At 62.7% G+C, this 53,319-nt stretch carries 66 protein-coding genes, 1 tRNA gene and 1 pseudogene (1 of these 68 only partly in view); 49 read left to right on the forward strand and 19 right to left on the reverse strand.

Annotated features, from left to right (window positions below; all coding sequences use genetic code 11):
- Window positions 1-272: 272 nt before the first annotated feature.
- Window positions 273-1,859 carry an adenylate/guanylate cyclase domain-containing protein gene (locus tag BLT09_RS27180; RefSeq protein WP_091598955.1) on the reverse strand — a complete coding sequence of 529 codons (1,587 nt, stop codon included), beginning with the start codon at window positions 1,857-1,859 and terminating at the stop codon, window positions 273-275.
- Between the two features lie 1,233 nt (window positions 1,860-3,092).
- On the opposite strand from BLT09_RS27180, the gene BLT09_RS27185 reads away from it, so the two are divergent.
- The 4 genes and pseudogenes from BLT09_RS27185 (at window position 3,093) to BLT09_RS27200 (ending at window position 8,591) form a co-directional block, all read left to right on the forward strand.
- Window positions 3,093-3,851: a Tll0287-like domain-containing protein gene (locus tag BLT09_RS27185; protein WP_091598958.1), complete on the forward strand. Its 759-nt coding sequence runs from the start codon at window positions 3,093-3,095 to the stop codon at window positions 3,849-3,851.
- A pseudogene (locus tag BLT09_RS27190) lies at window positions 3,848-6,579 on the forward strand (hybrid sensor histidine kinase/response regulator). The gene BLT09_RS27185 and the pseudogene BLT09_RS27190 overlap by 4 nt, the downstream one beginning before the upstream one ends.
- A 49-nt stretch (window positions 6,580-6,628) precedes the next feature.
- A complete protein-coding gene (locus BLT09_RS27195) occupies window positions 6,629-7,000 on the forward strand; it encodes a response regulator (protein WP_031255744.1) in 372 nt (123 codons plus the stop codon).
- Between the two features lie 25 nt (window positions 7,001-7,025).
- A complete protein-coding gene (locus BLT09_RS27200) occupies window positions 7,026-8,591 on the forward strand; it encodes an adenylate/guanylate cyclase domain-containing protein (RefSeq protein WP_091598961.1) in 1,566 nt (521 codons plus the stop codon).
- A 530-nt stretch (window positions 8,592-9,121) separates the two neighbouring features.
- Here the strand turns inward: BLT09_RS27200 and BLT09_RS34485 are convergent.
- On the reverse strand, window positions 9,122-9,310 hold the full coding sequence (locus tag BLT09_RS34485) for a hypothetical protein (RefSeq protein ID WP_091598967.1): 189 nt from the start codon (window positions 9,308-9,310) through the stop codon (window positions 9,122-9,124).
- A gap of 135 nt (window positions 9,311-9,445) precedes the next feature.
- Between BLT09_RS34485 and BLT09_RS27215 the strand changes: the two genes are divergently transcribed.
- Both BLT09_RS27215 and BLT09_RS27220 read left to right on the forward strand, forming a co-directional pair.
- Window positions 9,446-9,706, forward strand: a complete 261-nt coding sequence (locus BLT09_RS27215) for a hypothetical protein (protein WP_091598970.1) — start codon at window positions 9,446-9,448, stop codon at window positions 9,704-9,706.
- 4 nt (window positions 9,707-9,710) lie between these two features.
- Complete coding sequence (locus BLT09_RS27220; protein ID WP_023803860.1) at window positions 9,711-9,971, forward strand: hypothetical protein; 261 nt, start codon at window positions 9,711-9,713, stop codon at window positions 9,969-9,971.
- Here BLT09_RS27220 and BLT09_RS27225 read toward each other — a convergent pair.
- On the reverse strand, window positions 9,968-10,681 hold the full coding sequence (locus tag BLT09_RS27225; RefSeq protein WP_091598973.1) for an SOS response-associated peptidase: 714 nt from the start codon (window positions 10,679-10,681) through the stop codon (window positions 9,968-9,970). The genes BLT09_RS27220 and BLT09_RS27225 overlap by 4 nt on opposite strands.
- A 278-nt stretch (window positions 10,682-10,959) precedes the next feature.
- On the opposite strand from BLT09_RS27225, the gene BLT09_RS27230 reads away from it, so the two are divergent.
- From BLT09_RS27230 to BLT09_RS27250, 5 genes are all read left to right on the forward strand, one after another.
- Window positions 10,960-11,397, forward strand: a complete 438-nt coding sequence (locus BLT09_RS27230; RefSeq protein WP_091598976.1) for a hypothetical protein — start codon at window positions 10,960-10,962, stop codon at window positions 11,395-11,397.
- Window positions 11,398-11,566: 169 nt separating this feature from the next.
- A complete protein-coding gene (gene minC, locus BLT09_RS27235; RefSeq protein WP_091598979.1) occupies window positions 11,567-12,337 on the forward strand; it encodes a septum site-determining protein MinC in 771 nt (256 codons plus the stop codon).
- Between the two features lie 102 nt (window positions 12,338-12,439).
- Window positions 12,440-13,255: a septum site-determining protein MinD gene (minD, locus tag BLT09_RS27240; RefSeq protein WP_023803856.1), complete on the forward strand. Its 816-nt coding sequence runs from the start codon at window positions 12,440-12,442 to the stop codon at window positions 13,253-13,255.
- Window positions 13,252-13,524, forward strand: a complete 273-nt coding sequence (minE, locus tag BLT09_RS27245) for a cell division topological specificity factor MinE (protein ID WP_023803855.1) — start codon at window positions 13,252-13,254, stop codon at window positions 13,522-13,524. Before minD ends, minE begins: the two co-directional genes overlap by 4 nt.
- A gap of 293 nt (window positions 13,525-13,817) precedes the next feature.
- The gene (locus BLT09_RS27250; RefSeq protein ID WP_236473395.1) at window positions 13,818-14,054 is read left to right on the forward strand and encodes an exopolysaccharide production repressor protein; all 237 of its coding nucleotides are present in this window, start codon (window positions 13,818-13,820) and stop codon (window positions 14,052-14,054) included.
- A gap of 182 nt (window positions 14,055-14,236) precedes the next feature.
- Here the strand turns inward: BLT09_RS27250 and yghU are convergent, their stop codons facing one another.
- A complete protein-coding gene (gene yghU, locus BLT09_RS27255) occupies window positions 14,237-15,103 on the reverse strand; it encodes a glutathione-dependent disulfide-bond oxidoreductase (RefSeq protein WP_091598986.1) in 867 nt (288 codons plus the stop codon).
- Between the two features lie 42 nt (window positions 15,104-15,145).
- On the reverse strand, window positions 15,146-15,442 hold the full coding sequence (locus tag BLT09_RS34490) for a hypothetical protein (protein WP_167366548.1): 297 nt from the start codon (window positions 15,440-15,442) through the stop codon (window positions 15,146-15,148).
- On the opposite strand from BLT09_RS34490, the gene BLT09_RS27265 reads away from it, so the two are divergent.
- The 3 genes from BLT09_RS27265 (at window position 15,330) to BLT09_RS27275 (ending at window position 19,362) form a co-directional block, all read left to right on the forward strand.
- Window positions 15,330-16,232 (forward strand): S1C family serine protease, encoded by a 903-nt coding sequence (locus tag BLT09_RS27265; protein WP_091598989.1) that lies wholly within the window; start codon window positions 15,330-15,332, stop codon window positions 16,230-16,232. The two genes, BLT09_RS34490 and BLT09_RS27265, sit on opposite strands and share 113 nt — an antisense overlap.
- A gap of 249 nt (window positions 16,233-16,481) precedes the next feature.
- Window positions 16,482-17,081, forward strand: a complete 600-nt coding sequence (locus BLT09_RS27270; RefSeq protein WP_091598991.1) for a YdeI/OmpD-associated family protein — start codon at window positions 16,482-16,484, stop codon at window positions 17,079-17,081.
- 163 nt (window positions 17,082-17,244) lie between these two features.
- The gene (locus tag BLT09_RS27275) at window positions 17,245-19,362 is read left to right on the forward strand and encodes an EAL domain-containing protein (protein WP_091599185.1); all 2,118 of its coding nucleotides are present in this window, start codon (window positions 17,245-17,247) and stop codon (window positions 19,360-19,362) included.
- A gap of 64 nt (window positions 19,363-19,426) precedes the next feature.
- Here the strand turns inward: BLT09_RS27275 and BLT09_RS27280 are convergent, their stop codons facing one another.
- The 3 genes from BLT09_RS27280 to BLT09_RS27290 form a co-directional block, all read right to left on the reverse strand.
- Window positions 19,427-19,756 (reverse strand): GYD domain-containing protein, encoded by a 330-nt coding sequence (locus BLT09_RS27280; RefSeq protein ID WP_027155386.1) that lies wholly within the window; start codon window positions 19,754-19,756, stop codon window positions 19,427-19,429.
- A gap of 164 nt (window positions 19,757-19,920) precedes the next feature.
- A complete protein-coding gene (locus BLT09_RS27285; protein ID WP_027155385.1) occupies window positions 19,921-20,103 on the reverse strand; it encodes a DUF3606 domain-containing protein in 183 nt (60 codons plus the stop codon).
- Window positions 20,104-20,259: 156 nt separating this feature from the next.
- Window positions 20,260-20,333 (reverse strand) — tRNA-Gln (locus BLT09_RS27290).
- A 190-nt stretch (window positions 20,334-20,523) separates the two neighbouring features.
- Here BLT09_RS27290 and BLT09_RS27295 point away from each other — a divergent pair.
- Entirely contained in the window at window positions 20,524-20,910 is a 387-nt protein-coding gene (locus tag BLT09_RS27295) for an ester cyclase (RefSeq protein WP_091598997.1), read from the forward strand.
- Between the two features lie 339 nt (window positions 20,911-21,249).
- On the opposite strand, the gene BLT09_RS27300 is transcribed toward BLT09_RS27295, so the two are convergent.
- Entirely contained in the window at window positions 21,250-21,723 is a 474-nt protein-coding gene (locus BLT09_RS27300) for an Lrp/AsnC family transcriptional regulator (protein ID WP_031257046.1), read from the reverse strand.
- 154 nt (window positions 21,724-21,877) lie between these two features.
- Here BLT09_RS27300 and BLT09_RS27305 point away from each other — a divergent pair, with 154 nt between their 5' ends.
- Both BLT09_RS27305 and BLT09_RS27310 read left to right on the forward strand, forming a co-directional pair.
- The gene (locus tag BLT09_RS27305; protein ID WP_091599000.1) at window positions 21,878-22,630 is read left to right on the forward strand and encodes a tryptophan 2,3-dioxygenase family protein; all 753 of its coding nucleotides are present in this window, start codon (window positions 21,878-21,880) and stop codon (window positions 22,628-22,630) included.
- 227 nt (window positions 22,631-22,857) lie between these two features.
- Window positions 22,858-23,292, forward strand: a complete 435-nt coding sequence (locus BLT09_RS27310; RefSeq protein WP_091599003.1) for a DoxX family protein — start codon at window positions 22,858-22,860, stop codon at window positions 23,290-23,292.
- Between the two features lie 53 nt (window positions 23,293-23,345).
- Here the strand turns inward: BLT09_RS27310 and BLT09_RS27315 are convergent, their stop codons facing one another.
- Window positions 23,346-23,651 carry a hypothetical protein gene (locus tag BLT09_RS27315; RefSeq protein ID WP_023803842.1) on the reverse strand — a complete coding sequence of 102 codons (306 nt, stop codon included), beginning with the start codon at window positions 23,649-23,651 and terminating at the stop codon, window positions 23,346-23,348.
- Between the two features lie 361 nt (window positions 23,652-24,012).
- Between BLT09_RS27315 and BLT09_RS35230 the strand changes: the two genes are divergently transcribed.
- The 5 genes from BLT09_RS35230 to BLT09_RS35235 all read left to right on the forward strand — a co-directional run bounded on the left by BLT09_RS35230 (window position 24,013) and on the right by BLT09_RS35235 (window position 26,848).
- Window positions 24,013-24,423 carry a hypothetical protein gene (locus tag BLT09_RS35230; protein WP_236473352.1) on the forward strand — a complete coding sequence of 137 codons (411 nt, stop codon included), beginning with the start codon at window positions 24,013-24,015 and terminating at the stop codon, window positions 24,421-24,423.
- A gap of 79 nt (window positions 24,424-24,502) precedes the next feature.
- Entirely contained in the window at window positions 24,503-25,051 is a 549-nt protein-coding gene (locus BLT09_RS27325) for a terminase large subunit domain-containing protein (protein WP_236473354.1), read from the forward strand.
- A gap of 319 nt (window positions 25,052-25,370) precedes the next feature.
- The gene (locus BLT09_RS27330) at window positions 25,371-26,126 is read left to right on the forward strand and encodes a phage terminase large subunit family protein (protein ID WP_091599009.1); all 756 of its coding nucleotides are present in this window, start codon (window positions 25,371-25,373) and stop codon (window positions 26,124-26,126) included.
- Between the two features lie 13 nt (window positions 26,127-26,139).
- On the forward strand, window positions 26,140-26,649 hold the full coding sequence (locus BLT09_RS27335) for a hypothetical protein (RefSeq protein WP_236473356.1): 510 nt from the start codon (window positions 26,140-26,142) through the stop codon (window positions 26,647-26,649).
- A 4-nt stretch (window positions 26,650-26,653) separates the two neighbouring features.
- Entirely contained in the window at window positions 26,654-26,848 is a 195-nt protein-coding gene (locus BLT09_RS35235; RefSeq protein ID WP_236473357.1) for a hypothetical protein, read from the forward strand.
- Window positions 26,849-27,064: 216 nt separating this feature from the next.
- Here BLT09_RS35235 and BLT09_RS27340 read toward each other — a convergent pair whose 3' ends face one another.
- Window positions 27,065-27,682, reverse strand: coding sequence for a methyltransferase domain-containing protein (locus BLT09_RS27340; RefSeq protein WP_091599011.1), 618 nt, complete (start codon window positions 27,680-27,682; stop codon window positions 27,065-27,067).
- 127 nt (window positions 27,683-27,809) lie between these two features.
- On the opposite strand from BLT09_RS27340, the gene BLT09_RS27345 reads away from it, so the two are divergent.
- Window positions 27,810-29,534, forward strand: a complete 1,725-nt coding sequence (locus tag BLT09_RS27345; protein WP_091599014.1) for a portal protein — start codon at window positions 27,810-27,812, stop codon at window positions 29,532-29,534.
- Complete coding sequence (locus tag BLT09_RS27350; RefSeq protein WP_091599017.1) at window positions 29,531-29,854, forward strand: Bbp19 family protein; 324 nt, start codon at window positions 29,531-29,533, stop codon at window positions 29,852-29,854. The genes BLT09_RS27345 and BLT09_RS27350 overlap by 4 nt, the downstream gene beginning before the upstream one ends.
- Window positions 29,855-29,875: 21 nt before the next feature.
- Here BLT09_RS27350 and BLT09_RS27355 read toward each other — a convergent pair whose 3' ends face one another.
- Window positions 29,876-30,178 (reverse strand): hypothetical protein, encoded by a 303-nt coding sequence (locus tag BLT09_RS27355; RefSeq protein ID WP_091599020.1) that lies wholly within the window; start codon window positions 30,176-30,178, stop codon window positions 29,876-29,878.
- Window positions 30,179-30,418: 240 nt separating this feature from the next.
- Window positions 30,419-30,733: a YMGG-like glycine zipper-containing protein gene (locus tag BLT09_RS27360; RefSeq protein WP_027154393.1), complete on the reverse strand. Its 315-nt coding sequence runs from the start codon at window positions 30,731-30,733 to the stop codon at window positions 30,419-30,421.
- Window positions 30,734-31,059: 326 nt separating this feature from the next.
- Here BLT09_RS27360 and BLT09_RS27365 point away from each other — a divergent pair, with 326 nt between their 5' ends.
- The 12 genes from BLT09_RS27365 to BLT09_RS27420 all read left to right on the forward strand — a co-directional run bounded on the left by BLT09_RS27365 (window position 31,060) and on the right by BLT09_RS27420 (window position 44,157).
- Window positions 31,060-31,968 carry a hypothetical protein gene (locus BLT09_RS27365; protein ID WP_091599023.1) on the forward strand — a complete coding sequence of 303 codons (909 nt, stop codon included), beginning with the start codon at window positions 31,060-31,062 and terminating at the stop codon, window positions 31,966-31,968.
- A 32-nt stretch (window positions 31,969-32,000) separates the two neighbouring features.
- Entirely contained in the window at window positions 32,001-32,990 is a 990-nt protein-coding gene (locus BLT09_RS27370; RefSeq protein WP_091599026.1) for a Coat protein, read from the forward strand.
- A 260-nt stretch (window positions 32,991-33,250) separates the two neighbouring features.
- Window positions 33,251-33,595 carry a hypothetical protein gene (locus tag BLT09_RS27375; RefSeq protein ID WP_236473360.1) on the forward strand — a complete coding sequence of 115 codons (345 nt, stop codon included), beginning with the start codon at window positions 33,251-33,253 and terminating at the stop codon, window positions 33,593-33,595.
- Between the two features lie 393 nt (window positions 33,596-33,988).
- Window positions 33,989-34,591, forward strand: a complete 603-nt coding sequence (locus BLT09_RS27380) for a phage connector family protein (RefSeq protein ID WP_091599032.1) — start codon at window positions 33,989-33,991, stop codon at window positions 34,589-34,591.
- Window positions 34,591-37,047 carry a phage tail protein gene (locus BLT09_RS27385; protein WP_091599035.1) on the forward strand — a complete coding sequence of 819 codons (2,457 nt, stop codon included), beginning with the start codon at window positions 34,591-34,593 and terminating at the stop codon, window positions 37,045-37,047. The genes BLT09_RS27380 and BLT09_RS27385 overlap by 1 nt, the downstream gene beginning before the upstream one ends.
- An 81-nt stretch (window positions 37,048-37,128) precedes the next feature.
- Window positions 37,129-37,788: a hypothetical protein gene (locus BLT09_RS27390; RefSeq protein ID WP_091599038.1), complete on the forward strand. Its 660-nt coding sequence runs from the start codon at window positions 37,129-37,131 to the stop codon at window positions 37,786-37,788.
- A gap of 2 nt (window positions 37,789-37,790) precedes the next feature.
- On the forward strand, window positions 37,791-38,282 hold the full coding sequence (locus BLT09_RS27395) for a hypothetical protein (RefSeq protein WP_091599041.1): 492 nt from the start codon (window positions 37,791-37,793) through the stop codon (window positions 38,280-38,282).
- Entirely contained in the window at window positions 38,282-39,139 is an 858-nt protein-coding gene (locus BLT09_RS27400) for a hypothetical protein (protein WP_208602549.1), read from the forward strand. The genes BLT09_RS27395 and BLT09_RS27400 overlap by 1 nt, the downstream gene beginning before the upstream one ends.
- A 287-nt stretch (window positions 39,140-39,426) precedes the next feature.
- Complete coding sequence (locus BLT09_RS27405) at window positions 39,427-39,789, forward strand: VanZ family protein (protein ID WP_023797892.1); 363 nt, start codon at window positions 39,427-39,429, stop codon at window positions 39,787-39,789.
- 578 nt (window positions 39,790-40,367) lie between these two features.
- Window positions 40,368-43,316, forward strand: coding sequence for an SGNH/GDSL hydrolase family protein (locus BLT09_RS27410; protein WP_139172696.1), 2,949 nt, complete (start codon window positions 40,368-40,370; stop codon window positions 43,314-43,316).
- Window positions 43,317-43,320: 4 nt separating this feature from the next.
- On the forward strand, window positions 43,321-43,536 hold the full coding sequence (locus BLT09_RS27415; protein ID WP_091599048.1) for a hypothetical protein: 216 nt from the start codon (window positions 43,321-43,323) through the stop codon (window positions 43,534-43,536).
- Window positions 43,537-43,569: 33 nt separating this feature from the next.
- On the forward strand, window positions 43,570-44,157 hold the full coding sequence (locus BLT09_RS27420; RefSeq protein ID WP_167366550.1) for an acyltransferase: 588 nt from the start codon (window positions 43,570-43,572) through the stop codon (window positions 44,155-44,157).
- Window positions 44,158-44,244: 87 nt separating this feature from the next.
- Here BLT09_RS27420 and BLT09_RS34495 read toward each other — a convergent pair whose 3' ends face one another.
- From BLT09_RS34495 to BLT09_RS27440, 4 genes are all read right to left on the reverse strand, one after another.
- The gene (locus BLT09_RS34495; RefSeq protein ID WP_023798595.1) at window positions 44,245-44,415 is read right to left on the reverse strand and encodes a hypothetical protein; all 171 of its coding nucleotides are present in this window, start codon (window positions 44,413-44,415) and stop codon (window positions 44,245-44,247) included.
- Between the two features lie 152 nt (window positions 44,416-44,567).
- On the reverse strand, window positions 44,568-44,753 hold the full coding sequence (locus BLT09_RS27425) for a hypothetical protein (protein WP_091599054.1): 186 nt from the start codon (window positions 44,751-44,753) through the stop codon (window positions 44,568-44,570).
- A 307-nt stretch (window positions 44,754-45,060) separates the two neighbouring features.
- On the reverse strand, window positions 45,061-45,243 hold the full coding sequence (locus BLT09_RS27435; protein WP_023798597.1) for a hypothetical protein: 183 nt from the start codon (window positions 45,241-45,243) through the stop codon (window positions 45,061-45,063).
- 119 nt (window positions 45,244-45,362) lie between these two features.
- The gene (locus tag BLT09_RS27440) at window positions 45,363-45,542 is read right to left on the reverse strand and encodes a hypothetical protein (RefSeq protein WP_091599061.1); all 180 of its coding nucleotides are present in this window, start codon (window positions 45,540-45,542) and stop codon (window positions 45,363-45,365) included.
- A 136-nt stretch (window positions 45,543-45,678) separates the two neighbouring features.
- Here BLT09_RS27440 and BLT09_RS27445 point away from each other — a divergent pair, with 136 nt between their 5' ends.
- The 6 genes from BLT09_RS27445 to BLT09_RS27470 all read left to right on the forward strand — a co-directional run bounded on the left by BLT09_RS27445 (window position 45,679) and on the right by BLT09_RS27470 (window position 47,942).
- Window positions 45,679-46,479 (forward strand): N-acetylmuramidase family protein, encoded by an 801-nt coding sequence (locus BLT09_RS27445; protein ID WP_091599064.1) that lies wholly within the window; start codon window positions 45,679-45,681, stop codon window positions 46,477-46,479.
- Entirely contained in the window at window positions 46,476-46,694 is a 219-nt protein-coding gene (locus tag BLT09_RS27450) for a hypothetical protein (protein ID WP_091599067.1), read from the forward strand. The genes BLT09_RS27445 and BLT09_RS27450 overlap by 4 nt, the downstream gene beginning before the upstream one ends.
- Window position 46,695: 1 nt before the next feature.
- The gene (locus BLT09_RS27455) at window positions 46,696-46,956 is read left to right on the forward strand and encodes a hypothetical protein (protein WP_091599070.1); all 261 of its coding nucleotides are present in this window, start codon (window positions 46,696-46,698) and stop codon (window positions 46,954-46,956) included.
- A complete protein-coding gene (locus BLT09_RS27460) occupies window positions 46,941-47,192 on the forward strand; it encodes a hypothetical protein (RefSeq protein WP_236473364.1) in 252 nt (83 codons plus the stop codon). The genes BLT09_RS27455 and BLT09_RS27460 overlap by 16 nt, the downstream gene beginning before the upstream one ends.
- A complete protein-coding gene (locus tag BLT09_RS27465; RefSeq protein ID WP_167366551.1) occupies window positions 47,171-47,527 on the forward strand; it encodes a hypothetical protein in 357 nt (118 codons plus the stop codon). The genes BLT09_RS27460 and BLT09_RS27465 overlap by 22 nt, the downstream gene beginning before the upstream one ends.
- Before the next feature lie 121 nt (window positions 47,528-47,648).
- On the forward strand, window positions 47,649-47,942 hold the full coding sequence (locus BLT09_RS27470) for a hypothetical protein (RefSeq protein ID WP_091599072.1): 294 nt from the start codon (window positions 47,649-47,651) through the stop codon (window positions 47,940-47,942).
- A 209-nt stretch (window positions 47,943-48,151) separates the two neighbouring features.
- On the opposite strand, the gene BLT09_RS34500 is transcribed toward BLT09_RS27470, so the two are convergent.
- Entirely contained in the window at window positions 48,152-48,298 is a 147-nt protein-coding gene (locus BLT09_RS34500) for a hypothetical protein (protein ID WP_091599075.1), read from the reverse strand.
- A 144-nt stretch (window positions 48,299-48,442) separates the two neighbouring features.
- Between BLT09_RS34500 and BLT09_RS27480 the strand changes: the two genes are divergently transcribed.
- The 4 genes from BLT09_RS27480 (at window position 48,443) to BLT09_RS27495 (ending at window position 50,027) form a co-directional block, all read left to right on the forward strand.
- Entirely contained in the window at window positions 48,443-48,763 is a 321-nt protein-coding gene (locus tag BLT09_RS27480) for a hypothetical protein (RefSeq protein WP_091599193.1), read from the forward strand.
- A 317-nt stretch (window positions 48,764-49,080) separates the two neighbouring features.
- Window positions 49,081-49,380, forward strand: coding sequence for a DUF1236 domain-containing protein (locus BLT09_RS27485; RefSeq protein ID WP_091599078.1), 300 nt, complete (start codon window positions 49,081-49,083; stop codon window positions 49,378-49,380).
- Window positions 49,381-49,483: 103 nt separating this feature from the next.
- On the forward strand, window positions 49,484-49,753 hold the full coding sequence (locus BLT09_RS27490) for a hypothetical protein (protein WP_236473367.1): 270 nt from the start codon (window positions 49,484-49,486) through the stop codon (window positions 49,751-49,753).
- Between the two features lie 37 nt (window positions 49,754-49,790).
- Window positions 49,791-50,027 carry a DUF2934 domain-containing protein gene (locus BLT09_RS27495; RefSeq protein ID WP_091599081.1) on the forward strand — a complete coding sequence of 79 codons (237 nt, stop codon included), beginning with the start codon at window positions 49,791-49,793 and terminating at the stop codon, window positions 50,025-50,027.
- Window positions 50,028-50,184: 157 nt separating this feature from the next.
- Here BLT09_RS27495 and BLT09_RS27500 read toward each other — a convergent pair whose 3' ends face one another.
- Complete coding sequence (locus BLT09_RS27500; protein ID WP_091599084.1) at window positions 50,185-50,523, reverse strand: hypothetical protein; 339 nt, start codon at window positions 50,521-50,523, stop codon at window positions 50,185-50,187.
- Window positions 50,524-50,838: 315 nt separating this feature from the next.
- Between BLT09_RS27500 and BLT09_RS27505 the strand changes: the two genes are divergently transcribed.
- The 3 genes from BLT09_RS27505 to BLT09_RS27515 form a co-directional block, all read left to right on the forward strand.
- A complete protein-coding gene (locus BLT09_RS27505) occupies window positions 50,839-51,564 on the forward strand; it encodes a GntR family transcriptional regulator (RefSeq protein WP_091599087.1) in 726 nt (241 codons plus the stop codon).
- 8 nt (window positions 51,565-51,572) lie between these two features.
- Window positions 51,573-52,601, forward strand: coding sequence for an ADP-ribosylglycohydrolase family protein (locus BLT09_RS27510; RefSeq protein WP_167366553.1), 1,029 nt, complete (start codon window positions 51,573-51,575; stop codon window positions 52,599-52,601).
- Window positions 52,602-52,681: 80 nt separating this feature from the next.
- Window positions 52,682-53,319: the 5' portion of a PfkB family carbohydrate kinase gene (locus BLT09_RS27515; RefSeq protein WP_091599092.1), read on the forward strand. 343 nt of this gene lie beyond the right edge of the window; the window shows 638 of its 981 coding nt (coding positions 1-638); the start codon lies at window positions 52,682-52,684; the stop codon falls past the right edge of the window.

Consider the following 53,319-nt stretch of genomic DNA (forward strand, 5'->3'; position numbering starts at 1 on the left):
AAACGTCATTACCCTCGTCCGCAACGCGCCGATGGGAAGTCGGCCGCTTTCAACGCCATGCCGCTGCTTCCGGTCACGCAGCAGGCAACGAGAGCGTCTCCTGCATCTTGGCTTTATCGTTGGCGTGTCCGCTTTCAGGATCTGTTGAAGCCAGCCCAAACGGCCGACATGTGGCGCGAAGCGGTCATCCTCCACTACGGGAGTCTGCTTCGGGTCGAGGGTGCGTTTCCGAAACGGCTCAGGTCGGGCAAACCGGACGTTCAAGGACCCTGCTAAAAAGTAGCGGGCTTGCTTCGGGCGGTTAAGGCCAGGAGCGCCTCCGAGAGACGTTTCTTTGCCCGTTCGACCCCGTTCTCGTCGATCGCTTCGACATCGACGAACAGGTCGAGGCCAGTCGCGTGCTCGCTGATGACCTGAGGGCGCTGTGCCAGTTCACCAAGGAGGCCCTCGACTTCATAGGGGACAACCTCCCGACTGATCCCCTTCATGGCGATCGGCGCCAACGGACGCGCTCGGACAAGGTCGCGCACGAGCGCATAGGTCTCATAGCTAAGGCAGATGCCGCCAGGTTCGGCAATCGATTGCAGGCGGGCCGCTAGGTTCGCTTCGGCCCCGATGATCGTGTAGTCCATGCGATCATCGGAGCCAAAGTTGCCGACATTGCAATAGCCCGTGTTGATGCCCATGCGAGCTCGGAACGGCTGCTCAATTCCTCGATCACGCCACAACCTGTTCAGCTGCTCTAGCCGGCGCTGCATGTCGACAGCCATGCGTAAGCAGGCCCTCGCGTCCTCCTCGACACCCTTTGTCTCGGGGTCTCCGAAGAACACAAGAAGTGCGTCGCCGATGAACTTGTCGACCGTAGCCTCGTGCTTGAGCGCGATCATTGACATCTCGGTGAAGTACTCGTTGAGGAGTGCCGTGAGGTCCTCAGGCTGGAGCCGTTCCGCGATCGCGGTGAAATCTTTGATATCTGAGAAAAAGATTGTGAGCTTCTTGCGCTCGGTCGCGATAGTCACGTCCTTTTGGCCGCTGAAGATGCTTTTATAAATTTGAGGCGAGAGATATTTGGCGATCTTCAATGAAATTGCGGCGAGAAAGTCGTTTGCCTCGGCGAGTTCCGTGTTCATGCCGTGAACCAAGGCGGACTGCCGACGCTGCAGGAAAATGAACGTCAGACCCGCCGCAGCTGCGAAGCCGAAATACAGAAGCAGATACTTGAAAGAGAGGACGTTCGCCCCGATCGGCTGGGCGACCGATATCTCCTGGATACCTCGGACATCCCCCACCTTCCAGTCTGTCTTGGGGCTGTCCGGGTGCGAGTTATGGCAGTTGACGCAGACCTGTCCCATTACTACGGGAGCCGCCGCGCGAACGTGTCGGTCAAGCAGCGAACCCGAGGCTTCGATGATGGGCTCACTTGGATTGGCGCGAAAGGCAGAGATTGCGTTGCGCTCGAATGTGTCTAGCTGGTGGGGCTCGCGGCCTTTGAAAGGTAGGTCCGAGACGAAGCGATATTTGACGGACCCGTCGTGAGCGCTGATGCGCTTGCCGAGTTCGATTGAGAGGGTTGCTGGGATAGGGATCGCACCTGGCACGTCCCGGTAATTGTGCGTCGCGGTCACGGCGCCTTCTGCTTTCAGGACCCGTCCCACGACGTCGCTGCCGTAGAATCCGCGCATGTCGTCGATGATCCGGCTGATTTCGCTGGCTTGCGTGCGCAGCATGCGTTCCGACAGATCTCGGAGGTCGAGCCAGGCTGCGACGGGCAGACCTATAAGGCCGACGACCACTGCCGCAACCAGGAGCGGTCCCATGGTGCGTTGCTCACGCGCAATCTGTTCACCCAATCCCGCCATTGTCCAGGTTACCGCCCGCCCGTAATCCAATACCTGAACTATACCTTCATTCGCGGCTCGCTACCAGCGCCAGTGGCTCGGTGAGAACACGATGGGGCCGGAAGCGGACTTGCGGCTTCGAGGCCTGGAATGTGAGAAGCGGACATTCAGGCGCCCCCCATGCATCGACGTGAACTGATCCGTTAACGACCTTCCTGACATCGCGCTTCAACGTCCGCACAGGGGGAGAATGCTGTCATTGTTGCGCAGTCGTGGAGCGACGAGCCACTGAATCACGATCTGCGAGCAGGTAACGATCGGCCAGCGCCGTGATCACTCGGGATCAGTTCGACTCGCCGCCGCGGGGACAATGAGACCTTGGCATGCGACATGGCAGATACTGTGGGCTGGACAAATCATGGGCCGGCCGCATTCCGCCCCGACCCGGAACTCGGATTGGGAGGCTTTGACAAAGCGCACGTGATTTCGTCGCGTGAGATACCAATGTCGTTAAGAATGTCATCCGGTGACCGGCTCAACCCGTCCGTTATCATCCACATAGCTTTTCGCTCGGCGCGAAGGCGGAACCATCCGCGAATGTAGCCAATGGTGCCATTATGAAAACTTGTCCACATCGAAGTCATCTTAATCATCTGCTCGAACACACGGCACGGAACGGCACTGGCGGTATTCACCGCGAGAAGGACCGGTTACGTCGCATCTGACTCGTCTCAATTCCGAACTTATCGGTCTCGTCCGGCTGGGCGCACCGCGGCGGCAGCGACTGCAACCGCGCCGGCGAGGGTTGAAATGCTGATTGTTTTTCGTAACATAGTTCTGTTTCCTTTCAGCGATGATGGTTCATCAGCGATCAAGATGACATGCATAGGTTGTGCCGGCCGACAACATAAGGCCAGAACCATCATCTTCTTCTACAAACAATTGCTATGCTAAGTTTACGGTGCGTGAGGTTGCGCTCGAACACAACGAGTATATATTTCAAAGCTAATTTTCTAGCTTTAGCAAGCTATATTTTAACGGCAAGCTTGACAAATCCACCGCTAACCTCCCGGTGCTCTACCCAGGTGGTCAAGAGACGTTCGGCAAAAACGGGTTTGCGGGCCAGGGCCGCTTCGGAGCGGGCGGCGGATGCTTCGTTCCTTCTCTCACCGCTTGCGCATGGGCGTTTGTCGCTACGCTATCGGCCCGCGTCGTGCTATACTTTTTGTTTGGCTTCCTTCGACGGGAACGGAGATGTTCGACCTGTCAACCTTGACGCGGAGAAGCATTGGCGTTGCTCTTGTCGGTTGCGCGTTCCTCGCGCCGGCTGCCATGGGAGCGGTTACTGAAGATGTCGCGATGGGAATCCGCCTTGCGGAATTGCTTCGCGCGGGGCGAAGCGTTGTCTCCAACTATCAGACACTAATCAACGATCCCGCACTTGGCGACAAGCACCTCGACAGCGAGCGTTTTGCGAGCGAGGCCATCGCCGTTTACTCAAAAAACACCGGCCAGGACCCGTTTTCCGGCGAATTGACCAAACGCGACCGGCGTCTGCTTGAGGCCCAGATTGGGGCTATGCGGGAGGTGGTGGACGAGCAGCAAGATGACATCAACCGCTCTGGGATCGGGTTCAAGGGCTTCGTGCCGGCCGTTTTCGCGCGTCTGTTGAATGAGAAATTCGCCGCCAAGGTTGGCAACGAAGCTCTGGTGCGCGTGACTGCGCCCGAACAACTCGTGCGCAACCGCAAATCTCTTCCGGACGCTTGGGAAGCCAGCGTCATCGTAAGCGTCTTTTCAGATCCGAAGAGAGCAAAAGGCGAAGCCTACACGGACGTGACCGAGGTGGAGGGACGCCCGGCATTTCGAATGCTCCTGCCCGAATACTATACGGAGTCGTGTCTTTCCTGCCACGGCGAGCCGAAGGGCGAGATCGACATAACTGGATATCCCAAGGAGGGCGGAAAAGCCGGCGATCTGGGGGGCGCAATCAGCATCGTCTTGTTCAAATGAGCGTCCTGGAACAGACACCCCACGAGGTGGAAGCCATACCGGTGCCGTCGAAATCCCTGGGACGTCGCCTTGCCAGTCTGCCGATCGCGGCCCGCGTAGCTGCACTGACAGCGGCCGGCCTTATCAGTCTCATCGTATCTTCCATCCTTCTCACGCAGGCGCTTTATCGCAGTGCCGACCGCACCGCAGACACTAAGGCATTGTTCGATCTCGCGGCGACTGCGGCTGCGGCGCACGTGACCTTTGGCGAATTGCGATACTGGCTCACCGATTTGTCGGTCAGCTTGCTAATGAACTCCCAGCGGAATGCCGAGCAGGCGCGTGAGCGACTGCTGGACCAACTGGACGGCCTTTCGAAATTATCCCCCGATGCAGTGAGGGAAATCCGTGTCGAGATCGATGACTACGTCAAAAGGGCACTAGAGGCGGCGGACAGCTATACCCAGGATAACCGCATCATTGGAAACGCTCTCCTGGCCGAGGCGCGAACCCACAGCACAAATGTCGATGCCGCCCTTAACAAACTTGTCGAGCAAGTGAGCGCCGAGGCAGAAGCCGCTCGCAACGAGGCTGTAAGGCTAGCCCAGAAAACCGCGACTACCGCTGCCATTCTGGTGGTCATCGTGCTGTTGATTGGGTCGCTTCTTACAATCCTTGTCCTTCGCTCGATCATTGGCCCGTTACGGCGGCTGAACCGGGTCATCGGCGAACTGACGCAAGGACGCTACGATATTGAAATACCGATTGAGGGAGGCGACGAACTCGGCGCAATGTCGCGGACGCTTCGACTTTTTCGCGCGGGCGCGATTGAAAAGAAACGACTGGAAGACGAGGCGGAGCAGCAACGACGGACGATCGCAGCGGCGCTTGAGGCCATTTCTGACGGATTTGTCCTATTCGATCCGCAGGACAGGGTCATCCTGGCCAACAGCAAATTTTGCGAATTCTTCCCTGACCATGCGCGAGCTTCTCTTCCAGGGCAAAGCTTCCAAGAAATCTTGGAGCAACGCCTGGCAGGCGGGCAAGTCGACCTTGCGGGCGCGTCGCCAGAGGAGTGGATTGCCCAGCGGTTACACATCCACAAGGACCCGGCGGGCTTCGTCGGCGAGGATCGCTTTGGCGACAGATGGGTTCGCGTAAGCAGGCGAAAAACGCCTGACGGCGGCGCGGTCGCCGTTTACACCGACATCACGGAATTGAAACTGAGACAAGACGAACTCGAGCGCGCCAAGAGCCGTGCTGAATCGACGAATGAAGCCAAGAGCCGCTTCGTCGCATCCGTCAGCCACGAACTGCGTACGCCGCTGAACGCGATTATTGGCTACAGCGAGATGCTGATCGAAGATGCGAGCGACCAGCACATGGTGGAATTCGTTCCGGAACTGAAGAAGATCGCCGCGGCTGGTCGCCATCTCCTGGGGCTCATCAACGACATCCTCGACTTGTCGAAGATCGAGGCGAACAAGATGGAAATTTTCTTGGAAACGTTCGACGTCGCCGATTTGATGCGCGACGTCCAGGCCACAGTCGCGCCTCTGATGGCGAAAAACCGAAACGGTTTCGTACTGGACCTCGAGGACGACCTCGGGAAAATGCATTCGGACCAGACGAAGTTGCGTCAGAACCTGTTTAACCTGCTCAGCAACGCCGCCAAGTTTACCGAAGGGGGTCGAGTAACACTCGCGGTGCGTCGCGACAGGCGACCAAACGGCGATTGGCTGATATTCAAAGTGTCCGACACCGGGATCGGAATGACGTCGGAGCAGCAGGAACGGCTCTTCGACGCTTTTACGCAGGCGGACGCATCCACCACTCGCAACTATGGCGGAACGGGGCTTGGCCTCAGCATAACCCGGAGTTTTAGCCGAATGATCGGAGGCGTTGTAAAGGTCGAGAGCGAACTCGGAAAAGGCTCGACCTTCACAATGGAGATTCCAGCCGAGTTCAAAAAAGAATCTAGCGAGCAACACCCCTCCGAAGCTGTGCCGTTGCCGCCACGAGACAAGGCGGTTCTGATCATAGATGATGAACCAGCCGCCCGAACCGTCATCGCCAGCGCCTTGGCGGAGGCGGGACTGGCATCGTTCGAAGCAGCAAGCGGCGAGGAAGGAATAGCCGCTGCTCGAGCGCATCGCCCCGCGGCGATCATTCTCGACATCATCATGCCGCATCAGGACGGCTGGTCAGTGCTGCGATCTCTGAAGAACGATAGGGAGCTTTGCGAGATTCCTGTGATCCTTGCGACGATACTTGCAGATCGCGAACTCGGCCTCTCACTCGGGGCGGTTGAATACCTGACGAAGCCGATCGACACCGAGAAGCTGATTCAAACAATTGAGGCTTGCGGCGGTGGCAACCGCGATGTGCTTGTAATTGATGACGACCAAGCCTCCGCGATTTCCTTCGGCGTATCCTGATCAAGAAGGATTGGCGGGTTCACGAGGCAAGCGACGGCGTGCGCGGCCTTGGCCTGATGAAACGGTTGTTGCCGCGCCTGGTGGTGCTTGATCTGCTGATGCCCGAAATGGACGGATTTCAGACATTGAGTGAGATGCAGCAGACGCCCGAACTGCAGAACATTCCGGTGGTCGTAGTTACCTCGAAAGATCTGTCGATGAACGAGCTCGAATGGCTCCGCGATAGGGCGGTTGCCGTTGTGACCAAGGGCGCGAACAGCAGGTCTCAATTGGTCAAGGCGCTCGAACGCCAGATTTCCGCGGCCGAGTAGGCTGGCCCGGCATCTCAGTTCGTTGACCCATCGTTAGAAGGGGCCGAAGATGACGAGAATCCTTCTGGTGGAAGACAACGAAATGAATCGCGACATGCTCTCGCGGCGGTTGTCGCGGCGTGGGTTCGAAGTGCTTATTGCAGAAAACGGACAATCCGGCGTGGAACTAACCATTTCGGAAAGACCGGATCTGATCCTTATGGATATGAGCCTGCCCGTGATGGACGGATGGGAGGCGACACGGCGGATCAAGGCTGATCCGGCCACCTCCGGGATTCCTATAATCGCGCTTTCTGCACATGCTATGACCAGCGATCGGGAATTGGCGCTTGAGGCCGGCTGCGATGACTACGACAGCAAGCCGGTGGACCTGCCGAGGCTCGTCCAAAAAATCGAACAATTGCTTGCCGCAAATCCGTGAGCCGCCGAGTCGGCGGATTGGAGACATGACTGCCAAGAATGAGTTCCAACGCCACGCAATAGCCGCCCATCTGGCGCAGACGCTTGCTGGACCAGCACGGGCAATCTCGGGATTTCAGGAACTGCTGCTAGAACAGGTGCAGAACCACAGTCTGGTGCACATCACTCCAGATCTTGAGAGGGTCGGCGCCGCTGCCCGGCAATTGAACAGCCTCATCGACAGCTTGATCCATGGCAAAGCCGACTATCCGGACCATGCAGGGCGCGAGATCGAGGCGAAACTGCGCCACGATTTGCGAACACCACTCAACGCGATTATCGGCTACTCCGAAATGATCCTTGAAGAAGCCGAAGAATTGCACGAACACGCATTGGACGAAGATGTCAGGGTGATGCTCGCGGCTGCGGCCGAACTGTTGGCGCATGTCGATGCAATTGCCGGCCTATCGCGCGCCAGCGACAACGAAGGGCTGTGGACGACGGATCAGGCAGAGATCGATGCAGCAGGGCTCGAAAGGGCGCTGGGCAAGACGGAGCGCGATGCATTCTCAGGACGCAACGGTAGAATACTTGTCGTCGACGACATCGGCAGTAACCGCGATCTTCTCTCGCGCCGCTTGCTGCACGACGGTCATCAGGTAGTCACTGCCGAGTCAGGCCTGTCCGCGCTGACCCGCCTTGCGGAATATGAATTCGACCTTGTTCTGTTGGACATACTGATGCCGGACATGAACGGCATCGAGGTGCTCTCGCGATTGAAAGCTGAGCGCCGGTGGCGGCATATCCCGGTCATTATGATATCGGGGCTGAACGAAGTCGACGCCGTGGTCCGCTGCATCGAGGCGGGAGCCGACGACTACTTGCTTAAACCTTTCAATCCGGTCCTGCTGCGCGCCCGGATCAACTCCAGTCTGGAGAAGAAGCGTTGGCGCGACCGCGAGCACCAGTATCTTCAGCGGATCGAGGCGGAAAAGCGGCGGGCCGACTCGCTTCTTCATGCCGTCCTGCCCGGTCAAATCGTTGCGCGGCTGCAAGGGGGCGAGGAGATCATTGCGGATAGGTTCGAGGAAGTGACCATCCTTTTTGCCGATATTGTCGGTTTCTCGCCTATCGCAGCGAAATTGCCGGCATCCGACCTTATCAAGCGCCTCGACCGGATGTTCAGCATGTTCGACGCGCTGGCGGAGAAGCATTCCGTGGAGAAGATCAAGACTATAGGGGACGCGTATATGGCCGCTTGTGGTCTTCCGGAGCCGGTGGCCGATCACGCCGACAGGACCGTGGCGCTGGGAAAATCCATGCTGGACTCGTTGAGGCTCTTGGCGTCGGGCAGCGATAGTTTTCGTGTCCGAATCGGCGTACACACTGGACCGGTGATCGCCGGTCTGATCGGCCGACATCGGTTCGTCTATGATGTCTGGGGCGAAACCGTGAACATCGCAAGCCGACTCGAGTCCCAGGGCGTAGCCGACCGCATGCAAATCTCGGAGGCAACCAGACGCGCTCTGCACGCCTCTTGGGAGCTAGAACCGCGCTGCACTGTGGAACTGAGAGGCGTCGGCAAGATGGAGACCTATCTCGTTCGACACTGATGTCTGATTTCCTCAAAGCGACGCGTAAGCGAGTAGCTTACGGCACCGGCGTTGAGAGGCTATCACTACCATAGCATTCGCGAATCGAAGAGCAGATTAACCAGCGTCCGTGTCATCATCAGCATGACTGGGTTAGGCTCGGCGGACTTGGCTACCCCACCCGTCCCATCCATATCGAATTTAGGTCATGGGTTGCTGGCGAGCCTGGAGGCCTATGTCGAGACGGGCTTTCTGTGCTTCCGCCGCATCTCCAAGCGGAAGTTCATCCATCTGTGATGGTAGAGAATAACGCCAGAGCTATCGCGACACGGGTGCTGATCTGCCGTGGCACCATACGTCCGGAACGTGTCCGAGACGCGACCTCCATAGCGATGGCCGCGCAAGTCCGATTATGGCGCAACCAGGACCAAAAGCTTCGCGCTGCCGATGTCCGCTTTCGAGTAACAGCGAAATTGCTTCGAATGACCAAGATGGGCGCTAAGCCGACCTTCGAACGGCACGATTGAACACGCGTCCTGCTACCGTCATCTCTAAGCGCTTACCGCGTCGCCCGGCGCCATCCCTCCACGGCGGCAAAGCCGCACCTGCAGATGCCCGTTCAGCACGATCATTTCCTTGAGTGCCTTCACCGCGTCGCCCTTGTGCTGTGCAATGAATTTTTCTGCAACTACCTGAAGGGCGGCTTCCTGGCGGCTGTCCAGCGTCACGATGTGGTCCATGGCGATGCCTCCGACCGTTTCTGTCCAAATTGAACAAAACGGGAACAAAAAAGTCAAGTGTGAATTGACTCCGCGAGGAATGCCTTCCTATTTGGCAGAGGTGGGGCGGTTGCTCACAAACTGGGGAGAGCCGCGATGGGCAGACGAAAAAGCCGGTTCGACAGGCTGTCGGCGAGGCATGCCGAGGCGATCATCAGCGACGCTCTCAGCCTGCGCAGGACGGTGCTTTCGTCGCAACTGCATCTGAAGGCGCATGGCGAGCTGTTTTGGCAGCTTTGCGGGCTTGTCGAGAAATTGCATGAGGTGATGGCCAGCGTAGCGGAAAAGGAGCCCGATTTCCGGATGCCGGATCTTGGCCTGCTTCCGCTTCCCGAGGGCTATTTGACTCGGAAATGAGGCCATGGCCGGGCCGATGGACAGCGTTGGACGTGCCGCGAAGGCCAACATGCTGCTGATCGTCGAGTGCGGCCACTGCTACCATGTCGGGCGTTTTCGGGCCAACGACGTGGCCAAGGTGGTCGGCTGGAACAAGCCGCTGGAGACCATCCGATTCAGATGCAAGCGGTGCAACCGAACGGACACGACGGTGAAGACCCAGTTCGTCGACCAGGACCATCCGCCAAAAGGCTACATCTGGGTGCTGCAAAAATTCAAGCTTTAGAACAGCGAACCCTGTACCGGCGCCTGTGGCGCCTGCGGCGGAAATTTTATCTGCGTCGCCGGCTTGTCGACGATCACCAGCGCGTCGTCCGCTGCCGTGCGCTGCAGGTGCCTGGCCTGCGACCACGGCGCGCTCAGCCAGGTCTCGGTTTCCTCCTGCGTGGTCAGGATCACGGGCATCGCCTTCTCGTGGATCGGCGCGATCAGGGCGTTTGGCCTGGTGGTCAGAAAGCCGTAGAGCTCGAACTCGCCGGGGCCGTCCTTGATCTTGCGCACGCCTTGCCAGCGTGTCCACAGCCCGGCGAAGAAGAACAGCGGCCGCGCCTCGTTCAGCGCGAACCAGTAGTTTTTTTGGATACCGGTATCCGGATCCTTGTCGCCCGGCGTTGGGCTCGGTTCGGCAAAACTGGTGAGCGGCACCACGCAGCGGTTTTCGACGCCGAGATATTGCTGCCAGTGGCCATATTGCGGGTTGCGGATGTTGGTGGTGCCGTAGTCGGCCTTGCCCTTCACGCGCTCGATCGGCGTCGGCATGCCCCACAGCAGGTTGGCCAGTTCGCGCGTCCCGTCAGGCGCGTTGCGCACCACCGGGCCGGGCTGGTTGGGGTAGATGTCGATGGAGGGCTCGAGATTGCCGAGACTGTCGCTTAGGGCGCGGGTCCACTGGCGGATCGCCTCCTGGCTGGTGGTGATGTTGTAGAGGTTGCACATGTCGAGCCCCGGGGATGTTCAGGCATCATGTGGGAAAGGGCAGGTAATTTCCAGCGCTTGTCCGCTCGGCTGCTGACACGCTACCCCAGCCCACAGCGCCGCGATCACCGCCGCCATCCCGGCGATCGACCGCGGCAGAAGGATACCGCCGCGCGCAGCGCGGCGAACCGCGGGCTCCGCTTACGCAACGCACACCGCTCGCGCGCGTTCTACCCATTAGGAGGAGCATGGCGATGTGACAGCTGGTCTCATGCGCTCACAATCGGAGGCAAACCACGATGTCCAAGTTCAAAGATGCCCTTGACCGCGGCAAGGAAGCTCGCCGTGAGCACGAGGAAAAGGTCGGCAATGAGAAGGCCGAAGGGGTGGACTTCGGCGCGCAAGCAAGGGCCTGGCTAAACGACGTCGTGGTTGCGTCGCTGGAAACGGCCAGGGCTGACGTAGCAGGCGAGGTGGCCGTCGAGATGGACACCGCGCCACGCCGCCAAGCCAAAGCATCAACACCATCTATTCGGTTCAGAATCTCCAGGAAGCGGGGAACGGAAAAGGAGGTGGTCGGAAGGACGTTCACGGTCAACGTTCAGCTGAGTGGACAAGTGTCGGTCTCTTCGCCGGGGATGGTGGCGAGAGAAGTGGGAAACATCGGGGATAAGGCTGACGAGCGGTTCTCTAGCTTGCTGGCGGAACTGATCGAGGACGCAGCGAAGGGCACTTAGCCAGCAAGGTGTCGAGGAAAGGGCTGGCGATTTCCAGCGCTGTCCGCCGGTTTGCTGACACGCCGGGCCTGTCAGTAACAGCTTTTCGGATGCCGCAAACTCCCCTTCCGTTAACCTTTCGTTAACCATGGCTGGCTAGCGTTTACCTATCAGTAAGGAATCGCTGTCCGTGACCTTCGCCGCCCCCGTCGAGACCAAATCCATTCGCTTTCGCGCCCGCTCCTTCGTCGCCTTCACGCTCACCCCGGAGACGCCGCTTTCGGAGTGGCTGGAAAGTCTCGACCGCTGGATCGGCAATTCTCCCGGCTATTTTGCCGGCCGCCCGGTGGTGCTCAACCTCAACACGCTGAAGCCCGCGGTCAGCCAGATCGAAGCGCTGGTTGCCGAGCTTGGCCTGCGCGGCATCCGCATCTATGCCATCGAGCTCGACGGCAACACGGTGCTTGAGCCCAGTCTGCCGCCTGTGCTGATCGGCGCCAAGGAAGCCACAGCCGGGCTGCTCATGCAGGCCGACCAAAAGGCTGCCGGCAGGCCGGAAGAGACGGGCAGGGCGGAAGAAGGCAGGGCGGAACCGGGCAAGCGGTCAGAAGACAGGGTGCCGGAAGCGCCGGCCACGCTGATGGTCAAGACGCCGATCCGCTCGGGCCAGTCGATCTTCCACGCGCATGGCGATGTCATCGTGCTGGGCTCCGTTGCCTCCGGTTCCGAGATCGTCGCCGCCGGCTCGATCCATGTCTACGGCACGCTGCGCGGGCGGGCGTCGGCCGGTGTGCTCGGCCATTCGGCGGCGCGCATCTTCTGCCGCAAAAACGAGGCCGAACTGCTGTCGGTCGATGGCTGGTATTGCACCGCCGAGGAGATGGAGCCGGCCTTGCGCGGAAAAGCGGTGCAGGCCTTTCTGGAGAAAGACACGCTGCGCATCGCGCCGTTCAGCCAATGAAGTTACCCGAAAGTACGCAGCGGTTTTGAAATAGAAACAAAGACTTAAGCGCATCGCATAATTCAAACGCTTAACAATACCAACAACAATAAGGAGGCATAGATGGGCAAAGTTGTGGTGGTCACCTCGGGCAAGGGGGGCGTCGGCAAGACGACCTCGACGGCCGCCCTTGGCGCCGCCGTCGCGAGAACCGGCAAGAGGGTGGCGCTGGTCGACTTCGACGTGGGTTTGAGGAATCTCGACCTGATCATGGGCGCCGAGCGGCGGGTGGTGTTCGACCTGGTCAATGTCATCCAGGGAACGGCCAAGCTGTCGCAGGCGCTAATCCGCGACAAGCGGGTCGAGACGCTGTTCCTGCTGCCGGCCTCGCAGACGCGCGACAAGGATGCGCTGACCGAGGAGGGCGTCGGCGAGGTGATCGAAAAGCTGAGCTCGGTGTTCGACTACGTCTTCTGCGACAGCCCGGCCGGCATCGAGCGCGGCGCGCAGCTTGCCATGCGCTTTGCCGACGAGGCGGTCATCGTCACCAACCCGGAAGTCAGTTCGGTGCGCGATTCCGATCGCATCATCGGCCTGCTCGACGCCAGGACCGTGAAGGCCGAGCGGGGCGAGCAGATCGCCAAGCATGTGCTGGTGACGCGCTACGATGCAGCGCGCGCGGCGCGCGGCGAAATGCTCTCGATCGACGATGTGCTGGAAATCCTGTCGACGCCGCTGTTGGGCATCATTCCCGAGAGCCAGGACGTGCTCAAGGCCTCCAATCTCGGGTCGCCGGTGACACTCAGCGATCCCACCAACTCCGCCGCCCGCGCCTATATCGAGGCGGCCAAACGGCTCGAGGGCGAGGACCTGCCGGTCGTCGTGCCGTTCGAGCGCAAGGGCTTTCTCGATCGGCTTTTTGGAAGGAGGGCAGCATGAGCCTGTTAGACCTCTTCAAGCGGCGCGGCAGCGCGCCGGTGGCGCGCGAGCGGCTGCAGGTGCTGCTCGCCTATGAGCGCCGCAACCGCAGCCAGCCCGATCTCGTCTCGGTGCTGCGCGAGGAGATCATGGCCGTCATCGCCAGGCACGTGCAGATCGACCAGGATTATCTGCAGGTCTCGATGGATCGCGGCGAGACGATGTCGACGCTGGAGATCGACATTCAGATCCCCAACAAGAGCGCAAGGCCGCTGGCCATGTCGGCCTGAGCGTTGCGCCTGTAGTGGTTTTTGACGCCGGCGGGACAGCGCCCCCTCTGGGCCTACCGGCCATCTCCCCCAATGGCCGGCAGGACAGAGGGGGGTACTGTCCCGCCGACATCTTCTTATTTTATATCAACCATAGGTTGCGTTAAATATTTCCCATCCATTTGCCACTTGCGCAACCAACAAAAGGGTGAAAACGTTGGTCCGGGGTAAATGGGCAAGGGTGGTCGTCGCGGCTGTTAAAAGCTCCGGGGCGGCCTTGAAAAGCGATGAAATTTCCACAGTTCCTGGTGGCGATGACCGCCGCGGCATTCGTCGTGGCGCTCTCGATTTATTTGGCAACGGGTTCAATCTGGAAGGCGCTCGGCTGGACGGTCCTCACCTTGATCGTTCTGCAGCTTGGATATTTTTTGTCCGTCGTCCGGCTGATCTATAGGGCCGAACGAAAGACACACAGTGACCGCGACCCGCGAGTACTGGACCGTCGAGACTGCATGCGGTTTCGAGATTCAGGTCGGCCTCCACAAATATAAACATGCCTAGACCATGATGTTCATCAGATAGACAGTATGGTCTAAACCGCTTGAAAGCGGACATGTTCGGTTCTGGGAATGTGCCTTGGACGTTCCGTTACTTTAGTCAACCAGTATATATCTCCGGGTGCATATGCCCGATACTGCGCAGCGCGTCATCCGCTCCAGCTCCGTCGCTCTGCTCACTCCGCGGCCAGCTTGTCCTGCGTCCTGGTGTCGAAGTCGCTGGCGTCGTGGCGCTCGTGCAATTGCATCGCCGGCTCGCCGAAGGCGCGGTTGACCATGCGGCCGCGCTGCACCGCCGGCCGCGCGTCGATCGCGTCGGCCCAGCGCTGCACGTGCTTGTATTCCTGCACCGACAGGAACGCGCCGGCGTCGTTGTAAATGCGGCCCTTGGCCAGCCCGCCATACCAGGGCCACACGGCGATGTCGGCAATCGTGTAGGCGTCGCCGCCGAGATATTCGCTTACCGCCAGGCGCCGGTCGAGCACGTCCATCTGGCGCTTCACCTCCATGGCGAAGCGGTCGATGGCATATTCGAATTTTTCCGGTGCGTAGGCGTAGAAATGGCCGAAGCCGCCGCCGAGATAGGGCGCCGAGCCCATCTGCCAGAACAGCCACGACAGGGTTTCTGCGCGCGCCGGCTGCCCGATCGGCAGGAACTCGCCGAATTTCTCGGCCAGATGCAGCAGGATCGAGCCGGATTCGAAGACGCGGATCGGCTTTGGCCCGCTGCGGTCCATCAGCGCCGGGATCTTGGAGTTGGGATTGACCTCGACGAAGCCGCTGCCGAACTGGTCGCCGTCGTTGATCCTGATCAGCCAGGCGTCATATTCGGCGCCTTTGTGGCCGCGCGCCAACAGTTCCTCCAGCATGATCGTCACCTTCACGCCGTTTGGTGTCGCCTGCGAGTAAAGCTGCAGCGGATGCTTGCCGACCGGCAGCTGCTTGTCATGCGTCGGGCCGGCGATCGGCCGGTTGATGCTGGCGAAGGCGCCGCCATTCTCCTTGTTCCAGGTCCATACTTTCGGCGGTGTGTATTGGTTCATTTCGGAGGCCTTTGATGTGAGCGGAGAGGGTCTTGGGGAGGATCAGCTTGCATAGATACAGGTAGTGCGGGCTGACGGAAGTTCAACTTGTGTTGAACTATTGTCGATGTCGGCAGCGCAAGCCTGCGCGATTGCATCCGGCCCTTGCGCCTCGTCACATGCGCCATAGCTATAGAAGATGCCGGCCCTCTGAACGGTCGTCGTGAATATGGCCAGGATTGAGAGCATGACCATCGATACGATTTTGCGGTCCATCGTGACGGTGCGGGCTTCGATCCCGGATGATGCCTTCACCGCGAATGCGCTGGGCACCAGCCGGGAAGGCAGCGGCGTGGTCATTCGCGACAACGGCCTGGTGCTCACCATCGGCTATCTGATCACCGAGGCGGAAGAGGTCTGGCTAACCGACCACAGCGGGCGCGTGATTCCCGCGCACGCGCTCGCCTACGACCAGGAAACGGGCTTCGGCCTGGTGCAGGCGCTGGCCCCGCTCTCCCTGCCCGCAGTGGCTTTCGGCGACGCGGCCAGGGCGATGGCCGGCGACCCGGTGGTGCTCGCCGACGGCATCGGCCAGGCGGTCAGCGCGTACATCGTCACCAAGCAGGAATTCGCCGGCTATTGGGAATATCTGCTGGACGAGGCGATCTTCACCGCGCCGGCTCATCCGTCATGGGGAGGTGCGGCCCTCATCGGGCAGGACGGCAGGCTGCTCGGCATCGGTTCTCTGCGCCTGCAGATGAGCCGCGCCGGCGAGATCGCCGATATCAACATGGTGGTGCCGATCGACCTGCTGCCGCCCATCCTCGACGATCTGCTGACACGCGGCCAGGTCGCCAAGCCACCGCGCCCATGGCTCGGCGCCTTCTCCGCCGAAAGCAATGGCGAGGTCGTGGTGATGAGCGTCGCCGAAGGCAGCCCGGCCGCCGAAGCCGGCCTGCGCCAGGGCGACATCATCTCGGATGTGCGCGACGGCGAAGTCGACGGGCTCGCCGATTTCTACCGCAAGTTGTGGCAGAACCCGGCGGGCGCCGAGATCCCGTTGCGTGTTGTGCGCGACGGCCGCGAAACCTGGCTGCGCGTCAAGTCGGCCGACCGCAACAGCTTTCTCAAGAAACCGCAGCTGCAGTGAGGCTGACGCTGGGCGCCGATCCACTTCTCCCACAAGAAGGGGAGAAGGAAAGGCATCACGATGCGAAGGGCCGCCATGGGCGGCGCGAAGCACCCCCCTCTGTCCTGCCGGACATCTCCCCCTCAAGGGGGGAGATTGGCAGTTTTGCTGTCCCGCCGGCCTTGCAACGAGGTTGCTGTTGCTCCATTCGATCGGAGCTGCACAGAGACAAGGAGGAACGATGATGACCGCAAAAAGCGAGACCCGCTAATGGCGCCGGTCGAGGTCGACCCCGCCAAGGTCCGCGAATTCAGCGATGCCGAGAGCTTCCACACCTGGCTCGGCAAGCATCACGACACCGAGACAGAAATCTGGATCAAGATCCACAAGGTCGGTTCGGGACTGCCTTCGATCACGCCCAAGGAGGCCATCGACGTCGTGCTGTGCTGGGGCTGGATCGATGCCGTGCGCAAGGGGCTCGACGACAAGAGCTATTTGCAGCGCTACACACCGCGCGGCAGGAAGAGCATCTGGAGCCAGATCAACGTCGACAACGTCGCCCGGCTGATCGAGGCGGGCCGGATGACCGAGCATGGGCTCAAACAGGTCGAGGCGGCGAAGACCGACGGCCGCTGGGCGCGTGCCTATGCAAGCGGCAAGGACATGAAAATCCCCGCGGATCTGCAGGCCGCAATAGACGCCGAGCCCAAGGCCAAGGCGATGCTGGCAGGGCTCAGCGCGCAGAACCGCTTCGCGCTCGCCTTTCGCATCCACAACATGAAGACCGAGTCTGGCCGCAAGAAGAGGATCGCCGCCTTCGTCGAGATGCTGACGTGCGGTGAGACGATCTACCCGCAAGGGAAGAGGTGAGGGCTGGCGCCGTCGCGGCTGTGGCTGCCATTGCGGCAAAGTTCCCGCCTCGTGGGTGTCAGGGTGAGAGAAATTGGCCGTCCACCCCAGCCGCTGCGCAGTAACGGATTCTTCTTTGCTTTTGCCGCACAATGGCCGCGACGAGGCAGGCGAAGTCCAGAGCATGGCCGAAAAGAAAAATCGCGACGGAGAGTTCTGGGAGCTGGCGCTCGAACGCGCGCATCTTGGCGTCTGGGATTGGGATCTCAGGAGCGGCGACTGTTTCTACTCGGCGATGTGGTTGCAGATGCTCGGCTATGGCGAGGGTGAGCTTGCCGAGACAAGCGATCTCTGGTTGCAGCTGACGCATCCCGACGATCGCGAGCGAGCGGTGGCCAGCGGCGAACGCCACATTGCCGGCCTGACCGATTCGATCGAGACCGAGCTCAGGCTGAAGCACAAATCCGGTCACTGGGTATGGGTTCTCGATCGCGGCGGAGTGGTCGAACGCGACGCCGAAGGCCGGCCGGTCAGACTGATGGGCGTCCAGACCGACATCACCAAGCAGAAGCAGGCGGAAGCAGAGCTTGAACAGGTCAACGTCCGCTTTCGCCTGGCATTGGCGGCCAGCGGCACCGGCATCTGGCATCACGATATCGGTGCACGCAAAAGCTACTGGGACCAGCGCACGCGGGAGATCTACGGGCTTGTCGCCGACACCGACGAAGTGTCGCAAGACCTCTGGCACAGCTATCTGCATCCGGACGACCGGGCCGACGCCGAGCGGGCCCATTTGGCGCCGCTGCAAACCCAAAAGGTCGTCGCCGTGCAATACCGCATCATCAAGCGGGACGGCGAAATCCGACATCTCGAATCGCTGATACGGTTCGCCGACGCCCAGTCGTCGGGCCAGATCCTGGGCACGGTGCGCGACATCACCGAGGCGAAGCAACGCGAGCAGGAACTTGCCCATGCGGCCCGCCATGACGCGCTGACCGGCCTTCTGAACCGCGCCGCTTTCGACCGGCTGCTGGCCGAGCACATCGCAACGGCGCGCCGGCTCGCGGTGTTCTACGTCGATCTCGATTACTTCAAGGCACTGAACGACTTCGCCGGCCACGCCGCCGGCGACCTTGCCCTGAAGAGCGTCGCCGAGCGCATTCTGGGCTGTCTGCCGCCGTCGGTGCACGCCGCGCGCCTCGGCGGCGACGAGTTCGCGCTGCTGGTGCCTGATTGCGACGCAGCGCAAGCCGAGCGTCTCGCCGGCGCCGTACTCGCGGCGGTTCGCGATGCCGACCTCGGCTCGACGGCGGCGTCGCGCAAGCTCGCGGCCAGCATCGGCATCGCCTTTGTCGCCGATGCGAATACCGCAGTGGCCGACGCGCTCGCCTGCGCCGACGACGCCTGCTATGCGGCCAAGGCCGCCGGGCGCAATCGCTTCGCGGTGTTCTCGCCCGAGACGACATCCGGTTCCAGCGGCCTCAATGCGGCGCGGCTGGCGGCCGACACCGTCGACGCCATGGCGGACGGCAGGCTGAAACTGTTCGGCCAGGAAATCCACCAGCTCGGAAAACCCTGGCAAGAAAGCCGCCATGTCGAGGTCCTGGCGCGGCTCGCCGGGCGCAACGGGCGGCTGATCCCGCCGGGCGAGTTCATCCCGGCGGCGGAGCGGTTCGGCGTCGCCTCGCGGCTCGACCGCTGGATTATCAGGACGGCGCTGTCGCTTCATGGTCCGGCGCTGAAGTCAGGGGCGCTCACGCTCGGCTTCAACCTGTCGGCGCAGACGCTGAGCGACCCGCAGCTTTGGGATTTCGTCGACGCCATCATCGCCGAGACCGGGGCGCCGCATTCCGGCATCGGCTTCGAGATTACCGAAACCGCCGCGGTCACCAATTTCGCAGCTGCCGAGCAGTTCGTCGGCAAGGCGCGCGAGCGGCGCTGCCGCGTCAGCCTCGACGATTTCGGGGCGGGCATGAGCTCGTTCGAATATCTCCGGCGCTTTCCCGTCGACACGATCAAGATCGACGGCTCGTTCATCGAGCATATTGCCGATAGCCGCTTCGACCGCGAGATCGTCTCGGCGATATCGGGCATCGCCAGGAGCCTCGGCTGCTCCGTGGTGGCGGAGAAGATCGAAGCGCAGGATGCGCTCGACATCCTCGCGGATATGGGCATTGCCTTCGGCCAGGGATTTCTGCTGCACCGGCCGGAACCGCTGCAAGCGATCGTGGCGCGGGCGTGCGCGACCCGGGCGAGCAAGACACGGGCGAGCGCGCCGGCACCAGCCGGACGGCGAGCCTAGCCCGGATCTCTCCGGGCTGGCCGGGCGAAAAGTCCGCAAAACCGGTCCGGCGATGCGCGACTGGTCAGGACTTTCCTGGCGGGCGATAGCGGACCGACTTTGCCTTGCCAAGCGCTTGCATCGTCTCTTCGACGCTCAGGAGAACGGTGGTCTCGTACGAGCTGAGCGCTCCTCCCGCACCAATGGCAAGCATGACAGATGCCATTGAAACGTTGTCGGGCGCCTCCCAGAGGTTCCAGCCATCGTGCTCTCCGAAGCCGTACCAGAACCCGTGCAGCTTTCCGCCCACCGATTCGATGTAGGTGCGGGCTGCCTCGCGTCTATCCTCGGGGTTTTCGATCAGGCGCGCCCAGGTCTCGGGCGTATAGCTGAATCGTGAGAGATACATGGGCATGGTTCGCCTCCAGGGCCACCGATCCCCCAGCGGCTCGGCGTCGAGGGGATCGAGGGAGGGGCTGGCGCCGAGCCTGACCGGCTTGGTTGGTTCACCGGCTGACAAAATATGCGCTCAGGCTAATATAATCGCAACACCTATCCTGCAGCCGCCGCCGATGCGGATCAGGCGTTGCGGCTCGCCATATGCGCGTCGAGCTTCTTTCTCGAAGGCCCGTACCGCTTGATGATGGTCGCGGCCTCGCTCGGCGGTATGCCGTATTTTTTCGCAAACGCCGCTACGTCGTAAGGCTCCTCGCCGGCGGCCGGTTTGCGGTCCTGCTTGCTCCTGGATTTGTCGTCGGCCATGTCGTCCTCCATCATATCAGGTGGTTATAGGGTTCCTTGGTCGGTCCGACCATCCATGCCAGTTTGGAAAAGGAAGGCACGCCGATCTCGCGTGGTCGGCGCATTGCAGTAGCCTGATCGGACCAAGACCGATCGGTTGCCCGACCGGGGAGCTGCTGGTTCCCGCTCATGGGCTCGAACCACGATTCACGCCTTCAAAGGGCGCTGTCCTACCATTAGACGAAGCGGGAAAGTGACGCTGTCTAGCACTTTCTCATCCGCGCATGAAGCTGCTTCATGCCGTGATCTGCTTGAGCGTCTGACGCGCGCCGCGCGAGAGCCTCTGCCCGCCGATGGAGGACACCGGGCAGCTTTTCAAATAAACAGGGAGCATGAGACACGCCCTTTCGGCGGGGCCTTGCAGGGACGGGAGCAATCGCCGTGACCAGAACCGACCTCTCCGACGTCTACCGAGACTACATTGCCTGCCTGAACAAGCAGGACTGGCCGAAGCTGGGGCAGTTCGTTGATGATGAGGTGATCCACAACGGCCGGCGGCTCGGTCTATCAGGCTATCGCAAAATGCTGGAGAGAGACTTTGCTGAAATTCCGGACCTTTATTTCAACGTCCAGATGCTGATTTCCGATCCGCCCTACATAGCGAGCCGGCTCGGGTTCGACTGCGCGCCGAAAGAAAGCTTCCTCGGCCTCCCTGTAAATGGGAGGAGAGTTTCCTTTGCCGAGAATGTTATCTATGAATTTGGGGACAAAAAGATTGTAGAAGTATGGTCTGTCATAGACAAGGCTGCCATCGAAGCTCAGCTTTAGCGCAGGAATGCTCGGCCGTTGTTCCACGTTCCGATATGAACCACAGTATGAACAATGGCAGCTGCCTGCCCACCGCCTGTCAAGGACCCGGCCTTGACGCCTGAACGCTGCCCCAGATTACGCGGCGGAGTTTCAGATATGCGATACGACTGGCAGGGGCGCAAATTCCTGGAACGGCATTTTGGCATTGTTATCGCAATTGGCCTGGCTGCAGGGCTGTCGGCCCTGGCCGCGCTGGGCTACACGCCTTAAGCCGCGGATACCGCGCCCAAACCCCTAACGTAAGCGAAAAATAGCGGTGCGACGCGACCAGACCGGCGCAAGACCGTTGCCGGCCCGCTATCGATTCTGCTGCGCATGCCCCACGGCATTGGCGAAAGAAATGTCATCCTTGATCTCGCGCATCGCCATCGAGGTGATCGTGCGGCGCACCCCGGGCAGGCGGCTCAGCTCGACGCGCAGCATCCTGTCCAGCGCCATCATGTCGACGGTCACGATCTGCAGGAGATAGTCGGCCTCGCCTGTCGTGGCGTGGCAGCGCCGGATCAGCGGATGCGCCTGGACGGCGGCCTCGAAGGCTTCGGAGAGCTCGAAATCGATCGACACCTGGATGAAAGCTTCGATGCCGAAGCCGAGCTTGGCCGGGTCGACCCGCGTCGAGTAGCCGCGGATGATGCCGGCGTCCTCCAGCGCCTTGACCCGCTTCCAGCACGGCGTCTTGCTTAAGCCGACCTCGTCGGCGAGCACTGCGAAGGAGGTGCGCGCATCGCGTTCCAGCGCCGCGACGATCTTCCGGTCGACGGCATCCAGCATCACACGTTCTCCAAACCTTCGCGATGGACGAACATTCGTCCTCCATTTTCTGGCATTTGGATAACACAAAGGAACAATGTTCAAGTGAAAAGCGACTAAACTGCGGGCTCGGACCGAACAAACGCCCTGAGGGCCGGGCAAAGGAGCAGCTACCATGCACAAGCCGGACTATTACGCCCGTATCGAAGCGCCCGAGATGCGCGACTATGGCGTCTATCTCAGCTGCGACAAGCTACTCGCCTGCCAGAAGCCGCTGGCCGAGATGGTCAATGCCGACGAGCTGCAGTTCCAGATCGTCCACCAGGTCGAGGAGCTGTGGATGAAGCTCATCGCCTACACGCTGGTCGATGTCGTCGACTTCCTCGAGCAGCAGAATACCCATCGCATCGTCACGCTGATGGGGCGGGTGCATCGGCTGATGCGGATGATGACGGCGCAGCTCGACCTGCTCGAAACCATGTCGCCCAAGGAATACCAGGAGATTCGGCTGCAGCTCGGCAATGGCAGCGGCCAGGAATCGCCGGGCTTCAAGCTCTTGCTGCGCATGCCGCCGGACCTGTGGCGGGCGTTCAAGGCGTCCTATCTCGATGGTCGCGGGCTCTCGCTCGAGGATGTCTACGATGTCAGCTATGACCACGGCGACAGCTATGTCGTCGCCGAGGCGCTGATCGAATTCGACGAGCTGTTCCAGAAATTCCGCGCCAATCATCTTTATCTCATCCACCGCTCGATCGGGCTCGGCTCGAAATCGCTCAAGGGCCGGCCGGTCGAACTGCTGCAGGCCGGCGCCCTGCATCGCTTCTTCCCGGAGCTGTGGGACATACGCTGCGACATGACCGACCGCTGGAGCTGCCAGTATGGGACTGTGCGGGCACCGATCAGCCACCCGGAGGCGAAGGCAGGGTAAGGCCCGCGATCCCTTCTCCCCTTGTGGGAGAAGGTGGATCGGCGCGCAGCGCCGAGCCGGATGAGGGGTGTTGGACGGAATGCGGCGATGCCAAGCTGGAGCACCCCTCATCCGACCGCTTCGCGGCCACCTTCTCCCACAAGGGGAGAAGGGGAAGCGCCGCATGTCGGGTTTGCGGCTGGTGCAACGTCCTTGGGGCGAAATCGGTCGCAACCCTGGAGGACGGCATGTCATCGGAAACCACCCAATCACCGGCTCAACCGCCGTGGCAGACCGCGGCAATCCTGACTGGCCGCCTGATCTTCGCAGCCGTCTTCCTCATGGCGGTGACCTTCAAATTCATCGACATGGGCGCCACCGCGGGCTACATCGCCGCCGCCGGATTTCCGTTCCCGCTGTTTCTGGCCTGGTGCGCGGCCGTGCTCGAAGTCGTCCTCGTGCTGTGCTTCCTGACCGGCGCCTTCTTCTCGCAGGCCGCTCTTGTCGCCGGCGCCTATGTGCTGTTCCTCGCCTTTGCCTTCCACGGGCCGTCGCACTGGGCCGGAAACCAGGCCGAGTTCGGCTTTTTCGTCGATCATTTTACCTTCCTGGCCGGGCTGCTGTTTGCCGCCGTGCATGGGCCGGGCCGTATGCTGACCTGGAAGCCTGCATCGGCCAGGTGATCGTAAGCTCGGCTGGCAAGCGGCGGTCCGACCGGACGGGGGCGATCGCGACGTCACATCTGGTCGTTGTAGGGTTCCTTCATCTGGCCGACCATGCGCGCCAGTTTGGAGAAGGACGGCATGTCCGCCTCCGGCTGGCACTGGTTCGCCAGCTCCAGCAGCCGGATCGGGAAGTTGACGGCATCGCGGCTCGACGCCGACATGCCTTCGGAGCGCTCCTCGCTGGTCTCGCTGGCTTCGGCCTTGCGTAAGGCGATGTCTATCTCCTCGACCGTCAGCACGCCCTTGCGGACAAGGACCTGATTGATCGATGCGACGGCCATCAGCAGGCCCTCGAGTTGCAGATTGGCGACATTCATGGCTTTGCTCCCATTGGCAAAATTGCAAACGCGCGAACACCGGTTCCGATCCCTGCACCATAGCGCGGCGGGCGGCCGAATTTTAGGCCGGCCCGCGAGATTTCGCTTGCTTTGTGACGGCAGCAATGCTAGGAATATAGTCATGGTGCTGATTTGCGCCAACGACCCGCCCACCCACCGAGGCGGGTTTTTTTATATCAAGCCTTCTCACAAGTTCGTGCCTGTGTTGCCGATATCAATGTCGGCGGGACAGCGCCTCCCTCTGTCCTGCCATCTCTTTGCCAAAATTTGACATCTCCCCCACTTGGGGGAGATCGGATGTCACCCCGGCTTTCGTCAATCACCAGCATCGCGGTAGGCCATGGCCGAGAATCCTTTCGACGACGAACCGGCTGATGTGACCGAACCCAGGCCTTCCGGCCGACCGAAGCGGGCGAAGAAGACGCTGGCCGATGGTTTTCTGGACGCCATCCGCGCCGATTTCCGGGCGCATGGCGCCGGTGTCATCGCCGAGGTTCGTACCGAAAAGCCCGATCAGTATCTGAAGATCGTGCTGTCGGTGCTGCCCAAGGATCTGCATCTCAACATCAACAGCCTGGAAGCACTGAGCGATGACGAAATCAGGCAGCGCATCCGCGGCCTCGAAGGCGTCCTGCGGCCGTTTCTCGAAAAGTCCGGCGTCGCAAGACCGGGCCTCGCAAAACCAGGCCGCGACGGCGAAGACCGAGTATCTGAGCCTGCTCAGGGAATTGGACCGGAGGCGGCGCACTGACCAGCTTGCCGCCTACCGGCCTTACCCGCGACAGGCCGAGTTCCATGCGGCCGGTGCTGCCAACCGAGAACGCTTGTTCATGGCCGGCAACCAGCTCGGCAAGACAAGGGCCGGCGGCGCCGAATGGGCGATGCATCTCACCGGGCGTTATCCCGAGTGGTGGCAAGGCAAGTTTTTTGACACGGCCGTGCGGCTGTGGGCGGCCGGTGTCACCGCCGAGGGCACGCGCGACAACCCGCAGCGCATCTTGGTCGGCCCGCCGCAGCAGCCGGCGGCGTGGGGCACCGGCATGATCCCGGCCGACGCCATTGTCAGCACCATCATGGGGCGCGGCGCGCCGCATGGGCTGGACAGCGTCGTCGTGCGCCATGGCGGCGGCGGTGATGTGCAGGCCGATGAATCGGTGCTGTCGTTCAAGAGTTTTGAGAAGGGCCGCGAAAAGTGGCAGGGCGAAACGCTGCACGGCGTCTGGTTCGACGAGGAACCACCGCTCGACATCTATTCCGAAGGCCTGACCCGCACCAACGCGACAGGCGGCATCACCATCGTCACTTTTACGCCGCTGCTCGGCATGTCGGAAGTGGTGCTGCTGTTTCTGTCGGCGGATGAGGTAGAGGGAATGGGGTGAGGGGGCAAGTTCAGGAAGAGTGGGTCTTTTCGAGCAAAATCCGAAGACGTCCTTCCTACCTCGCGCTGCCCCTCATCTGCCTGCCGGCATCTTCTCCCCGTATAGTGACGGGGAGAAGGGGCTGGCTGCGGCCTCGGCGCTCTTTCCGCAACGTTGGCAATTGGCGAAACCGACGATGGCGGCTTCTTTCTCCCCGTTTACGGGGAGAAATGCCCGGCAGGGCAATGAGGGGCGGCGCGGCGCTAGCTCGGAAAGTCACGCCCAAACAACACCATACGGCCGGCACCTGCCAACATGATTCAAGTGCGAGGGCGAAGAAATGACCCGCCACGTCACCTTCATGACCATCGACGATGCCGAGCATTATACGCCCCAGCAGCGCGCCGCGATCATATCGGCCTATCCGGCGCATGAGCGCGAGGCGCGGGCCAGGGGCATTCCGGTGCTGGGCTCCGGCCGCATCTTTCCGGTGGCGGAGGAACTGATTGCCTGCGAGCCGTTCCGGCTGCCGCGCTACTGGCCGCGGCTCGGGGCGCTGGATTTCGGCTGGGATCACCCTTCCGCTGCTGTCGAGCTCGCCTGGGATACCGAAGCCGACGTCGTCTATGTCGCAAAAGCCTGCCGCGCCTCGCAGCAGACGCCGGCCATGCAGGCGCTGACCCTAAAACCGTGGGGCGAATGGCTGCCGTGGGCGTGGCCGCGCGACGGCCGCCGCGAGACGCTGGAAGGTGCGGGTGTGGCACTTGCCCGGCAATATGCCGCGCATGGGCTGAACATGCTTTCCAGCCATGCGCAGTTCGCCGACGGTTCGGTGTCGGTCGAGGCCGGGCTGATGGAGATGCTCGACCGCATGCAGAGCGGCCGCTTCAAGGTGTTCTCGACGCTTCTGCCCTGGTTCGAGGAGTTTCGGCTCTACCACCGCAAAGACGGCCAGGTGGTGAAGCTGCGCGACGATCTGATGGCGGCGACACGCTATGGCGTGATGATGCTGAGGGAAGCGGTGGTCGACCCGGCCGAGTTCAAGACGGCACGGCGAAAGGCAGGGCAGAGCGATCCGCTGGGGGCGTTCCGGTGAGGGGACCCCGCCGATGACCGTTCGCATTGTCAGCGCTACGCTGCGCGACCTCTCCTACATCGCCGCCAACCTGCGGCTCGAGGACCGGACGGAGATCGACTGCCAGTTCGACGAGTGGTCGCCGGCGCTGCTGACGCTGACGGCGCTGCAGGGGTTTGCCTATGTCGCCGAGCTGAACGGCAATCCGGAGGCCGGCTTTGGCGCCGCCGAGCAGCGCGGCGGGTTGTGGATCGCCTGGAGCTGGGGCACGCGCCGCATGAAGCGCTGTGTGCCTGGCATTACGGCGTTCTTTCACGCCGTGCTCGGTCCGCAGGTTGCCGCGCACGGCGCCTGGCGGGTCGAGGCGCGGGCGCTGGCCAGCAATGAATTGGCGCTGCGCTGGCTGGCCCGGCTTGGCGCCACGCAACGCTGCCGCCTGCCGGGCTACGGCAAGAACGGCGAAGATTTTTTGCTCTACGACTGGACGAGGTCGTCTGACTTTGGGTCGTCTGACTTTGGGTCGTCTGACTTTGGAGAAAGCTGAAACCATGTGCCTGTTTCAAAAGCCGCCGGCGCTGAAGCCGTTGCCACCGACACCGACCATTGCCGACAAGGATGTGCAGGCGCGCGAAGCAGCGCTCCGGGCTGAGCTCGAGCAGCGCCAGGGCACCGCCGGCACGGTCAAGACCGATCTGTCGCCGAGCGAACTCAGCGGCCGGCGCCGCGTGCTGCTGGGCGTGTGACGTGAAATTAGTGAAGCGGCGAGGGTGAAGGGCACCCCTTCTCCCCTTGTGGGAGAAGGTGGATCGGCGCTTTTGCGCCGAGACGGATGAGGGGTGCTGGAAGGAATGAGGCAGTGGATTTTTGCGGTATTGCCAAGCTGGAACACCCCTCATCCGACCGAGCTTCGCTCGGCCACCTTCTCCCACAAGGGGAGAAGGCAAGGCTCTTCAGCGCTCTCACTCCGGCTTGCGCGCGAAGGCCCAGACCATCAGCGGATATTCCTCGTCGTTGCTGAGGTCGCGCCATAGGCCGTAGGCGCGCACCGGCCCGCCGATATGGGCCTTTGCGCAGGCTTTGTTGCCCCAGCTGAACACTTCAATGTTTGCCTGGGGGAAGCCGCCCTCGACCAGGACCTGCTTGAGGCCGGCGGCGGTCCAGCGGTTGTAGTCGTGCGGCCTGGCATGCACCCTGAACAGGAACGGCGTCGCCACCATCGCCCAGCCGCCCGGCCGGGTCATGGCGTGGATATTCTGTGCCGCGGCAAACGGGCGCTGCACATGCTCCAGCACCTGGTCGGCGATGACGACGGAATATTGCCGGTCGGTGCGGTCCTTGCAGATGTCGAAATCAGGGAAATCGACGGAGGTGTAGTTCGAGCATATCGTCTTCCAGTGGCGGTTCCAGCCGGGCGAGATCTCGATCACGTCTGAGGATTTGCGGCCGTCGGCCTCAAGAAACGCGGTGAACGCCTCGATCTGCCTGATGCGCAGCCAGTTGCGGGAATCGTAGCCGATCAGCCGCTTTGCAACCTGCTTGCTTCGCCTCTTCAGGGCGCCGGGTAGGCTTTCCGTCATTATCAAACCGATCTCCTTGAGTCGCCGCCCCGCGCCCCTTGAACATCGCAAAAGCGAACAAAATTCGACCTGGCCTTGGCAATATCTGGGCTTCGAACAAGCTGATACATCAGAACAAGGAAATGCCATGGCGAGCGATTCCCGTGCCCACGATATCCTGTCGCGACAGGCGGAACTGGAGAGCGAGCGCAGCCAGTATGAGGCTGTCTGGGAGGCGGTGTCGGAATTCTGCGACCCCGACGCGCCCGATGTCTGGAGTGGGCGCCGGGGCGCGGAACCGCAGGCCGAGCGGCACGAGCGGCGCGGCGCCCGTGTCTACGCCAACACCATCAACTCGGCCGCCAACCGGCTGGCCGCCGGGCTGGAAAGCCTGATCATCCCGCAGTCGGAAAAATGGCACGGGCTGTCGACCGCCGCCGTGAACGACGAGGAGAGCGAGGAGGAGAAGGAATGGGCGGAGGCGCTTCGCGATTTCCTGTTTGCGCTGCGCTATTCGGCCAATTCGAATTTCGTGCCGGCGACGCAGGCCTGCCTGCGCAACGTCGTGCGCTATGGCCCGGCCTATCTCTACGCCGAGGAGGGCTTTGGCGGCACGCTGATCCGCTATGCCTCGATCCCGGTGGTCGAGGGCTATCTCTGCCGCAACCGCTGGGGCCAGGTCGACATTTTCCACCGCCGCTATGAGCGCACGGCACGGCAGGCGGCGCAGCTGCTCGGCTATGACAAGCTGCCGGCGCGGATCAAGATGCTGGTCGACGACCCGGCCAAATGCGAGACCAAGATCTCGCTGATCCAGTGCATCCAGCCGCGCGACGAGCGCAAGATGTACCGGCTCTCCGGCACCTACCAGTATCTCGACACGGCCTTCGCCTCCTACCACGTCGTCGAGGACGAGGAGGTCATCGTCAGGGAGAGCGGTTTCCGCTCCTTCCCGGTGTCGTGCTTCAACTGGCGCCGCCATGAGGGCGACCCCTATGGCATCTCGCCGACCATCGAGGCGCTGACCACGGTGCGCGAGGAAAATGCGGTGCGCCGCTCGGGCCTCAGGGCGCTGCAGCAGATCACCGATCCGGCGACCGCGTCGAAAGCGCGGCTCGACTATGTGCCGGTGCTCAATCCCGGCGAGAACTATCCCGGCCTGATCGACGACAATGGCCGGCCGCTTATTGCGCCGATCGCTGTGGGCCAGAACCCGACCCATGCATTCGACTACGCGGAAAGCCGGGCCGAGGAGATCCGCGACATGATGTTCGTCAACCTGTTCCAGACGCTGGTGCAGAACCCGCAGATGACGGCCACCGAAGCCTTGATCCGGCAGGAGGAGAAGGGCGCGCTGCTCGGGCCGTCCGGCTCGATCATCCAGGCCGGCTTTGCCGCCAATCTCGACCGCGAGCTCGGTATCCTCGAGGACAAGGGATTGTATGAGGAAGACAGCCGCTTCCTGCCGCCGGCGAGCCTCGCCGGCAAGGCGGTGCGGCCGACCTTCACCGGGCCGCTCGACGTGCTGCGCCGCTCGGCCGAGGCGCGCGACACCATCCAGGTGGTGACCACGGCCATGCAGATGGCGCAGTTCGACCCCGGCGTGATGGACAATATCGACGGCGACGAGGCGCTGAAGATCGTGCAGAGCGCCGGCCGCAGCCCGCAGCGCATCTTTCGCCGCCAGGACGAGGTGGCTGATATTCGCGATGCCCGAGCCAGGGCGCAACAAGCGCAGGCCGGCATGGCGGCGATCGCCGCCGCCGGCAAGGTGGCCAGGGATGCGGTGCCGGCGGCGGTCCAGGCGCGCGACAGCGGCCTGCTCGACAGTCTCAGCGGGCTGATGCCGCAGGGCGGCGAGGGCGGCGCATGAGCGGCAAACGCTTCGCCCATTCGCGCCAGGCCGGCGGCCCGGCCAGGGCGCAGGATGCGCTGACCAGGGCCTATCTCAGGGTGTTCTCGGGCCAGGACGGCGAGATGGTGCTGGCCGACCTGACGGCGGCGACCGGCTATTACCGCCGCCCGTCCTATGGCGAGTGGCTGGCCAAGACCAGGACGCCGAACGGCTTCGAGCTGCACAGCGCGCTGAGCAACGCGCGCGCCGAAGTGGTGCAGCACATCATGGGGTTTTTGACACTCGACGAAGCGCAACTGGCGGCGCTGGAGAAGGCGGCGCGGCTGGAGGGGAGGTAGGGTGATGAAACTGCCTTATGGCTAAGTCTTGCTCAAATCGACGGTGATCCGCATCGGGCTGGTTTTGACGCCTGGCGGCCAACACTTCTGGACCGATTTCGAAAGTTGCTGGGCGGCTTCCGCCGCCGCCTCCGAATGTGGATCATAAGATACAACGGTAACCGACTTGACGTTGCCGACCTTGTCCAACGTCACCTCGAAAGTGGCTTTGACGTGATTGTCTACAGCGGCCACCGGCAAGACCTGGCAATCGCCGATCCGCTCAACACTGACAGCCTGTCTGGCGTGTGCGGAAACCGAACAAACAACCAGCAGCGAAGTCATCAAAAATCGCATCGTCGCCCCCTTTGGATAGCAGACGATAGCGTCTAAACGCGCTGAGGGTAAGGATCAAAACCATCGGGTAGACCGCGCCGACGCTGAAACTGCGCCCCTCTCCCCGTTCTACGGGGAGAGGATGCCGGCAGGCAGGTGAGGGGCGGCGCCAGCATCTCAGAATTCTGCGCTGCCCCTCATCCCCCTGCCGGGACCTTCTCCCCGTATGGTGACGGGGAGAAGGGGCTATCAATAATCACCGCGGTAGTAGCGGTCGTCGCAACGGGCGGTGTAGATGCGGCCGTAGCGGTCCTGATAGCGGCAAAGCTGTTCGCCGCGCCGCTGTGGCGTCGTTGCGCTGCCGACGACCGCGCCCAGCAGGGCGCCGCTGGCTGCGCCGATAACCGTGCTCTTGGTGTCGCGGCCCAGGGCCTGACCGACCAGAGCGCCGCCAGCGCCGCCGACCAAGGCCCCCGTGGTGGCTCTTTGCTGGCCTTCGGTCTGCGCACATCCCGCCAGCGCGGCAGTCACAAGCAGGGCGGCAATGGCTTTGTACATGGTCATCGTCTGATACTCCGTTGAAGCCTATGAACTAATACACTGGCTGGTTTTGCCAAGTGTTTGCCAAGTGCGGTTGCATTGCGGCGGAACCGCGGCAACCGCTTGTCACGAAATGCGACATGGTTTCTTTCGTCTTGACGGTGCGTGCCTCCGGTTCTGAAAGATCGTACTCGAACAAGACGATAGCGCCAGGTTCTGTCGAAAAGAATCAGGCTGCGGCCACAACGATTCCGCCGCGTCCAGCCGATCCCTCAACAATCCAATAACACACCCGGCTGAACTGGCCAGTGCTCGTTTCCATTTGCAAACAACAAGAAGGAATCTTTCTCATGACAGATCTGGCAGACGCCGGGTCCGTGGTGGCGTCGCCACCGGCGGGCAACCTTGCACGGCCACCGGCCGCCGGGGACAACGGGTCCGCCCCGCCGGCTGCAGAAAGTTGGTTTGACGGTCTTTCCGAAGGCAACCGTAAAATCGCTGAAGCAAAGGGCTGGACCAAGCCTGATGGCAGCATCGACAAGGTGCTGACCTCCTATGCAGAACTGGAACGCCAGCAAGGCGAAAGCCTTCGCGTTCCGGCGGCCGACGCACCGCCAGAGGAATGGGCAAAGTTCCATGCCCGCCTTCCCGAAGACATGCGTCCGGTCGCAGCTGACAAGATCGATTTCAAGCGCCCGGAAGGGCTCCCCGAAAACCTGCCATACGACGAGAACCTGGCCAACGCCTCCAAGTCATGGATGGCCGAAGCCAAGCTTTCAGCGAAGCAGGCGCAAGTCGTTCACGACAAGTTTGCGGCATATCAGGCTGAACAGGCAACGGCTCAAATGGCCGCCATCGCCAAGTCGGTCGAGACGACGCATGACGACCTCGTGAAGGATTGGGGACCGGTAACCAGCGACGGCTTCAAGGAGAAGCTGGAGGTCGCCAACCGGGCGATGAAGAAGCTCGGCCTGGTCGATGCCTACAAGGCGAAGGGCATCCTCCTGCCTGACGGCGCCTTGACCGATCCGCAGATCGCCAAGGCATTCCACGCCATCAGCGAGGCGATGTTCAGGGAAGACACGATCGACGGCGGCGCAGCCCTGAGCGGAGGCAATCCGTTCAAGCGCAACGCCGCCGGCGAACGCAACCTGACCGAAATCTCGGCGCTCGTCAGAAGCGACCCCGTCCGCGCCCGGCGGCTGGCACGCGAGGCCGGCGAGAACCCGGATCTGTGGATGCCTACCAATCCTCTTTGAACCAAGACACCCCGCAACCTGAAGGAAAAAAGATGGCAGACGCCTATACCCGCATCGCGGACGCGATCGTTCCGTCCGTCTATGCACAATACTCGTTCGAGGAGCACGTCCAGTCGCTCGATATCTACCAGGCCGGGATCCTGTTTTCCGACCCGGCCATCGCCTCGAAGCTCTCCATGGGCGGGCGTTCCGTCGATATGCCCGGCTGGAAGGATCTCGGCAACGATCCGTCCGAGCCGGTCAACGACGATCCGGCCGACTCGATCGAGATGAAGAAGATCGGCGCGCGCCGCGAGGTCGCCGCCCGCAATGTCCGCGCCCAGGCCTGGGGCATCCCGGACCTGACCTCGATCCTGGCCGGCGACGACCCGCAGAAGCTGATCGTGCGCCGCCAGACCGACTACTGGCAGCGCGCCAACAAGCTGACGCTGCTCGGCATCCTGAAAGGGGTGGTGGCCGACAACCTCGCCAATGATGCCGGCGACCTCGTCCGCATCACCGGCGCGTCCATCGTCGACACCGACATCATCGAGGCCGCCTATTTGATGGGTGACCGCGCCGACAAGTTCAAGACGATCTGGATGCACTCCAGGCAGATGAAGGCGCTCAAACTCGCCGACCTCATCGACTATGTGCCGCCGTCCGAGCAGGGCGGGCCGCTGATCCCCTATTATATGGGGCTGCGGGCCGTCATCGACGACGACATCCCGGTGGCGGCGGGCGTCTACACGGCGTTCATGTTCAAGGACAAGGCGATCCTGTGGAACGAGCTGCCGATCAATAGCGAAGGCGGCCCGCTGGAGTTCGACCGCAAGCCGCGCCAGGGCCATGGCGGCGGCGTCACCGAAATGGTCGCCCGCCGGCATTTCGTCGCGCATGTGCCCGGCACCCGCTTCCTCGATGCGTCGACGGCGGGTGAGTTTGCGACCGATGCCGAGCTGGCGCTGGCGGCGAACTGGGACCGCACGGCGTCGAGTGTCAAGCACATGACGTTCATCGCGCTGAGGACGACCGAGGCCTGAGAGACCGTTTGGAAACTCTACTCTGGCGGCCATCTGATGGCGTTTTCTGCGCTTCCGGTGCTCACGGACCAGCGCATGACCCCGGAAACCGATTTCGGTTTCCGGAAAGGATCATGCGCAAATGTAGAGTGTTAGAGCGTCCTTTGCGCGTCCAATTGGACGCGCGGCGCTCTAATGTCCGCTGCGTGCCGGTTCTCGAAACCACCACCATATGACTCGCCAGAGCGAATTTCGAAACGGTCTCTACGCCGAGGTGACATGTGAGCCTCTGGCTGCATTGTTGTTGTTGCACATTGATCAATCGCCGCCACCAAACGGTTACACAAGCGGGCGATGCTGCCTTGTCTTTGCAATGGAGGGTAACCATGAATATGACCTACAAGGCAGTTCAGGATGTGCTTCGAAAAGCCGGCATTGTCATAAGCAAAAAGGGCGAGCTTCACCGCATCAACTTCTTCAGCGGCCTGGAAAACACCGCCTACTACACGACAAGCCTCGAGAATGCGCTTGAGCGCGGTTTGGCAATGGCGAGAGGCGCCGAAAAATTGCCAGCAAGCGCCTTTGCCAAGTCGCGCGGGCGGCCGGCGAGCGCACACTTCGGCTGACGCTGCAGGATGTCATCGCCGCGTTGCGCGGCGATGTTGGGAACGCCCACCAGTTTTCCAGCGGTCGCGTCCGTCGCGCCCCCTCTGTCCTGCCGGACATCTCCCCCACTTGGGGGGAGATCGGCAGCTTCACCGACAACGCCCTTTCTTCAACGTTGGCGATTGGCGAAAGCCAACGCGACATCCAATTTCCCCCTCGTGGGGAGATCGGCAGCTTCACCGACAACGCCCTTTCTTCAACATTGGCGATTGGCGAAAGCCAACGCGACATCCAATCTCCCCCGGGAGATGCCCGGCAGGGCAGAGGGGGCGCGACGGATCGCGACCTTCCTCACAATCCCACCGCACTCATGTCCTGCTTTTCCCGATCCACACAGACGGAGGCCTAAAACCATGGCCATCACCCCGCTCGACATCGCCAACATGGCGCTTGGCGTCCTCGACGAGGCGCCGGTCGACAGCCTTGATCAGGATGTCAAACCGGCCCGCCTGCTCAACCTGCATTTCGACCTGACCCGCGAGGCGGAGCTGATGAAACATGCCTGGGTGTTCGCAATCCTGGCGGCCGCCGTCGCCGGGTCCGATACCGGCAGTGGCGCGGGCACGCTGAACTTTGCCTATGAATTGCCCGTGGACTGCCTGCGGCCTTTGCCGCTGACCCACAATGGCGAGCCGGATGGCGTGCCGATCGCGTGGCGCCAGGAAGCCGGCTTGATCTATTCCGACCAATCGAGCCCGCTGATCATCCGCTATATCGCCAACCTCACCGATCCGAACGACTGGGACGCGACGTTCACCGAAGTGCTGGTTGCAGCGCTTGCCGTCAAGATCGCGCATCCGCTGACCCACAAGGCGGGCATGATCGACATCGCCCGCGGTGCCTATAGCGCGGCGCTGGACGCGGCGCTCCACGCCAACGCCATCCAGCGTGGCGGCAGGTTTTCAACGTCGTCCTGGGCGGTCCAGCGCGGCGACAACCGGTTCCGGCGCGCCTGATGACGATGCTCTATCCCATCCAGGACACCTTCGTCCGCGGCGAAATCTCACCGCGATTGCACGCTCGCGCCTCGCTCGACCTATACAGGGCCGCGCTCTCCCGCTGCGAAAACTTTTTGACGCTTCCCCATGGTGGCATCCGGAAGCGCGGCGGCACCTATTTCTGCGCCGAGGTGAGGGATTCTTCCAAAGCGACGCGGCTGATCCCGTTCATCTTCTCGGCGGACCAGGCCTATGCGCTCGAATTCGGCGATCTCTACATCCGCGTCCATGCCTATGGCGCCCGCGTCGGGGTGGTTGAAGTGGTGACGCCATACCTGGAGGCTGACCTGTTCGACCTGCAATTCGTCCAGTCCGCCGACCAGATGTGGATCACCCACAAAAACCACCTGCCGCAGGTTCTCACCCGCACGGCGCACACCGCATGGACGCTGGCCGAGTTCGTCTTTCTCGACGGCCCCTATGACGACATCAACACAAGCGCCACCACGCTGACGCCGGCCGAGACAGGCGCCGTTCATCCGGCGATGACCAGCAATACGCTGCCAACCGGCACCGCTGCATCCAGCGCCGGCACCGCATATCTCGCGTTCGACCGTGACAACAAGACAGTCATAACGTTCGGTACGACCACCGGCGACGTGTCCTATGATTTTGCAGGCACCGCGACAAAGGTGTGCGACGGTTACTGGATACAGACTAGGGCGAACGGCGGCTCCAGAGCACCGGTGTCATGGGATTTCCAGGGCTTCGATGGCACCAACTGGATCTCGCTTGACAGCCGGACGGCGGAAACCGGCTGGTCGCGCGGCGAGGTGCGGTTTTATGAGTTCCAGAACGAGACCGCCTATCAGTCCTATCGGATAGTGCTCAACGGATCCGAAGGCGACGACAACATGGACATAGCCGAGATGGGCTGGCACGAGGACGGCGACACGATGACGCCATTCGATCTCACGGCATCCTCGATCGTCGGCATCAATGACGGCACCGGCTTCCAGACCAGCGATGTCGGCCGGACCATTCGCTTGCTCGGCTCGGATGCCGTCTGGCGCTGGGCGCGCATCACCAGCCGCAGCAGCGCGACCGTGGTCAAGGTCAGGCTGTATGGGCATGCGCTGCCCAATCTCAGCCCGATCGCCCGCTGGCGCCTCGGCACCTTCGTTCCCGGCAAATATGTCCAGAGCGGTTCGCTGTACGAGGAGCGCCTGGCCTTCAGCCGAAAATTTTCCGTCTATGCCTCGGCAACCGGCGATTTCGAGAATTTCGCCACCGGCGAAAAGGACGACGACGCGCTTGAATTCGTCCAGGCCGGCGGCGGCCAGGCCAACGATATCACCTGGATTGCGGAATCCGACGGGGCGCTGATCATTGGCACCCTTGGCGGCATCCGGGCGCTGTCGGGCTCGGGCATCGACGAAGCGCTGACGCCGTCATCGTTCAAGAACCGCCGCTCCCGCACCTTTGGCTGCGCGCCGCTGCGCCCTGTCGACGCCGGGCAATCGTTCCTGTTCGTCACCAGGTCGCGCAAATCGATTGCAGAACTGACCCAGAGCGCGACCGGCAAATTCACCTCGGAGGATGTCGGGCAGGTTTCCGAGCATATCCCGAAGCAGGGTGTCGTCGAACTGGCATTCCAGACCGATCCCGACCCGCTGCTGTGGTTCCCGCTCGATAATGGCGAGTTGGGGGGATACACGCACCAGCCTTCGCAGGAAGTCCGCGGCATGCACCGGCATCGCATCGCCGGGTATTTCTCCGGTTCCGCGTTCTCAGATTCAGCATGGGGAATGGTCGAGAGCGCCGTGGTGACGCCGGGGCAGGACGGCAATGACGATCTGTGGCTGATCGTCAAGCGCACCATCGGCGGGGCAACCAGGCGTACTATCGAAATCAAGTCGGCGCCGTTCGAATATGGCGAGATTGCCGACGCATTTGAGGTCGATAGCGGTCTGACCTACAGCGGTGTGGCTACAGGAACGGTCACAGGGCTCGATCATCTCAACGGCGAGACGGTCGATGCCCTGGCGGATGGCGTGGTCTACAAGGGCCTTGTCGTGGCTACTGGGGCGGTTTCCTTGCCTGGTGGTGCGACGGCCGCCAAATGGCAGGTGGGCCTGCCGTATGAGGCGGGCGCCGACACGCTGGAACTCGATGTCGGCGGCAGGGATGGCTCGATCGTTGGGCGGCGCAAGAAAGTCGCCAAGGTCATTCTGTCGCTGTTCGAGACGGATACGACCGGGCTGGAGATTACTTCCATGCAGCGTGGGCGGTGGGAGCCGGTTCGTATTCCCTCTGTCGTGACCCCTGACAGTTCGGCCAACCTGTTCACCGGGAACGTGGAAGTGCCGATCGACGATAGTTGGGAAGGGCAGGGGCGGGTGAGAATCCGCCATACCAACCCGACACCGTGCACCATCCGCGCGATCACGCCGGTGTTCGACAGTGAGGCGTAGTTCAAACTGCCGATCTCCCCCTCAAGGGGGGAGATTGCGCGCTCAGCCCTTCCATCACTCCCTTAAAAGGACCCCGCTTCGATGACCCCATCCCCGCATGCCGAAGCTCTCGGCAGGGCGCGGACGGCTGCCGATTTTGCTGCCGTCATCGCCTTGCTCGACAGCGACCTCAAAACTGCTGCCGCCCGCAAACAGGAACTGGAAAAGGCCAAGGGTCGTGCGATGTTCGGCCGTGGCGACCTGGCGGCGGCGCGCATTGCGCTCTCCGAGGCCAACGCCGTCGTTGCGCTGCTGGAAAAAACCCGTGAGGCGGCGAACGAGCGCCATGCCGCCGCGCAAAGCGAAGACTGCGTCGACATCGCAGCACTTGCCGACGAGATCAGGGCAAACGCCGCTTCCCTCGACGAGCGCTGGCGCATGGCCCACTGGCTGGTCGAGCAGCTGCGCCAGCAATTGTTCGACGCCGATGCCTTGCGCGGTGCCGTCGCCACCGTGAACAGCCAGCTCGACGCCGCCGGCGTCGCCAACCTGAAAATCAACCCGACCGCCGTCCGGCGCGCCGCCGTGACCGGGCCGCGAGCGACAGCTCCGGCTCGTCTCAGCGCGGCAGCGATCCAGGCCGACAGACTGCTTTTGTCGCTGCTCAGCCCCGGCGGCGCGCTCGACCCGCGACCGCCGCTTGGCGCGCCGGTCGGAGGCATCGCGGGTCGATATTCGCTGCGTGGCCGAGGCCGCGGCTGACCATGTGCACGCTTGCCCTTATCGGCACGGCTCTCTCGGTCGGCGGCGCGCTGGTCGAAGGCCAGCAGTCGCGGCAGATGGCCGACTATCAGGCCAGAGCCTATGAGCAGCAGGCGCAGGCCGACGCGCAAGCCGCCGCCTTCGAGCAGGCCCAGGAACGCCACAAGCAGGATCTGTTGCTGTCGCAGGCGCGCGCCCGGGCCGGCGCCTCGGGGGTCGCCCTGTCAGGCTCACCGAGCGAGGTGCTCGCCGCCAATGCAAGGCAGGGCCAGCTCGACATCAAGGCGATCCAGTACGGCTCGCAGCTGCGCCAGAACAATTTGACCACGCAGGCCGCCATCTCGCGCTTTTCCGGCAGGCAGGCGGCGGCTGCCTCGATCTTCAGGGCCGGCGGCAATCTCGTGTCCGGCCTTTCCGGGCTGTACGACCCGAAGAAAGCGGTGACGTTCGGCAACAGCGCCTTTCCGCCGGCGCCGGGCGGAGGGCTCTACTGATGGCGACCATCCCCCTCCAGCTCGCCCAGCGCCGGCTCGACAGCGGCAGCGTGGTTTCCTATCCCGACAACTCGCCGGTCGGCGCCGCGATGCAGGGCTTTGGCGACGAGCTCGCGGCCGTCGCCGAGCGTTTCCGCCAGCAGAAGCAGCAGCAGGACGCGTTCGACGCCGAGGTCATCGGCCGCGAGCTGAACGGACAGATCGCCCAGGCCGAGAAAGAAGCGATCCAGAATGCGCCGGCCGACGGCCGCGGCCTGCACGACGCCATGTATGGCCAGGCACGCAACGGTGTCGTCAAGCCCGGCCTGTTCGACAAGATCTTCGACAGCACCGTGCCAAAAATGCCGGAAAGCGAACGCGCCAGCTTCATCAGGCAAAAAGAGGCGATGAGATTGGCCGGGTCGGCGCGCATGGCCGCACAGCAGTATGCGCGCCGCCAGGACTATGAGCAGGCCGAATGGTCCAAGGCGCAGGCTGCGGAACTCGATGCCATCGCGCAGAGCGACCCGGACGACAGCGCGACGTTCGAGGCGATCAGGCGGAGCGGGTTCGACTTCATCGCCAAGATGGGCAGCCCGGTGGCCCGGCAGCTGGCCGAAACCGGCTGGCGCAGCAACACGGCAAAGGCGCTCGCCCAGGCGATGCTCGCCAAGGACCCGAGGCGCGCTGCCGAAATGCTGGGTACTGCGCCGGCCGCGCAGGCCGGTGACGGTGAAACCACAGGCGCTGATGGCACTGATCTGTCGGCGGAAAACCCGAATGGGCCCGCTTCGGGCGACGACCGCCTTGCTGATCTGACGCCCGACGACAGGGTTGCGCTCGCCCGGCTGGCCGGCGTCTCGATGACGCAAAACTGATGTCGGCACCGGCGACCTGGCCAGGTTCTTCTCGTCACCTGGGCTGTTGCATCTTTAATGGCTTCTTCATGTTAGTGGGCTTTTTTATGGGAAAACCCAAAGCCCCTCGCAGGCATGGGGTCGTTTTCAGCGATAAGAGCGACGGCGGCCTTTCTTACAACACAGACTTGTGGTTCTGGATTTGAAATTCCCATGCGCTGATGCGATCATTGGCAAATCCACCTCGCCCATGCAGGCTTCTCAGATGAAGGACTGACCCTACCTTGTTGCGCCTAGATTCTTTTCCGATGCTGGCAAGGATCGTTTTTCCGATCACGTTGGCCGGCGTTCTCCTGCTCACGCTTCTGCCGGCGCGGTTCTTGCCCGAACTCGGCACGGCCGTCACGCTTTACGACGACAAGCTGCAGCACGCCATCGCCTTCGCGGTGCTGGCGGCCCTGGGAAGCCTCGGCTGGCCGGAACACAGGACAAGGCTGATTGTCCTCCTCGCCTTTACCGGCGCGGCGATCGAGGTGCTTCAGGGCGCGCAACTCATCGGGCGCGATCTGGATGGGTTCGACTGGGTTGCCGACTGCGCCGGCATGGCGTTGGGACTGACAATCGCCGGGACAAGCAGGCGCGTTGGCAAGCGCGTCGGCGGATTGCCGTAGGTCGTCATCCCAAGGCGATCCATGCCGCGACATCAACCGAGCTGCGGCGGTTCAGGATAAAAGCGCTCCGTAGCGATCCTTCGCGCCCCCCTCTGTCCTGCCGGACATCTCCCCCACTTGGGGGGAGATCGGCCTCCATCACTGATTTCGCCAACCACCAACGTTGAAAAAAGGACGCTGTCCGCGAAGCTGCCAATCTCCCGCGTTGTGGGGGCGCTGTCCATCGGCGATCAAAAGAGGGCTTACGGCCAATCGCAGACGTTGGAGAAAGACCGCGCGTCCCGCGCCCGCTGAAATCACTTTCAAGCCTCGCTTCGCGGGGCTTTTTTTATGGAGCAAGCCTGATGGCCCGACCCGCAACTGCCGCCGTTCGACTTCTGACCGGCGAACGCGAACCCGTGCGCGTGGCGACCACGGCCAGCATCCTGCTCCATCGCCTGCAGACCATCGACGGCGTGCCGGCTGAGGTCGGCGACCGCGTGCTGGTCAAGGACCAGGCCGACCCGACGCAGAACGGCATCTACACGGTGAGCGAAGGCGAATGGTTCCGCGCCGCCGACGCGCGCACCGCCCGCACCTTGCAAAAGGGAACGACGGTCCACACCCAGATCGGGTCGGTCAATGCCGGCCGGGTATTTGAATTCAGCGCCGACGAGCCGGTGGTGGGCAGCGACGCCATCACCATTGCCCCGTTCGTGCCGCCCGATATTTCGCAGGTGGTCGGTGCGGTGGTGACGCTGCGCGATGAAACGCAGGTGCTGAAGCATGCCAGCGCGGCCAGCGCCGGCCAGGCCGCCGCCAGCGCGTCCACCTCTGCTGCCAATGCCGCACAGACCGCCGCCGATGTCGCTTCCACGGCGGCCAACCTGGCCGGCGCCCAGGCGGCACGCGACGCGTCGCTGTATGGCAAGGGCATCTTCCCGACGACGGCCGCCGCGTTCGGCTTCGGCGTGGCTGGCTTCAGTGCCCTGGTCGGCGGCGCCGGCGGCACGGACGGCACGTTCGATCTGGCGTTTACCGGCGGCGCCGGTTCTGGCGCCGCAGGACGCTTCGTTGTCGCTGGCGGTGCTGTGACGATGATCCTGATCACGGCACCCGGCTCCTACGCGGCGGCGCCGGCTTTCAGCTTTGCGGCCTCTGCGGGATTGGCGGGCGCAAGTGCGGCGGCGGTTTTGGGCCGGAATGTTGAAGTTGGTGAGTACTTTTGGACCGAGGTCAGCGACGGCATCATGGGAATGTACACCGTGGCGGCTGGGCCTGTTGCCGTCGACACCGGTGTTCGCGCGTCGGCAGCGGAAGTTGTCGGCTTGATCGGGTCGCGGACGGTTGGGCCGGTCCTGATCACGGGCTCCGTCGGCGGCACGGCTGTTACCAATACCAGCGCCTATTATTGGCCGGGCTCTCTGTCGGCTGTCGATGAGTATCTGTCGAGCCTTGAACTTGGCTTCGGCGCTGGAGCAGGAACAATCCATATCGTAATTGCCCACGCCGAGGGCGATGGCACTTTAACTCTCGTCTCTGAACAAACGATCCCTGTCGTTGCCGGCCCGTCTTCCGTCAACTCGGGTCTTTCGATCCTGAAGCCAGCCGGCAGTGTCATGGGCCTGCAACGGACAGGAGCCGGCACGTGGTATTACACGGCGGGGGCCATTCCGAACGGCGAAAGCAAGTGGCTCACGGCGACGGTTCCTGCGTCACACACAGCCAAGACCGTTGACTTTGTCAATGGTCCGCAATGGAAAGCCACTTTCACGGGCGAAGTCGGCACAAAGGCGCGTGCAGCCTACGACACCGCAAACGATCTGGTCGACATCGTCGGCACTGAGCAGGTGGTCGGCTGGCCGAACCTGGTCAACACCGGCACGAATACCCCGGCGAACTACAGCGTCGTCATGCAAACGCCAGCGCCGGCCGATGGATACATCACCGAAATCGATGTCGGTGCCAGCGGGGCCGGCACGGCCAACATTCACGTCGTCCAGTACAATGGCGATCTAACCGTGAACGTGATCAGCACGCATCAGATCACGTTGGCCAATGGTGTGAGCGAAATCCCCCTCAGCATACCGATTGCAGCGGGGCAGTATCCGGCAATCAGCGGCGGCGGCTACAAGTTTCAGAACAGCGTCAACCCGCAAGGCATCCCCGCATGGATCAGGTCTGGCGTGCTGTCGAACGGCGCTATTGTGGCATCATCGACCCTGCACCGCTATGAAGTTGCGTTCACGATCAAAACTGGCCTCATCGCCGACGCTGCGCGGGCTCTGACAGGCGGCACACAGAACACCGGCATGAACCTGCTGGCGGACGCCGACCCGAATGGCGTCGTTGACGCGACCGCAATCTTTGCCTCGGCCGCTGCTGCCCATCCAAACCCGTATGTGCCGCCCGGCAGCTTCGCGTTGACGGCTATGCCTAAGTCGGGTGACGGTTTTTGGGGACCAGGAAAGCCGTTCGTCGGCGGCCGGAGGTTCTTCGTTCCGGCCCGCCCGTCGCTGTTCAATCTCTATGATGGCTTCCGGGCCAAGATGGCAGAGCATATCGCCAACAACGATGTGCTCTGCTTGATCGCCGATAGCATCGGTCTTTGGGCGTTGGCCAGCAATGGCCCGGCGCATTGGTTTAATCGAGTTACCCAATTTGCCAATCTCGGCATTGCCGATGACGAGCCGGGCATGACGGCGCTGCGGCCAAGCTCCACCTACACGCCGGCCTTCTATGGCGTTGCGACCAGCGGAACCGTCTCGACGGGAACGCGCGGGCCACTTGGCGAAAGCATCATCCTTGCGGATGGCGCGTCCCTGGCGTTCACTGGAGCTTATGAACAGGTCGATGTCCACTACACCCGGGACGCCGGTCAAGGTTCGCTTGCCTTCGCTTTCGACGGTGGCGGGGCGTACAAGACCGTCAATGCTGCCGGCGCTCTGGCGCTCGATCAATATTCCGGCCCGTCGATGACGGGGCAGGCTGCCAGCGGCAATTACACACTGACGGCGGTAGGCGGCCCCGTCGAAATTACCGGGCTTATCCGTCTTGGAGTTAAGGCGCCGGGATCGCGCCCTCGACTGCGCTCACTGCGCGCCGCGCATGGGAGCTATACTTTCGCGTCGTTTAATACGGCGCGTCTTACCTCGGCAATCGTTCAAGCGAGCTATGCTGGCGGCAAGATCGTTCCGATTCTCGCACTTGGCATCAACGACAGTTTTGGTACCGCGCCGGCTACGATTTCAACGAACATCACTGCGGTGCTTAATACGCTGGAGGCAGCTGCCGCACCTCGCATCCTTGCGATGCCGCCGACGCGCCCGTCTTCGGCCTGGGATGGTAGCTACACTGGAGGGCGGACTTACGACGCGGCGCTTGGCCCTATCCGCCAGACATACCGGTCACGAAACGTGCTGACGATCCCGATTGATGGTTTCGATTATATCGACGCTGGAGCCTATCAAGAGGGGCTTCACTTCAACGACGTCGGCCATGACAGCAACGCCTTGCGCTTCATCGAATATATCGCGGAGAGGGGATAGGCAAATGGCACAGGCAATTCAGCACAAGGGTGAGACGGTAGCCAAACTCCGGGAAGGCGAGGAGTGGGTCGTTGTCGGCACCAAGATCGAGCGGCATGGGCTACCTCACGTCGACACTGTACATGTCGGACGAGCTGCATCCGAATGCAGCCGGCAACCTGCCACCTATGACGCCGAATGCCTGCGTCAAATGGTGCGTCGGGGTCTCTTCGATGCCTAGACTGAAATGGTAGCGTGTGGCAGATGTTCGCAAATGCGTATCTTCTCCACCATTCTCGCTGTTCGCCGCCGCTTTTCGTCTTGGATCGCCACAGGCGCCGCAAGGGAGAATGCCGTCATCGGGCAGCGCACGAAGTTCGGTGCCGGGGCGGAGATCTTCAACATTCATGGCGACAGGTCCCGGGTCTCAATCGGCGCGGACAGCCATCTGGACGGACATCTGCAGGTCTTTGCCCATGAGGGTCGGATCAATATCGATGACTGGTTCTACCTTGGTCCAGGCTCGACGATTTGGTCATCGGATCCGGTGGGGATCAAGATCGGCAAACATGTCCACGTCTCGTGGGGGGTGGCGATCCACGATACCAACTCGCATCCCATGGACCCGCAGAAGCGTTTTGCGCAGATGCAGGCCATCTTTCGCGAAGGCCACCCGCGCGTCGACCCAGGCATCCGCTCAGCACCGATCACAATCGGAGATGATGTCTGGATCGGCAACAGTGCCATGATAATGAAGGGTGTCACGATCGGCGACCGGGCGATAATTTCAGCCGGCTCAATCGTACGGTCGGACGTTCCGGCCGACGCTTTGGTGCGGCCGGACCGCGACCTGGTGAAATGAAATGATGCCTTCGCTCATCAATGAGCGTCGTCCCATCCTAGAGCGCCAACCATTCGCTTGCGCCAAGGCGCGGGCGAATGGCAACGGCTAATGGCGGCTGTCTTGCGGCTTGTTGTGAGGCTGGCTGTTCGACCACCAGACAAAATACAGCGAACCCACCTTCATGACCGGCACGCGGCGCTCGCGTTCGCGCCCCCGCAATTCGCGATAGACTTTTACCTTCAAGGTGCCGCCCGGCAGTTTGATGCGCACGGCCATCGGTTCAACTCCGCTGTGCAATTCAATGATGATGTGCGATGCAGCAATTAGAGAACTTCCCCAGCCGAAGAGTCAACCGCCGATGCGCGCGTTTGTTGGCTTGACCGGAAGGGTTCAAGCGCAGCCGCCCGAGGACGGCTTTTTTCGGGCCGTCAAGGCGCTGCCCGAGATCGGTTTGGATCGTCGTCGGGCTGGTCGTTCAACGGACGCGGCCGGCAGCTGAAATACAGCGAGCCCAGCTTCAGAACCGGGATGCGGCGGGCGCGCTCACGCTCGCGCAACTCCCGATACACCTTCATCTTCAAGGTGCCGCCCGGCAACCTGATACGCACTGCCATTGCTCCCAACCCCCGTTGTGCAATGCAGCGACTTAGAGAGCTTCCGTGGCGGAAGAGTCAAGGGCTGATCGTTGATTATTTCCGCGGCTGTTTTCCGGGACCGGCTTGAGCGGGTGAATGGTGAATGGTGAATGGTGAATGGTGAATGGTAGTAGTGAGTAGTGAGTAGTGAGTAGTGAGTAGTGAGTAGTGAGTGGTGAGTGGTGAGTGGTGAGTGGTGAGTGGTGAGTCGTGAGTGGTGAGTAGTGAGTAGTGAGTGGTGAGTGGTGAGTGGTGAGTAGAGTGAGAGCACCTTCTTCACTATTCACTATTCACCCACTCCCTTTGGCGGGCGTCCGGACGGACGATCCGAAATGCTGCTCGGCCACCAGACGATGAAATAGTCTCCAAGCCGCCAGACCGGGACTTGGCGCTTCTGCTCGCGGCGACGCAGCTCGTCCTTTTTCTTGATCTTCAGTGTCCCGCCCGGAAGCCTGATCCTGATTGTCACGCGCCCTCCGCACCTGTTCCCATGGGGTATGAACGGTTCATGCGAGCAGTTTATTCCGGCTAAGCGGTTTCCATCCCGATGGCAATACGGATCGAGCTGTTCTCAACTGGTCAATGCCGTCAGTTGAAGAAATTCGCCATGCCCTGGAAGGCCAGGAACGCATAGACGATCGGCCCGGCTATCAGCCCGCAATAGAGGCACAGGATCACCGCCAGCGCGACAAGCAGAGGCTTGTCGCGGCCGACCGCGCAGAGCTCGGCCTTCACCGTCCAGCGCGCCGTTCCTTCGTCTTGCGACATCGGCAAATCCCCACAGTTTGGGGCCATTTCACACAATCGCCTGCAAACATCAACCGGGCGCCTGCAAACATCAACCGGGCGCCTGCAAACATCAAGCTGGCGCCTGCAAACATCAACCTGGGAAAGGACCAAGACCATGGACATGACGTTCAAGGGCGCCGCCAGGCGCCTCGACGATCTCGATCTGCCAAGACTCGGCGCCAGCATCGGCGTCGGCGAGGACGAGATCCACGCCTTTCTCGATGTCGAAACCAGCGGGCATGGCTTCGACGCCCAGGGCCGGCCGGTGATCCTGTTCGAGCCGCATGTGTTTTACCGCAATCTCGCGGGCGCGGCTCGGGCAAAGGCGGTAGCGGCCGGCCTTGCCTATGCCAAATGGGGCGAAAAGCCTTATCCCCGCGACAGCTATCCGCGCCTGAAAGCCGCCTGCGCCATCGACGAGACGGCGGCGCTCAGATCGGCGTCATGGGGGCTCGGCCAGGTTCTCGGCGAGAATTTCAGGGCGGCCGGCTTCCTCACCGTGCAGTTGATGGTCGAAGCCATGATGGCGGACGAGGCGCTGCAGCTGGCGGCGGCGGTCAATTTCATCGCCGCCAACCGGCTCGACGGCAAATTGCGCAAGCATGACTGGGCCGGCTTCGCCAGGGGCTACAACGGCGCATCCTATGCGAAGAACGCCTACGATATCAGGCTTGCCGAGGCATTCCGCAAATGGTCCGGGATCAGGGACACGCCGCCCCCTCCGGCGCCGGTTCCGATCCCGCAGCCGCCGCAACCGAAGGGTTTCACGCCCGCCAAGGCAGAGCCGGGCAAAGCCGGAGTGCGGCGCGGACCGTTGTCCGGACCGTTTTCCGGATCGTTGTCCGGATTATGGGCCGCAGTGCTGGCTCCATTGGTCGCCGCAATCCTCTCCCTGTTTCGAAAGGTAAAGCCATGACCTGGTTCAATACCAACGCCGCGCACAATCTGATCAATGTGCTGATCCTGCTGCTCACCGGCCTGGTGGGCTTCGACTGGACGCTGTTCGGCATCGACGCCGCCCTGGCGCTAAAAATCACCGGGGTGCTGGCCCTGCTCAAGATCCTGATCAATGTCGTGCGCGACGGCGTCGCCGGACTCGTCAGAAACCAGCCTGCCGTGGAGGGCCATTGAGATGTGGGTGCTTTCCATGCTGGGCGCGCTCGCCGGCAACACGACGATCTTGGCGATTTTCGCCGCGCTTGTCGGCGGCATCGGCCTGTTTGTCGCCGGCGGTCGGGCCAACAAGGATGCGGCCAGGCGAGCGGCAGAAAAACTCGTTGCCGTCGAGGAGCGCCTTGAAATGGACCGCGAGGCGACCGATGCCGAACGCGCGGCGCGCGACCTGCCGGACGAAGCCGCACGGCGGGAGGCGATGCGATGGTCAAAGCGCTGATGCTGCTGCCCAAGAGCCTGCTGTTTGGGTGCCTGTTGCCCAAGCGCCTGCTGTTTGGCGGCCTGCTGCTCGCCGGGTGCGCAACGCCGGTTTCGCCGGCGCGCCAGGTCTGGTGCGACCACAACCAGCCGCGTCGTGCGTCCGCCGCCGTCGTCGCCGCCATGACGCGGCCCGAGCTCGACGAAATCAATGCCTACAACGGCAAGGGCGCCAGATGGTGCGGGTGGAAGCCATGATACAGGAACTTCTCGACGCGCTCGGCATCAAGGCGCCGGTGGTGGTCGCCGGCCTTTCCGGCGGGATTTTGCGAGCCCTGTCGCGCCACCGCTACAAGGTTCGCGAGATGGTGGCGTCGCCGATCTGCGGCGCGCTGGCGGCGGCCTACCTGACGCTCCCCGTGGTGCTCTATATCCGCGCCGGCCTGGCGATTCCAGCCAACGACGACACCACGACGCTGGCCGCGGCGTTCCTCATCGGCGTCTCGGCGATGTGGATCTCGGACATCGTCTTCGAAGTGGTGGTCAGGCGGTTCAAGCCCGAGAAGGAGGAGTGGCCGGAGAAGGAGGAGTGATCGCGGCTGACTTGTTGCGCCGCAGTATCACTCTTGCGGGAGACACTGGTAAAGGTGGGGTGAAGGTGCGGAACCACGGCCGAAGCTGCGCGTTAGGCACGACCTTTGCCGAGGATGCAGCATGCCAGCTCGCCCAATCGTCGCGACAGCCGCAGCGATCCTGATCGCCGCCACAAGCATGGCTCACGCCCGGCCGGATACGCGCGCCATGACATGCGAACAGACGCAGCTTCTGATCCAGAGCCGGCGCGCGGTGGTGCTGACCACCGGCCGCAACACCTATGACCGCTATGTCCGCCGGTTCGGCAATGAATGCGACTGGCCCGAAGTGCCTGTCGCCGCCTATGTCAGGACGCTTGACGGTCAATGCCGGGTCCACCGATGCGAGGAGCCGGTGTTCGATTTCCCGGACTAGTGGGGCTGACGACTTCGTCAGCGTTGCGGGATGAGTGCCGAGGCCGAAGCTGCTGATCTCCCCCCTTGAGGGGGAGATGGCCGGCAGGCCAGAGGGGGGCGCCGCGCGTCGAGCGCCAACCTCCACTGTCGCAAGAGAGAAGGCCGCGCCCAGTCGAACCGACCCCCTCTGCCCTGCCGGGCATCTCCCCCTCAAGGGGGGAGGTCGCTCTAGAAGCCGAAGAACTGCCAGCCGATGAGGTAGCCAAGCGCGACGACCGCCAGGGGAAACAAGGCCGGCGCCAGCCGGCTCAGGGCGGAGTTGCTTGCCGGCTCCTTTGGGGCGCTTCTTTCGGCGTTTCCGAGGTTCTTGGTCATTCCGCTATAGTAGCAATCGCTGATTAACGATTCCCCAACATGCCGCGCCGGCGCGATGGAGCCGGGCGGCTTGCTGCAGGCGGGAACCAATCGCCGCCAACCGGCTTTGGCAAAGAGGCGATCGTTCGCGCGGAGGCGTTCGACATGAAACCTTTCGCATTGCTGCCAATCACGCTGCTCGGCGCACTGGCGTTGGCGGCGCCGGTTGCCGCCCAGACGGATAACCAGACACAAGACCAGGCGCCTGCCGGCCACTGCCAGGCGCAGCCGCAGAACGGCGAGCAGCAGCCGCCGCCCGTCAGCAACGGTGACAACAACAACCTGACCGATACTCTTGACCCCTGCAACGGCGTGCTGCTGCCGCCGCCGACCGGCGATCAGGGCGTGGCCGCACCGCCGCCGGACCAAGGCAGGACACCGGTGCTCAAGCCCGGCGAGGTCCCGGCGCAGCCGCCGAAACCATAGATTGGGGGCATTTGCCGGTCTCGCGCCTGACGTGCCGGCGCCGGCAGGGATTTTTTGCCGTAGGGAGCGGAACATTAGTTATCGCTGAATGTTCTTTTCGAAGCAGTCGATATCACCCCCCTCCGGTATCGCTGCTGATCGGGCAAAACCGATCGGCCCGCGCGCTTGGGCGACCAAGATCGCGGGCCACTGCCAGCCAACGCGGCGATCAATTAGTCGCCGCTCACGGAACAAGACGGTTTCGTCAAACGTTGGCTTTTGGGCTGAGTCGTCCCGACTGTGGACAGCAGAGCCCGCAAACCAGACAGGAGAAGACGATGAAAATCCACCTTGTTCCTGCCGCCGCCGGGCTGGCTTTGCTGGCCGGTGTCGGCGTCGCCACCGCAGACCAGGTGATTATCACGCCCGAGCAGCAGACGGTCGTCCGCCAATATGTGGAGAGGCACCCGCTGGCGTCGATCAGCCTCCTGGGCGTGGAACTCAACGTCGGTTCCACCTTGCCCGACACGGTTGAACTTCATGAGGTTCCCGACGTCGAATACAGATATGTAGTCGTCGACGATCGCACCGTGCTGGTCGATCCCGGCACCCGCAGGATCGTGCAGGTCATCGACTGACCTTCACCCGCCGCTCTCCCGGGAAGACGCGGGAAGAGCGGCGGCTCGCCGGCAGGCAGCCGGCTGTCGATCGTCTTCGTGGCGGGACGGAAGGAGCCATTCCATGTTGCCGCATGTCGAATCACGCGATGTGGCCGCATCCGTCGACAAGCTGCTTGCCAAACGGGGCTCTGCCCTGTTGTCGATGAAGGCGTTGATTGCAGCCGTGCGTGAGCAAACCGGAACCGAGCGCTCGGACGCGGATCTGGCGGGGCTGATCACCAAAAAGGCGGCACTCCTCGGTCTCGCGGTCCTGTCCGATTTGGGCGGACCAGACTCAGGCCGACCCGATCTGGGCCGAAGCCCCCAAGACGCCGGTCGAAAATTCAGCTAGAAGTTGTCGCTCACCGATTTGAGCCGAGGAGGCAACAGTGACTGATAACAGGCAGGAACGCATTCGCCGGCGGGCTCACGCGATCTGGGAGCAGGCCGGCCGGCCCGACGGCGCGCATCAGCAGCACTGGGACCAGGCCGCGGCCGAGATCGACGGTGGTGGGGAAAGCGGACCCAAAGCCAAGACTGCTCGGCCAAAGGCGCCGGCTCGGCCGAAGGAGCCGGCGGCCGGCAAGCTGACCAGTTCAAAGACTGCCCGGCCGCGCAAGGGCTAGCCGCCATCTGATGTAGTGCTCTACGGCGCCCCCCTCTGTCCCGGCAGGACAGAGGGGGGCGCTTCGCTCTGCCCTCAAAGGTTTCGCACATAACGCTTCGGCCGCGGGACGAAGCACTGTCCCGCGGCCGAAGCGCTGGTCCCGAAATCGATCTCGGCTACTGGCCGCAGTGCCTGTCGTTGACGGTGGGTGAAACCGTGCCGGGAGCCTTGTGCGTGGCATCAGGCATCGCGCCCTGCGGGCTTGGCGGGCAGTTCCGGTCGGCATTGGAATTCGTGCCGTCGGGGCCCGCAATGATGCTGCCGGTAATCCCGGTATCGACCGTATCCGGCTCAGCCAGGGTCGGATCGACCGGGGCCGGGTCGATGACGACGCTCCTGCCGCTGCCGGGAGCCATGCCAGCCTCTGTGTCGGCTGGGTCGGCTGTGCTCTGGGCCATCGCAGAGGTGGCCAAGCCGGCGGCGAGCACGGACGCCGCGAGTAACTTCGTAAGCATGGTTTGCCTCCATTTGTCTCCATTTTTTCGGTCGTCGCCGCATCGCGACTACAGAAAAAACCGCTCGGGGGTGGTGAAGGTTCCCATAAAATTCCAGCCTGCGACGAGCCGTCGTGGTCAGGAGGGGCCGTCGTGACCAGGAGGGGCCGTCGTGACCAGCAGGGCCCGTGGTGATCGGGAGGGGCCGTCGCGACCAGCAGGGCAATCTTGCCTGGGATTCCGGGAACCCAAAGTGCGCCGGCCGCGAGCCGTTGACATGACTTGGCTTATCGCGATATTGAACAGGACTATACAGGTTTACTGAACAGGTATTCCATGGCGCGTCGCACGACCCTGTCGTCTCCCGGAACCGGCAAGCCGGAACGGATCGCCACCGTTCTCGAGCACGAGATCCGCTCCGGCGTGCTCGGCTTCGGCGACCGCCTGCAGAGCGAGAACGAGCTTGTCCAGCGCTTCTCCGTCAGCCGCAACACCATCCGCAAGGGTCTCGAGGAACTGTCGAGCCGCGGACTGATCACCACCAAGGTCGGCATCGGCTCGTTCGTCACCTTCGACGGCATGCCGGTCGACGATGCCGTCGGCTGGTCGCGGGCGCTGGCCAATGCCGGCGCCAATGCCGAGACGCGCACGCTCAGGCTCGAAGTCATGCAGGATGGCGAGCTCGCCGCCAGGCTCGGCGTCGAAAGCCCGTTCTTCATCGCCGTCGACCGGGTGCGCTCAAACGCCGATGACGGCCACGCCATCTCGATCGAGCGCAGCCGCCTGCCGCTGTCGCCCGAACTGGAGGACGTGCCGCTGCGCGGCCTGCGCGAGGGATCGCTGCACCAGACGTTGCGCGGCGCGGGTCTTGTCCCCGATCACGGCGAGGAGTGGGTCGATATCGAGATGCTGAGCGCTAAGGACGCGGCCATTCTCGACTGCGCGCCGGGCGCGCCGTTCCTGCGCACGCGGCGCCTGACGCGCGCCGCCGACGGCCGCGCCATCGAATATGTCACCAGCCTGCTCAATCCGGCGCATTTCGCGCTTCACCTGGAGTTCTGAGCGTGGAGATGGCCGCGGCGATCGACCGGGCGATGGGTGCGCTTGTCGGCGGGGCGCTGGGCGATGCGCTCGGCATGCCGACGCAGCTTTTGTCGCCGGCCCGCATCGCCGAGCTCTACGGTCCTGTCGAGGGTTTCGTCGCGCCCGCCGCCGACCATCCGGTGTCGAAGGGCCTGGCTGCCGGCACCGTCACCGACGACACCGAACAGGCGCTGCTGCTCGGCCGCATCCTGGTTGCTTCAGGCGACGGCTTCGACCACACGCGCTGGGTCAAGGCGCTGCTCGACTGGGAGCGCGAGGTCAAGGCGCGCGGCAGCTACGATCTGCTCGGACCGTCGACCAAGCGCGCCATCGACGCCATCAATGACGGCGTGCCGGCCGAGGAGGCAGGGCGCAGCGGCGACACCAATGGCGCGGCGATGCGCATCGCGCCGGTCGGCATCATGATGCCGCCGGAGCCGCTCGACGCGCTGGTCGCCAAGGTTGCGGAAACCTGCCGGGCGACGCACAACACCTCGATCGCCATTGCCGCGGCGGCTGCCGTTGCCGCTGCCGTCAGCTGTGGCGTTGCCGGCGGCGATTGGCGCGCCGCCTCGGATCGCGCGGTCGTGGCGGCAAGGCAGGGCGCAGAACGCGGTCATTGGACGACCGGCGGCGATATCGCCGCGCGCATCGACTGGGCGAGGGGCCTGGTTCGCGGCAAGGCCGTCACCGACGGCATCCGGCTGATCGTCGACCTGGTCGGCACCGGCGTCGCCAGCCAGGAATCGGTTCCGGCGGCCTTCGCGGTGCTGGAAATCGCCGGCGGCGATCCCTGGCAGGCGGCCGTCATCAGCGCCAATCTCGGCGGCGACACCGACACGATCGGCGCCATCGCGGCCGGCATGGCAGGCGCCTGCGCCGGCTTTCGCCGATTGCCAAGGGAATACATCGCCCGGCTCAAGGGCCTCGACATCGCTCAGGTGCGCGGGCTCGCCGCCGACCTGGTCGCGGCGCGGATGGCGAAAAGTGGTTCAGGCAAGGACGCGGCGGCATGAGCGGAGCTCAGCCTGACATGAGCGGAGCTCAGCCCGGCATGAGCGGAGCTCAGCCTGACATGAGCGGAGCTCAGCCTGACATGAGCCGGCGTCTTGTCCATGTCGGCAGCGCGGTGGTCGACCATGTCTACCGCATCGACGCCCTGCCTGAGCCCGGCACCGAAAAGACCGCATCGAGTTATGCCCAGGTCGCCGGCGGCGGCTTCAACATGATGGTCGCGGCCAGCCGCACCGGCATGAAGGTCGTCTTCGGCGGCCAGCTCGGCAGTGGACCGAATGGCGACTTCCTGCGCACCGCCTTTGCCGCCGAGGGCATCGCAACGCTGACCCCGCCATCACCTGACATGGACAGCGGCAATTGCGTCGCCATGATCAGCGGTGACGCTGAGCGCACCTTCGTGTCATGGCCTGGCGCCGAGAGTGTGCTCAGCCTCGGCATGATGGCGCCTGTCTGCGTTGCGCCTGATGATTGGGTGTTCGCCTCCGGCTATACGCTGAGCTATCCCGGCAGCCGCGACGCGCTGGCCGACTGGATCGAGGCGCTGCCGGCGGAGATCCCCCTGGTCTTCGATCCGACGCCGGTCGTCTCGGAGATTCCGCGCGCCATTCTCGACCGGGTGCTGGCGCGCACAAGCTGGCTGAGCTGCAACACAACGGAAGCGGCCGAGATCGCCGGCCGCGGCGATGTCGAGGCCGTTGCTGCCCGGCTGCTGGCCAG

The organism is Mesorhizobium muleiense, assembly GCF_900099905.1.
GTDB lineage: Bacteria > Pseudomonadota > Alphaproteobacteria > Rhizobiales > Rhizobiaceae > Mesorhizobium > Mesorhizobium muleiense.

Coding starts and splice junctions, on each gene's coding strand:
- BLT09_RS27180 (WP_091598955.1), bottom strand. CDS start 1,859: ATGGCGGGATTGGGTGAACAGATTGCGCGTGAGCAACGCACCATGGGA.
- BLT09_RS27185 (WP_091598958.1), top strand. CDS start 3,093: ATGTTCGACCTGTCAACCTTGACGCGGAGAAGCATTGGCGTTGCTCTT.
- BLT09_RS27195 (WP_031255744.1), top strand. CDS start 6,629: ATGACGAGAATCCTTCTGGTGGAAGACAACGAAATGAATCGCGACATG.
- BLT09_RS27200 (WP_091598961.1), top strand. CDS start 7,026: ATGACTGCCAAGAATGAGTTCCAACGCCACGCAATAGCCGCCCATCTG.
- BLT09_RS34485 (WP_091598967.1), bottom strand. CDS start 9,310: ATGGACCACATCGTGACGCTGGACAGCCGCCAGGAAGCCGCCCTTCAG.
- BLT09_RS27215 (WP_091598970.1), top strand. CDS start 9,446: ATGGGCAGACGAAAAAGCCGGTTCGACAGGCTGTCGGCGAGGCATGCC.
- BLT09_RS27220 (WP_023803860.1), top strand. CDS start 9,711: ATGGCCGGGCCGATGGACAGCGTTGGACGTGCCGCGAAGGCCAACATG.
- BLT09_RS27225 (WP_091598973.1), bottom strand. CDS start 10,681: ATGTGCAACCTCTACAACATCACCACCAGCCAGGAGGCGATCCGCCAG.
- BLT09_RS27230 (WP_091598976.1), top strand. CDS start 10,960: ATGTCCAAGTTCAAAGATGCCCTTGACCGCGGCAAGGAAGCTCGCCGT.
- minD (WP_023803856.1), top strand. CDS start 12,440: ATGGGCAAAGTTGTGGTGGTCACCTCGGGCAAGGGGGGCGTCGGCAAG.
- minE (WP_023803855.1), top strand. CDS start 13,252: ATGAGCCTGTTAGACCTCTTCAAGCGGCGCGGCAGCGCGCCGGTGGCG.
- BLT09_RS27250 (WP_236473395.1), top strand. CDS start 13,818: ATGACCGCCGCGGCATTCGTCGTGGCGCTCTCGATTTATTTGGCAACG.
- yghU (WP_091598986.1), bottom strand. CDS start 15,103: ATGAACCAATACACACCGCCGAAAGTATGGACCTGGAACAAGGAGAAT.
- BLT09_RS27265 (WP_091598989.1), top strand. CDS start 15,330: ATGACCATCGATACGATTTTGCGGTCCATCGTGACGGTGCGGGCTTCG.
- BLT09_RS34490 (WP_167366548.1), bottom strand. CDS start 15,442: ATGACCACGCCGCTGCCTTCCCGGCTGGTGCCCAGCGCATTCGCGGTG.
- BLT09_RS27270 (WP_091598991.1), top strand. CDS start 16,482: ATGGCGCCGGTCGAGGTCGACCCCGCCAAGGTCCGCGAATTCAGCGAT.
- BLT09_RS27275 (WP_091599185.1), top strand. CDS start 17,245: ATGGCCGAAAAGAAAAATCGCGACGGAGAGTTCTGGGAGCTGGCGCTC.
- BLT09_RS27280 (WP_027155386.1), bottom strand. CDS start 19,756: ATGCCCATGTATCTCTCACGATTCAGCTATACGCCCGAGACCTGGGCG.
- BLT09_RS27285 (WP_027155385.1), bottom strand. CDS start 20,103: ATGGCCGACGACAAATCCAGGAGCAAGCAGGACCGCAAACCGGCCGCC.
- BLT09_RS27300 (WP_031257046.1), bottom strand. CDS start 21,723: ATGCTGGATGCCGTCGACCGGAAGATCGTCGCGGCGCTGGAACGCGAT.
- BLT09_RS27305 (WP_091599000.1), top strand. CDS start 21,878: ATGCACAAGCCGGACTATTACGCCCGTATCGAAGCGCCCGAGATGCGC.
- BLT09_RS27310 (WP_091599003.1), top strand. CDS start 22,858: ATGTCATCGGAAACCACCCAATCACCGGCTCAACCGCCGTGGCAGACC.
- BLT09_RS27315 (WP_023803842.1), bottom strand. CDS start 23,651: ATGAATGTCGCCAATCTGCAACTCGAGGGCCTGCTGATGGCCGTCGCA.
- BLT09_RS35230 (WP_236473352.1), top strand. CDS start 24,013: ATGGCCGAGAATCCTTTCGACGACGAACCGGCTGATGTGACCGAACCC.
- BLT09_RS27325 (WP_236473354.1), top strand. CDS start 24,503: ATGGCCGGCAACCAGCTCGGCAAGACAAGGGCCGGCGGCGCCGAATGG.
- BLT09_RS27330 (WP_091599009.1), top strand. CDS start 25,371: ATGACCCGCCACGTCACCTTCATGACCATCGACGATGCCGAGCATTAT.
- BLT09_RS27335 (WP_236473356.1), top strand. CDS start 26,140: ATGACCGTTCGCATTGTCAGCGCTACGCTGCGCGACCTCTCCTACATC.
- BLT09_RS35235 (WP_236473357.1), top strand. CDS start 26,654: ATGTGCCTGTTTCAAAAGCCGCCGGCGCTGAAGCCGTTGCCACCGACA.
- BLT09_RS27340 (WP_091599011.1), bottom strand. CDS start 27,682: ATGACGGAAAGCCTACCCGGCGCCCTGAAGAGGCGAAGCAAGCAGGTT.
- BLT09_RS27345 (WP_091599014.1), top strand. CDS start 27,810: ATGGCGAGCGATTCCCGTGCCCACGATATCCTGTCGCGACAGGCGGAA.
- BLT09_RS27350 (WP_091599017.1), top strand. CDS start 29,531: ATGAGCGGCAAACGCTTCGCCCATTCGCGCCAGGCCGGCGGCCCGGCC.
- BLT09_RS27355 (WP_091599020.1), bottom strand. CDS start 30,178: ATGACTTCGCTGCTGGTTGTTTGTTCGGTTTCCGCACACGCCAGACAG.
- BLT09_RS27360 (WP_027154393.1), bottom strand. CDS start 30,733: ATGACCATGTACAAAGCCATTGCCGCCCTGCTTGTGACTGCCGCGCTG.
- BLT09_RS27365 (WP_091599023.1), top strand. CDS start 31,060: ATGACAGATCTGGCAGACGCCGGGTCCGTGGTGGCGTCGCCACCGGCG.
- BLT09_RS27370 (WP_091599026.1), top strand. CDS start 32,001: ATGGCAGACGCCTATACCCGCATCGCGGACGCGATCGTTCCGTCCGTC.
- BLT09_RS27380 (WP_091599032.1), top strand. CDS start 33,989: ATGGCCATCACCCCGCTCGACATCGCCAACATGGCGCTTGGCGTCCTC.
- BLT09_RS27385 (WP_091599035.1), top strand. CDS start 34,591: ATGACGATGCTCTATCCCATCCAGGACACCTTCGTCCGCGGCGAAATC.
- BLT09_RS27390 (WP_091599038.1), top strand. CDS start 37,129: ATGACCCCATCCCCGCATGCCGAAGCTCTCGGCAGGGCGCGGACGGCT.
- BLT09_RS27395 (WP_091599041.1), top strand. CDS start 37,791: ATGTGCACGCTTGCCCTTATCGGCACGGCTCTCTCGGTCGGCGGCGCG.
- BLT09_RS27400 (WP_208602549.1), top strand. CDS start 38,282: ATGGCGACCATCCCCCTCCAGCTCGCCCAGCGCCGGCTCGACAGCGGC.
- BLT09_RS27405 (WP_023797892.1), top strand. CDS start 39,427: ATGCTGGCAAGGATCGTTTTTCCGATCACGTTGGCCGGCGTTCTCCTG.
- BLT09_RS27415 (WP_091599048.1), top strand. CDS start 43,321: ATGGCACAGGCAATTCAGCACAAGGGTGAGACGGTAGCCAAACTCCGG.
- BLT09_RS27420 (WP_167366550.1), top strand. CDS start 43,570: ATGCGTATCTTCTCCACCATTCTCGCTGTTCGCCGCCGCTTTTCGTCT.
- BLT09_RS34495 (WP_023798595.1), bottom strand. CDS start 44,415: ATGGCCGTGCGCATCAAACTGCCGGGCGGCACCTTGAAGGTAAAAGTC.
- BLT09_RS27425 (WP_091599054.1), bottom strand. CDS start 44,753: ATGGCAGTGCGTATCAGGTTGCCGGGCGGCACCTTGAAGATGAAGGTG.
- BLT09_RS27440 (WP_091599061.1), bottom strand. CDS start 45,542: ATGTCGCAAGACGAAGGAACGGCGCGCTGGACGGTGAAGGCCGAGCTC.
- BLT09_RS27445 (WP_091599064.1), top strand. CDS start 45,679: ATGGACATGACGTTCAAGGGCGCCGCCAGGCGCCTCGACGATCTCGAT.
- BLT09_RS27450 (WP_091599067.1), top strand. CDS start 46,476: ATGACCTGGTTCAATACCAACGCCGCGCACAATCTGATCAATGTGCTG.
- BLT09_RS27455 (WP_091599070.1), top strand. CDS start 46,696: ATGTGGGTGCTTTCCATGCTGGGCGCGCTCGCCGGCAACACGACGATC.
- BLT09_RS27460 (WP_236473364.1), top strand. CDS start 46,941: ATGGTCAAAGCGCTGATGCTGCTGCCCAAGAGCCTGCTGTTTGGGTGC.
- BLT09_RS27465 (WP_167366551.1), top strand. CDS start 47,171: ATGGTGCGGGTGGAAGCCATGATACAGGAACTTCTCGACGCGCTCGGC.
- BLT09_RS27470 (WP_091599072.1), top strand. CDS start 47,649: ATGCCAGCTCGCCCAATCGTCGCGACAGCCGCAGCGATCCTGATCGCC.
- BLT09_RS34500 (WP_091599075.1), bottom strand. CDS start 48,298: ATGACCAAGAACCTCGGAAACGCCGAAAGAAGCGCCCCAAAGGAGCCG.
- BLT09_RS27480 (WP_091599193.1), top strand. CDS start 48,443: ATGAAACCTTTCGCATTGCTGCCAATCACGCTGCTCGGCGCACTGGCG.
- BLT09_RS27485 (WP_091599078.1), top strand. CDS start 49,081: ATGAAAATCCACCTTGTTCCTGCCGCCGCCGGGCTGGCTTTGCTGGCC.
- BLT09_RS27490 (WP_236473367.1), top strand. CDS start 49,484: ATGTTGCCGCATGTCGAATCACGCGATGTGGCCGCATCCGTCGACAAG.
- BLT09_RS27500 (WP_091599084.1), bottom strand. CDS start 50,523: ATGCTTACGAAGTTACTCGCGGCGTCCGTGCTCGCCGCCGGCTTGGCC.
- BLT09_RS27505 (WP_091599087.1), top strand. CDS start 50,839: ATGGCGCGTCGCACGACCCTGTCGTCTCCCGGAACCGGCAAGCCGGAA.
- BLT09_RS27510 (WP_167366553.1), top strand. CDS start 51,573: ATGGCCGCGGCGATCGACCGGGCGATGGGTGCGCTTGTCGGCGGGGCG.